This is a genomic window from Streptomyces sp. NPDC016562 (assembly GCF_043076955.1).
Taxonomy (GTDB): Bacteria; Actinomycetota; Actinomycetes; order Streptomycetales; family Streptomycetaceae; genus Streptomyces.
Genome location: NZ_JBIBRZ010000001.1, coordinates 341,697 through 397,510 on the forward strand (window position 1 = coordinate 341,697; position 55,814 = coordinate 397,510).

The 55,814-nt window shown below is 70.9% G+C and carries 55 protein-coding genes, 1 tRNA gene and 1 pseudogene (2 of these 57 cut by a window edge); 19 read left to right on the forward strand and 38 right to left on the reverse strand.

The window, feature by feature from the left end:
- From ACF059_RS01510 to ACF059_RS01520, 3 genes are all read right to left on the reverse strand, one after another.
- Window positions 1-1,583, reverse strand: the 5' portion of a protein-coding gene (locus tag ACF059_RS01510) for an ATP-binding protein (protein ID WP_392049980.1). The gene continues 946 nt to the left of window position 1, outside the view; 1,583 of the gene's 2,529 nt are visible here — the first part of the coding sequence; its start codon is at window positions 1,581-1,583; its stop codon lies off the left edge, out of view.
- Between the two features lie 211 nt (window positions 1,584-1,794).
- Window positions 1,795-2,118, reverse strand: a complete 324-nt coding sequence (locus tag ACF059_RS01515) for an STAS domain-containing protein (RefSeq protein ID WP_031148287.1) — start codon at window positions 2,116-2,118, stop codon at window positions 1,795-1,797.
- Window positions 2,119-2,292: 174 nt separating this feature from the next.
- Window positions 2,293-3,141: a 3-hydroxyacyl-CoA dehydrogenase family protein gene (locus ACF059_RS01520; RefSeq protein ID WP_361938401.1), complete on the reverse strand. Its 849-nt coding sequence runs from the start codon at window positions 3,139-3,141 to the stop codon at window positions 2,293-2,295.
- Between the two features lie 263 nt (window positions 3,142-3,404).
- Between ACF059_RS01520 and ACF059_RS01525 the strand changes: the two genes are divergently transcribed.
- On the forward strand, window positions 3,405-3,977 hold the full coding sequence (locus ACF059_RS01525; RefSeq protein ID WP_392049983.1) for a cob(I)yrinic acid a,c-diamide adenosyltransferase: 573 nt from the start codon (window positions 3,405-3,407) through the stop codon (window positions 3,975-3,977).
- Window positions 3,978-4,030: 53 nt separating this feature from the next.
- On the opposite strand, the gene ACF059_RS01530 is transcribed toward ACF059_RS01525, so the two are convergent.
- Entirely contained in the window at window positions 4,031-4,606 is a 576-nt protein-coding gene (locus ACF059_RS01530; RefSeq protein WP_392049986.1) for a hypothetical protein, read from the reverse strand.
- A 166-nt stretch (window positions 4,607-4,772) separates the two neighbouring features.
- Here ACF059_RS01530 and ACF059_RS01535 point away from each other — a divergent pair, with 166 nt between their 5' ends.
- The 3 genes from ACF059_RS01535 to ACF059_RS01545 all read left to right on the forward strand — a co-directional run bounded on the left by ACF059_RS01535 (window position 4,773) and on the right by ACF059_RS01545 (window position 8,617).
- Complete coding sequence (locus ACF059_RS01535; protein ID WP_392049989.1) at window positions 4,773-5,957, forward strand: sensor histidine kinase; 1,185 nt, start codon at window positions 4,773-4,775, stop codon at window positions 5,955-5,957.
- On the forward strand, window positions 5,954-6,598 hold the full coding sequence (locus ACF059_RS01540; protein WP_392049992.1) for a response regulator: 645 nt from the start codon (window positions 5,954-5,956) through the stop codon (window positions 6,596-6,598). The genes ACF059_RS01535 and ACF059_RS01540 overlap by 4 nt, the downstream gene beginning before the upstream one ends.
- A gap of 117 nt (window positions 6,599-6,715) precedes the next feature.
- The gene (locus tag ACF059_RS01545) at window positions 6,716-8,617 is read left to right on the forward strand and encodes a glycosyl hydrolase family 18 protein (protein WP_392049995.1); all 1,902 of its coding nucleotides are present in this window, start codon (window positions 6,716-6,718) and stop codon (window positions 8,615-8,617) included.
- A 127-nt stretch (window positions 8,618-8,744) separates the two neighbouring features.
- Here the strand turns inward: ACF059_RS01545 and ACF059_RS01550 are convergent, their stop codons facing one another.
- The 25 genes from ACF059_RS01550 to ACF059_RS01670 all read right to left on the reverse strand — a co-directional run bounded on the left by ACF059_RS01550 (window position 8,745) and on the right by ACF059_RS01670 (window position 35,023).
- Window positions 8,745-9,191 carry a DUF2550 domain-containing protein gene (locus ACF059_RS01550; protein WP_360888499.1) on the reverse strand — a complete coding sequence of 149 codons (447 nt, stop codon included), beginning with the start codon at window positions 9,189-9,191 and terminating at the stop codon, window positions 8,745-8,747.
- A 159-nt stretch (window positions 9,192-9,350) separates the two neighbouring features.
- Window positions 9,351-9,722, reverse strand: a complete 372-nt coding sequence (locus ACF059_RS01555) for a F0F1 ATP synthase subunit epsilon (protein WP_360888496.1) — start codon at window positions 9,720-9,722, stop codon at window positions 9,351-9,353.
- A 164-nt stretch (window positions 9,723-9,886) separates the two neighbouring features.
- Window positions 9,887-11,329: a F0F1 ATP synthase subunit beta gene (gene atpD, locus ACF059_RS01560; protein WP_360888493.1), complete on the reverse strand. Its 1,443-nt coding sequence runs from the start codon at window positions 11,327-11,329 to the stop codon at window positions 9,887-9,889.
- Entirely contained in the window at window positions 11,329-12,246 is a 918-nt protein-coding gene (locus ACF059_RS01565; protein WP_360888490.1) for a F0F1 ATP synthase subunit gamma, read from the reverse strand. Before ACF059_RS01565 ends, atpD begins: the two co-directional genes overlap by 1 nt.
- 20 nt (window positions 12,247-12,266) lie before the next feature.
- A complete protein-coding gene (gene atpA / locus ACF059_RS01570) occupies window positions 12,267-13,862 on the reverse strand; it encodes a F0F1 ATP synthase subunit alpha (protein WP_360888488.1) in 1,596 nt (531 codons plus the stop codon).
- Window positions 13,863-13,991: 129 nt separating this feature from the next.
- A complete protein-coding gene (locus ACF059_RS01575) occupies window positions 13,992-14,807 on the reverse strand; it encodes a F0F1 ATP synthase subunit delta (protein ID WP_392049999.1) in 816 nt (271 codons plus the stop codon).
- The gene (locus tag ACF059_RS01580) at window positions 14,804-15,343 is read right to left on the reverse strand and encodes a F0F1 ATP synthase subunit B (protein ID WP_392050003.1); all 540 of its coding nucleotides are present in this window, start codon (window positions 15,341-15,343) and stop codon (window positions 14,804-14,806) included. The genes ACF059_RS01575 and ACF059_RS01580 overlap by 4 nt, the downstream gene beginning before the upstream one ends.
- Before the next feature lie 43 nt (window positions 15,344-15,386).
- Window positions 15,387-15,620, reverse strand: coding sequence for an ATP synthase F0 subunit C (gene atpE / locus ACF059_RS01585; protein WP_007266589.1), 234 nt, complete (start codon window positions 15,618-15,620; stop codon window positions 15,387-15,389).
- An 82-nt stretch (window positions 15,621-15,702) separates the two neighbouring features.
- Window positions 15,703-16,539 carry a F0F1 ATP synthase subunit A gene (gene atpB / locus ACF059_RS01590; RefSeq protein ID WP_392052973.1) on the reverse strand — a complete coding sequence of 279 codons (837 nt, stop codon included), beginning with the start codon at window positions 16,537-16,539 and terminating at the stop codon, window positions 15,703-15,705.
- Between the two features lie 210 nt (window positions 16,540-16,749).
- Entirely contained in the window at window positions 16,750-17,187 is a 438-nt protein-coding gene (locus tag ACF059_RS01595; RefSeq protein WP_361938418.1) for a hypothetical protein, read from the reverse strand.
- A 274-nt stretch (window positions 17,188-17,461) separates the two neighbouring features.
- On the reverse strand, window positions 17,462-18,796 hold the full coding sequence (locus ACF059_RS01600) for an MraY family glycosyltransferase (RefSeq protein ID WP_366865043.1): 1,335 nt from the start codon (window positions 18,794-18,796) through the stop codon (window positions 17,462-17,464).
- A gap of 116 nt (window positions 18,797-18,912) precedes the next feature.
- Complete coding sequence (glyA, locus tag ACF059_RS01605) at window positions 18,913-20,142, reverse strand: serine hydroxymethyltransferase (RefSeq protein ID WP_392050007.1); 1,230 nt, start codon at window positions 20,140-20,142, stop codon at window positions 18,913-18,915.
- 93 nt (window positions 20,143-20,235) lie between these two features.
- Window positions 20,236-20,892 carry a protein-tyrosine-phosphatase gene (locus ACF059_RS01610; RefSeq protein ID WP_366865045.1) on the reverse strand — a complete coding sequence of 219 codons (657 nt, stop codon included), beginning with the start codon at window positions 20,890-20,892 and terminating at the stop codon, window positions 20,236-20,238.
- On the reverse strand, window positions 20,889-21,536 hold the full coding sequence (locus ACF059_RS01615; RefSeq protein ID WP_360888468.1) for an L-threonylcarbamoyladenylate synthase: 648 nt from the start codon (window positions 21,534-21,536) through the stop codon (window positions 20,889-20,891). The genes ACF059_RS01610 and ACF059_RS01615 overlap by 4 nt, the downstream gene beginning before the upstream one ends.
- Window positions 21,537-21,585: 49 nt before the next feature.
- Window positions 21,586-22,431 carry a peptide chain release factor N(5)-glutamine methyltransferase gene (prmC, locus tag ACF059_RS01620; protein ID WP_327383224.1) on the reverse strand — a complete coding sequence of 282 codons (846 nt, stop codon included), beginning with the start codon at window positions 22,429-22,431 and terminating at the stop codon, window positions 21,586-21,588.
- A gap of 47 nt (window positions 22,432-22,478) precedes the next feature.
- Window positions 22,479-23,558: a peptide chain release factor 1 gene (gene prfA, locus ACF059_RS01625; RefSeq protein ID WP_360888464.1), complete on the reverse strand. Its 1,080-nt coding sequence runs from the start codon at window positions 23,556-23,558 to the stop codon at window positions 22,479-22,481.
- Window positions 23,559-23,675: 117 nt separating this feature from the next.
- Window positions 23,676-23,894: a 50S ribosomal protein L31 gene (rpmE, locus tag ACF059_RS01630; protein WP_030708126.1), complete on the reverse strand. Its 219-nt coding sequence runs from the start codon at window positions 23,892-23,894 to the stop codon at window positions 23,676-23,678.
- A gap of 195 nt (window positions 23,895-24,089) precedes the next feature.
- A complete protein-coding gene (locus tag ACF059_RS01635; RefSeq protein ID WP_392050011.1) occupies window positions 24,090-25,190 on the reverse strand; it encodes an LCP family protein in 1,101 nt (366 codons plus the stop codon).
- Window positions 25,191-25,579: 389 nt separating this feature from the next.
- Entirely contained in the window at window positions 25,580-27,712 is a 2,133-nt protein-coding gene (gene rho / locus ACF059_RS01640; RefSeq protein WP_392050014.1) for a transcription termination factor Rho, read from the reverse strand.
- 491 nt (window positions 27,713-28,203) lie between these two features.
- Window positions 28,204-29,130, reverse strand: coding sequence for a homoserine kinase (gene thrB, locus ACF059_RS01645; protein WP_392050017.1), 927 nt, complete (start codon window positions 29,128-29,130; stop codon window positions 28,204-28,206).
- Window positions 29,131-29,452: 322 nt separating this feature from the next.
- Window positions 29,453-30,523, reverse strand: a complete 1,071-nt coding sequence (thrC, locus tag ACF059_RS01650) for a threonine synthase (protein WP_366865048.1) — start codon at window positions 30,521-30,523, stop codon at window positions 29,453-29,455.
- A gap of 6 nt (window positions 30,524-30,529) precedes the next feature.
- A complete protein-coding gene (locus tag ACF059_RS01655) occupies window positions 30,530-31,819 on the reverse strand; it encodes a homoserine dehydrogenase (protein WP_360888789.1) in 1,290 nt (429 codons plus the stop codon).
- Window positions 31,820-31,946: 127 nt separating this feature from the next.
- Complete coding sequence (gene lysA, locus ACF059_RS01660) at window positions 31,947-33,338, reverse strand: diaminopimelate decarboxylase (RefSeq protein WP_392050020.1); 1,392 nt, start codon at window positions 33,336-33,338, stop codon at window positions 31,947-31,949.
- Between the two features lie 19 nt (window positions 33,339-33,357).
- Window positions 33,358-34,449, reverse strand: a complete 1,092-nt coding sequence (gene nrtL, locus ACF059_RS01665; protein ID WP_392050023.1) for an ArgS-related anticodon-binding protein NrtL — start codon at window positions 34,447-34,449, stop codon at window positions 33,358-33,360.
- Between the two features lie 76 nt (window positions 34,450-34,525).
- The gene (locus ACF059_RS01670; RefSeq protein ID WP_392050026.1) at window positions 34,526-35,023 is read right to left on the reverse strand and encodes a response regulator; all 498 of its coding nucleotides are present in this window, start codon (window positions 35,021-35,023) and stop codon (window positions 34,526-34,528) included.
- 83 nt (window positions 35,024-35,106) lie between these two features.
- Here ACF059_RS01670 and ACF059_RS01675 point away from each other — a divergent pair.
- Window positions 35,107-35,178, forward strand: a tRNA-Arg gene (locus ACF059_RS01675).
- Between the two features lie 30 nt (window positions 35,179-35,208).
- Here ACF059_RS01675 and ACF059_RS01680 read toward each other — a convergent pair.
- Window positions 35,209-35,454: pseudogene (locus tag ACF059_RS01680) on the reverse strand (hypothetical protein); the annotation flags it as partial.
- A gap of 751 nt (window positions 35,455-36,205) precedes the next feature.
- On the opposite strand from ACF059_RS01680, the gene ACF059_RS01685 reads away from it, so the two are divergent.
- The 8 genes from ACF059_RS01685 (at window position 36,206) to ACF059_RS01720 (ending at window position 41,962) form a co-directional block, all read left to right on the forward strand.
- Complete coding sequence (locus ACF059_RS01685; RefSeq protein WP_392050030.1) at window positions 36,206-36,595, forward strand: WXG100 family type VII secretion target; 390 nt, start codon at window positions 36,206-36,208, stop codon at window positions 36,593-36,595.
- 33 nt (window positions 36,596-36,628) lie between these two features.
- A complete protein-coding gene (locus ACF059_RS01690) occupies window positions 36,629-36,928 on the forward strand; it encodes a WXG100 family type VII secretion target (protein WP_392050033.1) in 300 nt (99 codons plus the stop codon).
- The gene (locus ACF059_RS01695) at window positions 36,928-38,643 is read left to right on the forward strand and encodes an RNase A-like domain-containing protein (RefSeq protein WP_392050036.1); all 1,716 of its coding nucleotides are present in this window, start codon (window positions 36,928-36,930) and stop codon (window positions 38,641-38,643) included. Before ACF059_RS01690 ends, ACF059_RS01695 begins: the two co-directional genes overlap by 1 nt.
- Window positions 38,644-38,658: 15 nt before the next feature.
- Window positions 38,659-39,312, forward strand: coding sequence for a hypothetical protein (locus ACF059_RS01700; RefSeq protein ID WP_392050038.1), 654 nt, complete (start codon window positions 38,659-38,661; stop codon window positions 39,310-39,312).
- Window positions 39,309-39,635: an RNase A-like domain-containing protein gene (locus ACF059_RS01705; protein ID WP_360888367.1), complete on the forward strand. Its 327-nt coding sequence runs from the start codon at window positions 39,309-39,311 to the stop codon at window positions 39,633-39,635. Before ACF059_RS01700 ends, ACF059_RS01705 begins: the two co-directional genes overlap by 4 nt.
- 10 nt (window positions 39,636-39,645) lie before the next feature.
- Entirely contained in the window at window positions 39,646-40,281 is a 636-nt protein-coding gene (locus ACF059_RS01710) for a contact-dependent growth inhibition system immunity protein (RefSeq protein WP_392050041.1), read from the forward strand.
- A 214-nt stretch (window positions 40,282-40,495) separates the two neighbouring features.
- Entirely contained in the window at window positions 40,496-41,482 is a 987-nt protein-coding gene (locus ACF059_RS01715) for an XdhC family protein (protein ID WP_366865082.1), read from the forward strand.
- A gap of 84 nt (window positions 41,483-41,566) precedes the next feature.
- Window positions 41,567-41,962 (forward strand): DUF6479 family protein, encoded by a 396-nt coding sequence (locus ACF059_RS01720; protein ID WP_392050044.1) that lies wholly within the window; start codon window positions 41,567-41,569, stop codon window positions 41,960-41,962.
- An 86-nt stretch (window positions 41,963-42,048) separates the two neighbouring features.
- Here ACF059_RS01720 and ACF059_RS01725 read toward each other — a convergent pair whose 3' ends face one another.
- Both ACF059_RS01725 and ligD read right to left on the reverse strand, forming a co-directional pair.
- On the reverse strand, window positions 42,049-42,978 hold the full coding sequence (locus ACF059_RS01725) for an ATP-dependent DNA ligase (protein ID WP_392052977.1): 930 nt from the start codon (window positions 42,976-42,978) through the stop codon (window positions 42,049-42,051).
- Window positions 42,978-43,862 (reverse strand): non-homologous end-joining DNA ligase, encoded by an 885-nt coding sequence (gene ligD, locus ACF059_RS01730; protein WP_392050047.1) that lies wholly within the window; start codon window positions 43,860-43,862, stop codon window positions 42,978-42,980. Before ligD ends, ACF059_RS01725 begins: the two co-directional genes overlap by 1 nt.
- 36 nt (window positions 43,863-43,898) lie before the next feature.
- Between ligD and ACF059_RS01735 the strand changes: the two genes are divergently transcribed.
- A complete protein-coding gene (locus tag ACF059_RS01735; protein WP_392050050.1) occupies window positions 43,899-45,002 on the forward strand; it encodes a Ku protein in 1,104 nt (367 codons plus the stop codon).
- 136 nt (window positions 45,003-45,138) lie between these two features.
- Here ACF059_RS01735 and ACF059_RS01740 read toward each other — a convergent pair whose 3' ends face one another.
- Window positions 45,139-45,939: a nuclease-related domain-containing protein gene (locus ACF059_RS01740; protein WP_392050053.1), complete on the reverse strand. Its 801-nt coding sequence runs from the start codon at window positions 45,937-45,939 to the stop codon at window positions 45,139-45,141.
- Window positions 45,940-46,157: 218 nt separating this feature from the next.
- Here ACF059_RS01740 and ACF059_RS01745 point away from each other — a divergent pair, with 218 nt between their 5' ends.
- From ACF059_RS01745 to ACF059_RS01755, 3 genes are all read left to right on the forward strand, one after another.
- Complete coding sequence (locus ACF059_RS01745; protein WP_392050056.1) at window positions 46,158-46,790, forward strand: hypothetical protein; 633 nt, start codon at window positions 46,158-46,160, stop codon at window positions 46,788-46,790.
- 136 nt (window positions 46,791-46,926) lie between these two features.
- A complete protein-coding gene (locus ACF059_RS01750) occupies window positions 46,927-47,736 on the forward strand; it encodes a hypothetical protein (RefSeq protein ID WP_392050059.1) in 810 nt (269 codons plus the stop codon).
- A gap of 74 nt (window positions 47,737-47,810) precedes the next feature.
- Window positions 47,811-48,998 carry a histidine kinase dimerization/phospho-acceptor domain-containing protein gene (locus ACF059_RS01755; RefSeq protein WP_392052979.1) on the forward strand — a complete coding sequence of 396 codons (1,188 nt, stop codon included), beginning with the start codon at window positions 47,811-47,813 and terminating at the stop codon, window positions 48,996-48,998.
- A gap of 119 nt (window positions 48,999-49,117) precedes the next feature.
- Here ACF059_RS01755 and ACF059_RS01760 read toward each other — a convergent pair whose 3' ends face one another.
- The 3 genes from ACF059_RS01760 to ACF059_RS01770 form a co-directional block, all read right to left on the reverse strand.
- Window positions 49,118-49,387, reverse strand: coding sequence for a hypothetical protein (locus tag ACF059_RS01760; RefSeq protein WP_392050062.1), 270 nt, complete (start codon window positions 49,385-49,387; stop codon window positions 49,118-49,120).
- A gap of 10 nt (window positions 49,388-49,397) precedes the next feature.
- On the reverse strand, window positions 49,398-50,111 hold the full coding sequence (locus ACF059_RS01765; protein WP_366865091.1) for a helix-turn-helix domain-containing protein: 714 nt from the start codon (window positions 50,109-50,111) through the stop codon (window positions 49,398-49,400).
- Between the two features lie 142 nt (window positions 50,112-50,253).
- The gene (locus tag ACF059_RS01770) at window positions 50,254-51,186 is read right to left on the reverse strand and encodes a diiron oxygenase (RefSeq protein WP_361938612.1); all 933 of its coding nucleotides are present in this window, start codon (window positions 51,184-51,186) and stop codon (window positions 50,254-50,256) included.
- Between the two features lie 167 nt (window positions 51,187-51,353).
- Between ACF059_RS01770 and ACF059_RS01775 the strand changes: the two genes are divergently transcribed.
- Window positions 51,354-52,460, forward strand: coding sequence for a ferritin-like domain-containing protein (locus tag ACF059_RS01775; protein ID WP_392050065.1), 1,107 nt, complete (start codon window positions 51,354-51,356; stop codon window positions 52,458-52,460).
- Between the two features lie 41 nt (window positions 52,461-52,501).
- On the opposite strand, the gene ACF059_RS01780 is transcribed toward ACF059_RS01775, so the two are convergent.
- Window positions 52,502-53,962, reverse strand: coding sequence for a penicillin-binding transpeptidase domain-containing protein (locus tag ACF059_RS01780; protein WP_392050068.1), 1,461 nt, complete (start codon window positions 53,960-53,962; stop codon window positions 52,502-52,504).
- Window positions 53,959-55,329 carry an FtsW/RodA/SpoVE family cell cycle protein gene (locus ACF059_RS01785; protein WP_392050071.1) on the reverse strand — a complete coding sequence of 457 codons (1,371 nt, stop codon included), beginning with the start codon at window positions 55,327-55,329 and terminating at the stop codon, window positions 53,959-53,961. The genes ACF059_RS01780 and ACF059_RS01785 overlap by 4 nt, the downstream gene beginning before the upstream one ends.
- 95 nt (window positions 55,330-55,424) lie before the next feature.
- Between ACF059_RS01785 and ACF059_RS01790 the strand changes: the two genes are divergently transcribed.
- Window positions 55,425-55,814, forward strand: partial view of a DUF6325 family protein gene (locus ACF059_RS01790; RefSeq protein ID WP_361938620.1) — the 5' portion only. Its footprint extends 18 nt past the window's final position; 390 of the gene's 408 nt are visible here — the first part of the coding sequence; it begins with the start codon at window positions 55,425-55,427; its stop codon lies beyond the right edge, outside the window.

Genomic DNA, 55,814 nt, shown 5'->3' on the forward strand with positions numbered 1-55,814 from the left:
TCCAGCTCGGCCCGCGCCCGGTCGAGGCGTCCCTCGCACAGGGCCAGGACGCCGAGCTCGTGGTGGAAGTACGCCTGCTCGGCGACCTCCCCCGCCTTGCGCGCGGCCTCCGCGCCCGAGCGCAGCACCCGCTCCCACGCCTCCCAGTGCAGGGAGGCCGCGAACGCCGCGGCGGCCGTCCGCGCGAGCAGCACCGCCGCCACCACGTCCGCGCCGGCCAGCGCCGCGAGCACCGCGTCCGCCTCCGCCGCGACCCGCTCGGGGGTCACCGAGGCGTGCCCGGTCCACCAGGCGTAGTGCCGGGCGGCCGTACGGGCCTGCTCGGCCGCGGTGTCCCCGTACCCGGCCTCCTCCAGCTGCCGTGCGACCCCCGCGGCCAGCCGGTAGCGCGTTCCGACGGGCGTCAGCAGCCCGCAGGCCAGCAGTTCCGCCACCGCCGTGTCGGCGTGGGTGTCCCCCACCAGCGCCGGCAGGTGCGTGTGGTGCGGCATCTCCCCGCCCAGCGCGCACGCGATCCGCAGGGCCGCGCGCGCCGACTCGCTGACCCGGGAGGCCAGCAGCTCCGCCGGGGCCGCGCCTTCGGCCAGCGTGGGCAGCGGCACCTGGGCGGCCTCGCGCGGGCGCTCCTCGAAGACGCCGGGCTCGTCCTCCTCGTCGTCCTCGGCGAGGTGGTTGAGCTCATCGCGCTGGCGCAGCAGCGCGGCGGCCTGTACGAAGCGCAGAGCCAAGCCCTCGGAGGCGAACCGCAGGTCCTCCGCCCAGGCGGTCTCGACGTCCGTCAGCGGCCGTCCGAGGCCCGTCTCCAGCAGGTCCAGGCACTCCGCCTTGTCGAGCCCGCCGAGGAAGACCTCCTCGACGTGCGAGTCGTCGGAGGGCGCGCGGGTGTCGGGGGTGGCGGCCAGCAGGTAGGCGCACTCGGGGGTGGCGTGCAGCAGTTCGTCGAGGGCGCCGCCCCCCATCTCCAGGTCGTCGAGGAGGACGATCGCGCCGATGCCGCGCACGCGGGCGAGGAGTTCGTCGCGCTCGGGCCGCTCCCGCGAGGCCTCGTACACGGTCGCGTAGAGCGCCTGGAGCAGCTCGGCGGGCTGCTGGTGGCCGTATCCGGAGAGGCGGACGACGCCGTCGGGCGCGAGGCCCTCGCAGCGTGCCGCGACCGCGTCGAGCAGCGCGCTGCGTCCGGATCCCGAAGGTCCGGTCAGTCGTACGGAGCGGCCGCGGCCCAGCAGCCGGACGAGGCGGTCGCGCTCCTCCTCGCGCACCGGCCGGTGCCGGACGGGTATGGAGGTGCCCGGCAGCGCGGGCGGCCGTGCGGCGGCCTCGGCGGCGCGGCGGGCGCCCGCGTCGCGCTTGGCGGGGCGGGCGTTCTGCGTACCGGGCCGCAGCGGTTCGATCTCGCTGCCGTCGACCGGGTTGACGGTGAGGAGGAAGTCGCCCGCGACGAGGCTGACGACCCGGGCGGGTCCGGCCGCCGCGCCCGTCGTGCCCGCCGCGCCCGTCGTGGAGGGGGACGTGGACGGCCCGGGCGGCACGGAGCTGCCCGCGGACGGCTCGTCCTGCCCGGTATGCCCCTGTGTAAGGTCCATGACCAAGTCCCCCATCGCGGGCCGCGCGCCTCGCCGTCGTACCGCCCGGCCGTCGCGCACCCGCGGGCGCTCCTGGTCCGGTTTCCGCCCGAACCCTAGACGGTGGCCGGTCGTGCGGGAAACCGCAGGGGTGCGATCACCACCGGACCGTTACGTTTCCGCAGGAAATGCAAAGGTCAGCGCGCTGCGGCTGCGACTGCGGCCGCCCGGATCACACCCGGGGCAGGGACTCGGCCTCCAGGCCGCCCTCGATGGCGAGGATCCGGTGCAGCCTCGTCGCCACGAGCAGCCGCTGCATCTGCGGCGGCACCCCGCGCAGGACGAGGCGCCGTCCGGTCCGCCCGGCCCTGCGGTGGGCGCCCATGATCACGCCGAGGCCGGTCGCGTCCCAGGAGTCGAGCCCGGTGAGGTCGAGCACGAGGTCGCCCTGGCCGTCGTCGAGGGCGGTGTGCAGGACCGTACGGGCGTCCGCCGCGCTGCGCACGTCGAGGCGACCCCCGACAGCGAGTTCGGCGTGGTCGCCCCTGATGTGCATGTGTACTCCCGGCGGTACTGCGTACGTATGGTCCGACTGGTCCGTGATCGGCAACTCTCACTGCAACTGACTGCCGCACGGGCAGGGAAGTTGCCGACCGTGAGCGAACCGATACCTAAATCACCCTGAGGGGTGAGGGCGTTCGAACGATGGTGCTCAGCGGCCGGCCCGGCCTCAGTGCTTGTAGAAGCCCTGCCCGCTCTTGCGGCCGATGTCGCCCGCGTCCACCATCCGGCGCATGAGCTCCGGCGGCGCGAACTTCTCGTCCTGGGATTCGGTGTAGATGTTGCTGGTGGCGTGGAGCAGGATGTCGACACCCGTGAGGTCGGCGGTGGCCAGCGGCCCCATCGCGTGTCCGAAGCCCAGCTTGCACGCGATGTCGATGTCCTCGGCGGAGGCCACGCCCGATTCGTACAACTTGGCGGCTTCCACGACGAGCGCGGAGATCAGACGGGTCGTCACGAAACCGGCGACGTCGCGGTTGACGACGATGCAGGTCTTGCCGACGGACTCGGCGAACGCCCGGGTGGTGGCGAGGGTTTCGTCGCTCGTCTTGTAGCCGCGCACGAGCTCGCACAGCTGCATCATCGGGACGGGCGAGAAGAAGTGCGCGCCGACGACCCGCTCCGGACGCTCCGTCGCGGCCGCGATCTTGGTGATCGGGATGGCGGAGGTGTTGGAGGCCAGGATCGCGTCCTCGCGGACGATCTTGTCGAGGGCGCGGAAGATCTCGTGCTTGATCTCGATCTTCTCGAAGACGGCCTCCACGACGATGTCGACGTCGGCGACGGCGTCGAGGTCGGTGGTCGTCGTGATGCGCGCGAGCGCCGCCTCGGCGTCCTCGGCGGTCATCCTGCCCTTGGAGACGAACTTGTCGTACGAGGCCTTGATCCCGTCCGTCCCGCGGGTCAGCGCGGCGTCGGTGACATCGCGCAGCACGACGTCCCAACCCGCCTGAGCGGAGACCTGAGCGATCCCGGAACCCATCAGTCCGGCACCGATGACGGCAAGCTTCCCAGCCACTGCACACCCCATGTATTCGAATGGGCCAGCGTCGAATTGGCCCAGCGTCGATGTGGCCCGGCGTCGACCCGGCCCGGCGTGGACACGGCCCGCCGGGCCTCGGAACGGCACCGTCTCCTGGCCCCTCCGGCGGAGACTAGCGTCCGGGCGGTGCGCTGTGACCGCGAAGTAACACGCGTCACGTCTCAGATGACGGACATCACACCGGTACGGCCCACCGCTCGGCGAGGGGCGCCCAGTTGGCCGCGCATTACGCTGGCGGCATGGTGAACCTCACGCGCATCTACACCCGAACCGGTGACCAGGGCACGACCGCTCTCGGCGACATGAGCCGCACGGCCAAGACCGACCTGCGGATCGCCGCGTACGCCGACGCCAACGAGGCCAACGCGGCCCTGGGGACGGCCATCGCGCTCGGCGGGCTGTCGGCGGAGATCGTCAAGGTCCTGGTCCGGGTGCAGAACGACCTCTTCGACGTGGGCGCGGACCTGTGCACGCCCGTGGTCGAGGACCCGCAGTACCCGCCGCTGCGGGTGGAGCAGTTCTACATCGACAAGCTGGAGGCGGACTGCGACCGCTTCCTGGAGCAGGTCGAGAAGCTGCGCAGCTTCATCCTCCCCGGCGGCACCCCCGGCGCGGCCCTGCTGCACCAGGCCTGCACGGTGGTCCGGCGCGCCGAGCGGTCGACGTGGGCGGCGCTGGAGGTGCACGGCGAGGTGATGAACCCGATGACGGCCACCTACCTCAACCGCCTCTCGGACCTCCTCTTCATCCTGGCCCGGGTGGCCAACAAGGAGGTCGGGGACGTCCTGTGGGTGCCGGGGGGCGAGCGGTAGCCCGCGCCGAACGCGGCCTACGCGCCGTACGGCCTCTTTGCGCCGTACGCGCCCTACCGCCCGGTCCGCACGGGCTCCGGCTGCTCCCCCGCACTACCGGCGGGGGCCTTCTTCGGCCAGACCGTGTAGGTGAGGGCGATCAGGCCGTGGATGGCGACGGCCCGCAGGGCGCCGGTCTGCCAGGCCTTGAGCGAGGCGACGTCGCCCGCGTCCCCGACGTACCAGATCGCGGCCTGGAGCAGGCCGAGGGCCACGGCGGCCGCGACGACGGTACGGCCCCACAGCTTCCACTCGTGGACGGCCCGCACCTTCCCGTACCCCGCGCCCGCCGGCTTGGGCCCGCCGGCCAGCCGGTACGCGGCGTGGGAGTCCAGCCAGGTGATCGTGTAGTGCCCGTAGGCCACGGTGTAGCCGATGTACAGCGCCGCCAGGCCGTGCTTCCAGTCCGGCTCGGCGCCGTTCTTGAGGTCGAGGGTGGTGACCACCAGCAGGGCCAGCTCCATCAGCGGCTCGCACAGCAGGACGGCGGCGCCCAGCCGGGGCATCCGCGCGAGGTAGCGCAGGCCCAGTCCGGCGGCCAGCAGTACCCAGAAGCCGACCTCACAGGCGATGATCAGCGCGACGATCACGAGATCCTCCGTTTCCCCTCGGGTGGTGCGACGTGCTCCCAGCCTCCCGCCCCCGCCGGGCCGGGGCGTCGTCTGCGGTGACGACCTGCGACTGCATCCTTCGATGTACCGGCAACTCGGCCTGCGCGCCGAGGCCGGCGCCCCGCACACCCTGTTGGATGGGACCGTGACCACGAAGCGCCCGCGCCCCCACCGACACGACGTCCTGCTCGCCGTGGCCGGCGCCCTGTCGGGCCTGGTGCTGTGGTCCTGCGGGGTCTACAGCAGCTCCGTCCGGGACCTGCTGCCCGCCTGGGTCGCCCTCGTCCCGCTCGTGGTGCTGAGCGCCCTGGAGCTGCTGCGCCGCACCCGGCCCGCGCTGGCCCTGGCCGTCGGCACGCTCTGTGTGATCGCCAACGAGTTCACGGTCGGCAGTCTGGCCGCCATCCTGATCTTCACCGACCTGATGTACGCCGCCGTCGTCTACGGCAAGCCCGCAGCGGCCCGGCGGCTGCCCGTCAGCACCGGTCTGATCACCGTGGCCGTCACCATCGCCGCCCTGGCCTGGCTGCGCACGCCCGAGGCGCTGCTGATCGGCGTGGTCACCGGCCTGGTCAGCTTCGGCCCGGCGGTGACCGGCGCCACCCTGCGCAACCACCGGGAGGCCGCGGTGGCGGCCCGGCTGCGCGCCGAGCAGACCGCGCTGCTGGCCGAGATGGACCGGGCGCAGGCCGTCGTCGCCGAGCGCGCCCGGATGGCCCGGGAGCTGCACGACATGGTGGCCAACCACCTCTCGGCCATCGCCATCCACTCCACGGCCGCGCTCTCCATCGACACGGCCGGGGCGAGCCGTGACGCCTTGGGGGTGATCCGCGAGAACAGCGTCCAGGGCCTGGCCGAGATGCGCCGGCTGATCGGGCTGCTGCGGGACGCGGGGGCCGAGCGCGAGCCGGTCGCCGTGCCCTCGCTGGACGGTCTGGAGGCCCTGGTGGCGCAGGCCCGCACCAACGGCTCGGCGAGCGGCCTGGGCTTCGTCCTGCGCGACGACCGGCCGCCCGGGGAGCCGGTGACGGCCCCGGTGGAGCTGGCCGCGTACCGGATCGTCCAGGAGTCGCTGACCAATGCCCTCAAGCACGCCGTCCCGGGCACGGTCACGGTCCAGGTAGGCCGCGAGGCCGGGGTGCTGACGGTGACGGTGGACTCGCCGTACGGCGAACGGCCCGGCCCGCGCGCGCCGGGCTCCGGGGCCGGGCTGATCGGCATGCGGGAGCGGACGGAGCTGCTGGGCGGGGAGTTCACGGCCGGCGCGGCCGGCGCGATGTGGCGGGTGCGGGCGGCGTTGCCCGCGGAGGAGAAGGCGGTGGGGGCATGACCATCCGGGTGGTGGTGGCGGAGGACCAGGCGGCGGTACGGGCCGGGCTGGTGCTCATCCTGCGCAGCGCGGGCGGCGTCGAGGTCGTCGGCGAGGCGGGCGACGGGGAGGAGGCCGTGCGACTGGCCCGGGAGCTGCGGCCGGACCTCGTCCTCATGGACGTGCAGATGCCCCGGCTGGACGGGGTGTCCGCGACGCGCCAGGTGGTGGCCGAGGGCCTGGCGGACGTCCTGGTGCTGACCACCTTCGACCTCGACGAGTACGTGTTCGGGGCGCTGCGGGCGGGCGCCGCGGGCTTCCTGCTCAAGGACGCGGAGGCGGCGGAGCTGATCGCGGCGGTACGGACCGTCGCGGGCGGGGAGGGCCTGATCGCACCGGCGGTGACCAGGCGGCTGATCGCGGAGTTCGCGGCTCCGGCGGCCCCGGCCAGGCCCGCGCCCCCGCCGGCCCTGGAGACGCTGACGCGCCGGGAGCGCGAGGTCCTGTCCTGTCTGGGGGAAGGGCTGTCCAACGCGGAGATCGCCGTCCGCCTCGACATGGCGGAGGCGACGGTGAAGACGCACGTCAGCCGCCTGCTGGGCAAACTCGATCTCCGCAGCCGCGTCCAAGCGGCGGTCCTGGCTCAGGAGTTGGGCCTCTAGGCGCACCGGTCTGGACCTCTTGACGGTTGGTCCAGACCTTTCTAGTCTCACCGGCACAACACTGTGGTGAGCGTGCCATGACAAAGCGTGCTCACGGGCGGCGCAGGTCCCACCCCCATGTCGTCGTCGGCCCCACGACCGCGACGGACCTACGGAGGATCACCGTTGAGCACAGCATCCCCACCGCGCACCGGGCGTGCCCGGTTCTTCACCAGAGTCGCGGCGATCGTGGCCGCGCTCGCCCTGCCCGTCACCGGGCTCGTCGCCCTGGCCGGCCCGGCCCAGGCCGCCGCCTCCGCGACCGCGACGTACACCAAGGTCTCCGACTGGGGCAGCGGCTTCGAGGGCAAGTGGGTGGTCAAGAACACCGGCACCACCACCCTCAGCAGCTGGACCGTGGAGTGGGACTACCCGGCCGGCACCTCGGTCACCTCCGCCTGGGACGCCACCGTCACCAGCTCCGGCACCCACTGGACGGCCAAGAACGTCGGCTGGAACGGCACCCTGGCCCCCGGCGCGAGCGCCAGCTTCGGCTTCAACGGCGCGGGCTCCGGCGCCCCCAGCGGCTGCAAGATCAACGGTGCCTCCTGTGACGGCGGCACCCAGCCCGGCGACGCTCCCCCCACCGCGCCCGGCACCCCCACGGCGAGCAACGTCGCCGACACCTCGCTGACCCTGAGCTGGACGGCGGCCACGGACGACAAGGGCGTCAAGAACTACGACGTCTACCGCGGCTCCGCCAAGGTCGCCACCGTGACCGGGACCAGCTACGCGGACTCCGGCCTGACCAAGGGCACGACGTACACCTACAGCGTCACCGCTCGCGACACCGCCGACCAGACCGGCCCCTCCTCCGGCTCCGTCTCGGTGACCACCACCGGCGGCGTCATCCCGCCCGACCCGGGCGGCAAGGTCAAGCTCGGCTACTTCACCGAGTGGGGCATCTACGGCCGCAACTACCACGTGAAGAACCTGGTCACCTCGGGTACGGCCGCCAAGATCACCCACATCAACTACGCCTTCGGCAACGTCCAGAACGGCCAGTGCACCATCGGGGACGCCTTCGCCGACTACGACAAGGCCTACACCGCCGACCAGAGCGTCGACGGCGTCGCCGACACCTGGGACCAGCCGCTGCGCGGCAACTTCAACCAGCTGCGCAAGCTGAAGAAGGCCTACCCGCACATCAAGGTGCTGTGGTCCTTCGGCGGCTGGACCTGGTCCGGCGGCTTCCCGCAGGCCGCCGCCAACCCGACCGCCTTCGCCAACTCCTGCTACAACCTGGTCGAGGACCCGCGCTGGGCCGACGTCTTCGACGGCATCGACCTGGACTGGGAGTACCCCAACGCCTGCGGTCTGTCCTGCGACACCAGCGGGGCCGCCGCCTTCAAGAACCTGATGCAGGCGACCCGCGCCAAGTTCGGCGCGAACAACCTGGTCACCGCGGCCATCACGGCCGACGCCTCCAGCGGCGGCAAGATCGACGCGGCCGACTACGGCGGCGCCGCGCAGTACGTCGACTTCTACAACGTGATGACGTACGACTTCTTCGGCGCCTGGGCGGCGCAGGGCCCGACGGCCCCGCACTCCCCGCTCACCTCGTACGCGGGCATCCCCCAGGCCGGCTTCAACTCGGCCGACGCCATCGCCAAGCTCAAGGCCAAGGGCGTACCCGGCGCCAAGCTCAACCTCGGCATCGGCTTCTACGGCCGCGGCTGGACCGGCGTGACCCAGGCGGCCCCGGGCGGCACCGCCACCGGACCGGCTCCGGGCACGTACGAGCAGGGCATCGAGGACTACAAGGTCCTCAAGACCAGCTGCCCGGTCACCGGCACCATCGCGGGGACGGCCTACGCCAAGTGCGGCAGCAACTGGTGGAGCTACGACACCCCGGCCACGATCGCCGGGAAGATGACCTGGGCCAAGCAGCAGGGCCTCAAGGGAGCCTTCTTCTGGGAGTTCAGCGGCGACACCACGAACGGTGAACTCGCGAACGCGATCCACACCGGTCTCCAGTAAGAGCTCCGGTAGAGACCGAAGCCGGGAAGACGGGTCCGCCCCCGTCTTCCCGGCTTCTTCACGTCTGGTTCTTCACGTCTGGTTCTTCACGTCTGGTTCTTCACGTCTCACGTGGCCCCGGGCCACGTCACGCGACGTTCACCCGCTGCCCGGGCGGCGCCGCCTCCAGCCAGGCGAGGAACCCGGTCAGCGCGTCCTCGCTCATCGCCAGCTCCAGGCGCGTCCCCCGGTGGACGCAGCCGAGCACGACGGCGTCGGAGAGCAGGGCCAGCTCCTCCTCGCCCTCCGGGGCGCGACGGGCGACCACCTCGATGGAGGAGCGCTCCAGCAGCCGGCGCGGGCGCGGGGAGTACGAGAACACCCGGAACCAGTCGATCTGGTCACCGCTGTAGCGCGCGACCCCGTAGACCCAGCCCTTGCCCGAGATGTCGGGCGTATCGGCCACACCCCAGCGCAGACTGCAGTCGAAGGTGCCGCCGGAACGCTGGATGAGCCTGCGGCGCAGCCCGAAGACAAACAGCCCGATCACCACCAGGGCTACGACCAGGCCGCTCACAAGCAGAGCGAGGAGCATCTTCACCGACCTCCTCGCTCATCGACACGCAACGAAAAACGACCTGCATCGCCTCAGCCGCGACCCGGTCTGGAATGTTCCAGAACGGACCGCGGCTGAGGTCTGCTGCGTACCGGCGGTCGCCCCCCGGTACTCAGCGGTTCAAACTCCGACGGGTGTTCAGCCCGTTACGGCGCGCAGCCGGACATCCGCGCGACGCTCGGCGGCCGCATCGGCCTCCGCCTTCGCGCGCTCCAGTGCCCGCTCCGCACGCTGGACGTCGATCTCGTCCGCGAGCTCGGCGATCTCGGCCAGCAGGGACAGCTTGTTGTCCGCGAACGAGATGAAACCGCCGTGCACCGCGGCGATGACGGTGTTGCCGTCGCTGGTGCGGATGGTCACAGGGCCCGATTCCAGCACACCGAGAAGCGGCTGGTGACCGGGCATGACGCCGATGTCGCCGGACGTGGTGCGGGCGACAACAAGGGTGGCCTCGCCGGACCAGACATTGCGGTCCGCCGCGACCAGCTCGACGTGCAGCTCAGCAGCCAAGGTGGCTCCTCGGGTCACCACCCGGCGGGTCAGCCGGGTGTTGGGTCAAATTCTAATGGGCGTGGGGAGAGGGACGGGACACACCCGCCCCTCTCCGCCGAGACACCTGCCGGCCGGGCCGGCGGGCCTTCGAACCGGATGCGCTCCGCGAGGAGCGCGCCGGATCAGGAGACGCCCAGCTCCTTGGCGTTGGCCTTCAGGTCCTCGATGCCACCGCACATGAAGAACGCCTGCTCGGGGAAGTGGTCGTAGTCACCGTCGCAGATCGCGTTGAACGCGGTGATCGACTCGTCGAGCGGGACGTCCGAACCGTCCACACCGGTGAACTGCTTCGCCACGTGGGTGTTCTGCGACAGGAAGCGCTCGACGCGACGGGCACGGTGGACGACGAGCTTGTCCTCCTCGCCCAGCTCGTCGATACCGAGGATCGCGATGATGTCCTGGAGGTCCTTGTACTTCTGGAGGATCCCCTTGACACGCATGGCGGTCGCGTAGTGGTCCGCCGCGATGTACCGCGGGTCGAGGATGCGGGACGTCGAGTCCAGCGGGTCCACGGCCGGGTAGATGCCCTTCTCGGAGATCGGACGGGAGAGAACCGTCGTCGCGTCGAGGTGGGCGAAGGTGGTCGCCGGCGCCGGGTCGGTCAGGTCGTCCGCGGGGACGTAGATCGCCTGCATCGAGGTGATCGAGTGACCACGGGTCGAGGTGATGCGCTCCTGGAGGAGACCCATCTCGTCGGCCAGGTTCGGCTGGTAACCCACCGCGGAGGGCATGCGGCCGAGCAGGGTCGACACCTCGGAACCCGCCTGGGTGTACCGGAAGATGTTGTCGATGAAGAACAGCACGTCCTGCTTCTGCACATCGCGGAAGTACTCCGCCATGGTCAGACCGGCGAGGGCGACGCGCAGACGCGTGCCCGGCGGCTCGTCCATCTGGCCGAAGACGAGGGCCGTCTTGTCGATGACGCCCGAGTCGCCCATCTCCTCGATGAGGTCGTTGCCCTCACGGGTACGCTCACCGACGCCCGCGAAGACCGACACACCGTCGTGGTTGTTGGCGACGCGGTAGATCATTTCCTGGATCAGAACGGTCTTGCCGACACCGGCACCACCGAACAGACCGATCTTTCCACCCTTGACGTACGGGGTGAGAAGGTCGATGACCTTGACGCCGGTCTCGAACATCTCGGTCTTCGACTCGAGCTCGTCGAAGCGGGGCGCCTTGCGGTGGATGGGCCAGCGCTCGGTGACCTCGGCGTTCGCCTCGGGGTAGTTGAGCACCTCACCCAGGGTGTTGAAGACCTTGCCCTTGGTGAAGTCACCGACGGGGACGGTGATGCCCTCGCCCGTGTCGGTCACCGGGGCCTGGCGGACCAGGCCGTCGGTCGGCTGCATCGAGATGGTACGGACGAGGCCGTCACCCAGGTGCTGCGCGACCTCGAGGGTCAGGGTCTTGAGCTTGCCGTCCTCGGCCGGGTCGGCGACCTGGACCTTGAGGGCGTTGTAGATCTCGGGCATGGCGTCGACGGGGAACTCCACGTCGACGACCGGGCCGATGACCCGGGCGACGCGGCCCGTGGCGGCGGCCGTCTCAACAGTGGTCGTCATTACTTGTCACTCCCCGCGGTCGCGTCAGCCATGGCGCTGGCGCCACCGACGATCTCGCTGATTTCCTGGGTGATTTCGGCCTGGCGGGCCGCGTTGGCAAGCCGGGAGAGGCTCTTGATGAGATCCCCGGCGTTGTCGGTCGCCGACTTCATCGCGCGGCGGCGGGCGGCGTGCTCGGAAGCGGCCGACTGCAGCAGTGCGTTGTAGATGCGGCTTTCGACGTAGCGCGGCAGAAGGGCGTCGAGGACGTCCTCCGCCGACGGCTCGAAGTCGAACAGCGGAAGGATTTCGCCCTTCGCACCGGACTCTTCTTCGACCTTGTCGAGGCTGAGCGGCAGCATCCGGCCGTCGACCGCGTTCTGCGTCATCATCGACACGAATTCCGTGTAGACGATGTGCAGCTCGTCGATGCCGCCCTCGGCGGTGTCCGCCTGGATGGCCTCGATCAGCGGGCCCGCGACGCGCTTGGCGTCGGCGTACTCGGGCCGGTCGGTGAAGCCGGTCCACGAGTCCGCGATCTTGCGCTCGCGGAACCCGTAGTACGCGACACCCTTGCGGCCGACGATGTAGGCGTCGACCTCCTTGCCCTCAGCGCGCAGCCGCTCGGTGAGCCGGTCGGCCTGCTTGATGGCGTTGGAGGAGTAGCCGCCGGCCAGACCGCGGTCGCTCGTGATGAGCAGGACCGCGGCGCGGGTCGGCGTCTCGACCTCGGTGGTCAGGGCGTGCTTGGCGTTCGAACCGGTCGCCACCGCGGTCACCGCACGGGTGAGCTCGGTCGCGTACGGCATCGATGCCGCCACCTTGCGCTGCGCCTTGACGATGCGCGAGGCGGAGATCATCTCCATCGCCTTGGTGATCTTCTTGGTCGCCGTGATGGCACGGATGCGACGCTTGTAGACCCGGAGCTGCGCTCCCATGAGTCAGGTCCCTTCCGTCGTCACTTGGAGACGTTGACGGCCGGTGCGTCCTCGCCCAGGAGCTTGCCGTCCGAGGTCTCGAACTGGCGCTTGAAGCCGGCGATGGCGTCAGCGATCGACGTCAGCGTGTCGTCCGACATCTTGCCGCCCTCGGCGATGGAGGTGAGGAGGTCCTTGCGCTCGCGGCGCAGGTGCTCCAGCAGCTCCGCCTCGAAGCGACGGATGTCGTTCACCGGGACGTCGTCCATCTTGCCGGTGGTGCCGGCCCAGACGGAGACGACCTGCTCCTCGACGGGCATCGGCTGGTACTGGCCCTGCTTCAGCAGCTCGACCATGCGCTTGCCGCGCTCCAGCGAGTTCTTCGACGCGGCGTCCAGGTCGGAACCGAAGGCGGCGAACGCCTCCAGCTCGCGGTACTGGGCGAGGTCCACGCGCAGACGGCCGGAAACCTGCTTCATGGCCTTGTGCTGGGCGGAGCCACCGACGCGGGAGACCGAGATACCGACGTTCAGCGCCGGGCGCTGGCCCGCGTTGAACAGGTCGGACTCCAGGAAGCACTGGCCGTCGGTGATGGAGATGACGTTGGTCGGGATGAACGCCGACACGTCGTTCGCCTTGGTCTCGACGATCGGCAGACCGGTCATCGAACCGGCACCCATCTCGTCGGAGAGCTTCGCGCAGCGCTCCAGCAGACGCGAGTGCAGGTAGAAGACGTCACCCGGGTAGGCCTCACGGCCCGGCGGGCGGCGCAGCAGCAGCGACACGGCGCGGTAGGCGTCGGCCTGCTTCGACAGGTCGTCGAAGATGATCAGGACGTGCTTGCCGGCGTACATCCAGTGCTGGCCGATGGCGGAACCGGTGTACGGCGCCAGGTACTTGAAGCCGGCCGGGTCGGACGCCGGGGCGGCGACGATCGTCGTGTACTCGAGCGCGCCGGCCTCTTCCAGGGCGCCGCGAACGGACGCGATGGTCGAGCCCTTCTGGCCGATGGCGACGTAGATGCAGCGGACCTGCTTGTTCACGTCGCCCGAGCGCCAGTTGTCGCGCTGGTTGATGATCGTGTCGACGGCCAGAGCGGTCTTGCCGGTCTGACGGTCACCGATGATCAGCTGACGCTGGCCACGGCCGATCGGCACCATCGCGTCGACGGCCTTGTAGCCGGTCTGCATGGGCTCGTGCACCGACTTGCGGACCATGACGCCCGGGGCCTGCAGCTCGAGGGCGCGGCGGCCTTCGGTCGCGATCTCGCCGAGGCCGTCGATCGGGTTGCCGAGCGGGTCGACGACGCGGCCGAGGTAGCCCTCGCCGACGCCTACGGAGAGAACCTCACCGGTGCGCTGCACCGGCTGGCCCTCCTCGATACCGCTGAACTCGCCGAGGACGATCGCACCGATCTCGCGCTCCTCGAGGTTGAGGGCGAGACCGAGGGTGCCGTCCTCGAACTTCAGCAGCTCGTTCGCCATGGCGGAGGGCAGGCCCTCCACCTTCGCGATGCCGTCGCCGGCAACGCTGACCGTTCCGACCTCCTCGCGCGAGGCCGCGTCCGGCTGGTACGACTGGACAAAGTTCTCCAGTGCGTCCCGGATCTCCTCCGGCCGGATCGTGAGCTCCGCCATCTGGGTTCCCTGCTCTCCTTGTTGGGCCTGAAGCTTCTTTGGGGTCTGGGGGCGACCCCCAGGAATCTTCTGCAAGTTCTGCACGGCCCAACCGGGCCGCTAGGAATGCTTTGTTCTATTGGTGGCTGGTCAGCCGGCCATGCGGCGGGACGCCTCGGAGAGGCGCTCCGCGATGGTGCCGTCGATGACCTCATCGCCGACGCGCACCTCGATCCCGCCGAGGACCTCGGGGTCCACGTCGAGGTTCAGGTGCATCTGGCGGCCGTACAGCTTGGCCAGCACCGCGCCGAGACGCGCCCGCTGCACGTCGCTGAGCGGAACCGCGGTGGTCACGGTGGCGACCATGCGGTTGCGGCGCTCGGCGGCGAGCGTGGAAAGGGACTCGAGTCCCGCTTCCAGGCTACGTCCACGCGGACGGGTGACCAGACGCGTGACCAGGCGCTCGGTGACGGCGTTCGCCTTGCCGCCGAGCAGGCTGCGCAGCAGCTCGCTCTTGGCGGCGACGGTGGCCGCACGGTCGGTGAGCGCGGAGCGCAGCTCCGTGTTGGAGGAGACGATCCGGCCGAACCGGAAGATCTCGTCCTCGACGTTGTCGAGCGCGCCGCCCTGCTGGGCCGCCGTGAGGTCGGCGGTGGCCGCCAGCTCCTCCAGCGAGTCCACCAGGTCACGGGACTGCGACCAGCGCGACCGCGCCATGCCGGACACCAGGTCGAGGGTCTCCCCGCCCACCTGGCCGGCCAGCAGCCGGCTCACCAGCTCGGCCTTGGCCTCGCCGGACTGCGCCGGGTCCGTGATGACCCGACGCAGCGAGACCTCACGGTCGAGCAGCGCGGTGACGGCTGCCAGCTCGCCGGCGAGCTTCGCCGCGTCGACGGACGTGTTGTCCGTCAGCGCGTCGAGACGCTCGCGCGCGGAGGCCAGCGCCTCGCGGCTCGCTCCGTTCATCGGGCCGCCTCGGCCTTCTCCTCAAGCTCGCTGAGGAAGCGGTCGATCGTGCGGCTCTGCCGGGCGTGGTCCTCAAGGGACTCGCCGACGAGCTTTCCGGCCAGGTCGGTGGCGAGCTTGCCCACGTCCTGGCGCAGCGCCTGAGCGGCGGCCTTGCGGTCTGCCGCGATCTGGGCGTGGCCGGCAGCGATGATCTCCTCACGCTGCCGCTGGCCCTCTGCGCGCAGTTCTTCCTTGAGCGCAGTGCCCTGCTCCAGCGCTTCCTGGCGCAGGCGCGCGGCTTCGTGCCGGGCTTCGGCGAGCTGGGCCTTGTACTGCTCCAGCACGCTCTGAGCCTCGGTCTGAGCGGCCTCAGCCTTCTCGATACCGCCCTCGATGGCCTCGCGACGCTCGTCCAGAACCTTGTTGATGTTCGGGAGGAGCTTCTTCGCGAGGAAGCCGAAGACGATGACGAAGGCGATCAGACCGATGACGAGCTCGGGGATCGGCGGGATGAGGGGGTTTTCCACCTCAGCCGCGAGAACCAGGAGGTTCACATCAGTGCCTTTCGTCTAATGGGCTGTTCGTCGAGACCGAAGATCAGGAGCTCGGGTAAACGAACGGCATGACCAGACCGATCAGGGCGAGCGCCTCACAGAAGGCGAAGCCGAGGATCTGGTTGGCGCGGATCAGACCGGCAGCCTCGGGCTGACGGGCGAGGGCCTGGGTGCCGTTACCGAAGATGATGCCGACGCCGACGCCGGGGCCGATGGCCGCGAGACCGTAACCAACGGAGCTGAGGGAGCCGGTGACGGCGGCAAGGGTCTGGGACATGCCAGTTCTTCCTTCTCTTTCACGGACCGGTGGGGGTTGGCCACCGGACGAATACGGGGGGCTGAGCTTGGGCGGGCCTGGCTCAGTGGTGCTCGGCGAGCGCGCCCTGGATGAAGCTGCAGGCCAGGAGGACGAAGACGTACGCCTGGACAGCCTGGATGAAGAGCTCGAAGGCGGTCATCACGATCACCATCACGAACGACACACCCGCGTAGGCGATGCCGATGCCGTTCAGCAGGTACCAGCTGGCGATCGTGAAGAGCAGCAGCAGGGTGTGACCGGCGAACATGTTCGCGAAGAGTCGGACCGCGTGGGTGAACGGGCGCACCAGGACGTTCGAGAAGAACTCGATGACCATGATGAGCGGCAGGACGCCACCGAGGGTCTTGTCGTAGCCCGTCAGGTTCTTCAGGCCGCCCACGAAGCCGTGGCGCTTGAAGGTGACCGACATCCAGACGGCGTAGACCAGCAGGGCCAGCACCATCGGGTACGCGATGATCGAGGTCACCGGGAACTGCGCGACGGGGATGATCGACCAGACGTTCAGGATCCAGACGAAGAAGAACAGCGAGACCATCAGGGGGACGTACTTCTCGCCCTCCTTCTTGCCCAGCGTCTCGTACACGATGCCGCGGCGTACGAAGTCGTAGCCGGCCTCGGCGACCATCTGCAGCTTGCCCGGGACGACCTTCGGCTTGCTGAAGGCGGCCCAGAAGAAGCCGAGGATGATGACCGTGCCCAGCAGGGCCAGCAGCATCGGCTTGTTGAAGTACAGGTTGCTGTCGGCATCGCCCCACAGCGGCTCGAAGAGGAACGAGTGCAGGCCCGGGCCGGGGAAGCCACAACCGTCGAAGATGTGGCAGTCGGTCTCGAAAGCGAGGACCTGCGTCGGGTCAGCACTCACCGCGGGCTCCTTCAGCGTGGCGCATAGGTACGGCAACCTCGTTGTGTCGGCGCGGCGCGCAGCCGCGGTTCGGCACTGGACTGGTGTTACGGATGGTGGGGCGGCAGTCAGGCATCGAGCCTCGCGATGGGACAGGCGTCAGCTCAGATGCCCGCGCCCGCAGTGCCGCAGTTGGCACCGGACGATAGCAGGACCCCGAACGCGTACTTATCCCGACCCTACCCCTCACGACTTCGACCCCGGATTTTCGGGCTTGTCGCCCTTCACCGAGTCCGGTTCGACGTAAAGGATCTTGGCCTTCATATGAGCACGGGTCTGCGCGCCGATCCACACGAGGGTGGTGGCCACGAGCGTGATCGCAAAAGCCCTGGGGTGGAACAGCGTCGTGTTCTTGAACACGGCGAGAAAGACGAAGAGCAGCAGGATCTGGGCCGCGTAGAGCATGAGCCCCATGGCCTGGAAGAGATGCGGCAGTGATTTCGCCGTGCGCTGCAGAACGATGAATCCGATGCCCATGAACAGGATCACGACCAGCGTGGCGACAACAGACCCGACCGCTCCCTTTCCGCCGACCACGAATGCGCTGATCGCGGCGGCTACGGCGCCGGCGGCAGCGGTGGGTACGGCGGTTTGAAGCAGGGGTCGGACATCATCTGACCGCATGGCGGTTTGCTCCGCGTGGTGGTGGGGGCACTGGACTCGCACGGGACGAGCGTAAGCCCGGTCCGAGAGGGAACCTCGGGCCAAGGGACCGTCGCACTACGGTCCTTCGGCTCTGTCGCCGGGTTTAGTGAACGGTATCACAAACTATTTGATGAGAGCTTTACCTGCGGGGTGTGCTGACTGTCACACATGAGAGGGACCCTGCGCGTGTGTGCAGGACAGGCGACCACCTTGCGTGGTAAAGGCAGTTCATGTCCGACATGCGGTCGGGGCGTCAGCGCGTGGATTCAGCCTTACGCCGCTCGGGAAAGCGCGAACGGGGGCCCACGGCGGTCGCGCCGTTGACGCCGGAGACACCCGCCGCGATCGGCCTGGCGGGCTGCGGCTCCGCGCCCGAGGCATCCTGTGCGGCCGCCTCCGCGGCCGCCTCCGCCGCGCGTACGGCGTGCCGGTAACGCGGCGGTACGAGGCCCTGCGCCCACCGCGGCGTACGCGGCGTGAAGCGCGGCAGGAGCAGCAGGATCAGGCCCACCGCGCTGAGCGCGGCGATCGCCAGGACGATCCACATCGAGGTGGAGTGCACCGAGTACGCGACCGCCCCGAAGGCGATCAGCCCCGACCAGAAGTACATGATCAGGACCGCGCGGCTGTGCGAATGCCCGAGCTCCAGCAGCCGGTGGTGCAGGTGCCCGCGGTCCGCCGCGAAGGGCGACTGGCCCTTCCAGGTACGCCGCACGATGGCCAGGATCAGGTCCGCCACCGGGATCGCGATGATCGTGAGCGGCAGGATCAGCGGCATGAAGACAGGCAGCATCGCGTGCGTCGCGTTGCGCTCACCACCCGCGAACAGGGCCATCGCGTCCGGGTCCACCTGACCCGTCATCGAGATCGCGGCCGCGGCGAGCACCAGGCCGATGAGCATCGACCCGGAGTCGCCCATGAAGATGCGCGCGGGATGCATGTTGTGCGGCAGGAAGCCGAGGCACATGCCCATGAGGATCGCGGCGAAGAGGGTGGCGGGCGCCGCCGCCTCGATGCCGTAGCCGAACCAGATCCGGTACGAGTACAGGAAGAACGCCGCGGCGGCGATGCACACCATGCCGGCGGCGAGGCCGTCGAGGCCGTCCACGAAGTTCACCGCGTTGATGGTGATCACGACGAGGGCGACGGTGAGCAGGTTGCCCTGCCACTGGGTGAGCGAGACCGGGCCGATGAAGGGGACCGGGATCCACAGGATGGTCAGGCCCTGCATGACCATCACGCCGGCGGAGATCATCTGCGCGCCGAGCTTGATCAGGGCGTCGATCTCGAACTTGTCGTCGAGCACGCCGACCAGCCAGATCAGGGCCGCTCCGGAGAGCAGCGCCCGTGGTTCGTTCGACAGCTCGAACACGCCGTTGAGGTTCCGCAGGTGGTCCGCGACCAGCAGGCCGGCGCACAGACCGCCGAACATGGCGATGCCGCCGAGCCGTGGTGTGGGCTCGCGGTGCACGTCGCGGGCGCGGATCTCCGGCATGGCCCCGGCCGCGATCGCGAACTTCCGCACGGGCCCGGTCAGCAGGTAGGTCACCGCGACCGTGACGCAAAGCGTCAGCAGATATTCACGCACGGGCTGCCCCAGATGTATCGCCGGCCATCTCAGCCCCACACATTAGCTGCGATGTCCCCTCCCCCGAGGACGCGAGGGGGCCGCTTCCCGGTTGCGGCGCACCCCGCTTGCCCTGCTTACTCCCCGTAAGGGGGAAATCCCGCCGTGAGTTCACCGACCTCCGTACGGGTCCGCGCGACGTCGCCGTGCAGCGCGGCGGCGAACAGCGCGGCGATCCGGACCATCTGCGCCTCCCCCATCCCCTGGGTGGTCACGGCGGCCGTTCCCAGCCGCACACCGCGCTGGTCCCCGTACGGGAGGGCGCAGGTGTCGAGCACGATCCCGGCGGCGGCCAGCCGGCCGCGGGCGGTGGGGCCGTCCATGCCGAGGGGCGCCGGGTCGGCGGTGATCAGGTGCGTGTCGGTGCCGCCCGTGGTGACGGCGAAGCCGCGGTCCTCCAGCGCCTGCGCGAGCGCCCGGGCGTTGGCGACGACCCGGTGGGCGTAGGTGGTGAACGCCGGGCGGGCCGCCTCGCCGAAGGCCACGGCCTTGGCGGCGATCGTGTGCATCTGGGCCCCGCCCTGCGTGAACGGGAACACCGCCCGGTCGATGCGCTCGGCGAACTCGGCGCCGCACAGGATCATCCCGCCGCGCGGCCCGCGCAGCACCTTGTGCGTGGTCGCGCAGACGACGTCGGCGTAGGGCACGGGGCTGGGCGCGGCCCCGCCGGCCACCAGGCCGATCGGGTGGGCGGCGTCGGCGATCAGGTAGGCGCCGACCTCGTCGGCGATCTCCCGGAAGGCGGAGTACTCGGGGTGGCGCGGGTAGGAGATCGACCCGCACACGATCGCCTTCGGCCGGTGGGAGCGGGCGAGTCGCTGCACCTGCTCGTAGTCGATGAGACCCGTCTCGGCGTCGACCCCGTAGCCGACGAAGTCGAACCAGCGCCCCGAGAAGTTGGCGGGCGAGCCGTGGGTGAGGTGGCCGCCGTACGGGAGCCCCATCGCCAGCACGGTGTCCCCGGGCCGCAGCAGCGCGGCGTACGCGGCCAGCACGGCGGAGGAACCCGAGTGGGGCTGCACGTTGGCGTGGTCGGCGCCGAACAGCGCCCTGGCACGCTCCACGGCCAGACGCTCGGCCTGGTCGGCGTACTCGCAGCCGCCGTGGTAGCGCCTCTCGGGGTATCCCTCGGCGTACTTGTTGGCCAGGACGGACCCCAGCGCGGTGAGCACGGCGGGGGAGGTGAAGTTCTCGGCGGCGATCAGCTGGAGCGTGCCGGCCTGGCGCCGGCGCTCCCCGTCGAGTACGTCGGCCATCTGCGGGTCCTGCGCGCGCAGGAGGTCCGTGGGCGGGGTGATGACGCTCATGGCGCGGCTCCAGGGGGTACCGGGTACCAGCCACTGTAGGGCCGCCCCCGCGGGTACGCCCGATTTCAGGCACGCGATGCGCGGCGCCGCGGGTCAGCGGGAGGCCGTCACGCCCGTCAGGGCCGTCACGACGGGGTCCAGCGCCTGGTTGATCTCGTCGCCGATGGAACGGAAGAAGGTGATCGGCGCCCCGTACGGGTCGTACACCTCGTCCGCGTCGGGCGAGGGCGCGAGCAGCCAGCCGCGCAGCGCCGCGGCCGCCCGCACCAGCGCCCGGGCCCGCTCCGCCATCCCGTCGTCCAGCGGCGGCAGCGTGGCCGGGTCTATGGCCCGCACCAGCCGGGTGAACTCCTTCAGCGTGAAGGTCCGCAGCCCCGCCGAGTGGCCCATGGAGATGACCTGGGCCCGGTGGTCACGGGTGGCCGTCAGCACCAGATCGGCCCGTATGACGTGCTCGTCCAGCAGCTCGCGCCCGGTGAATCCGCTCGCGTCCGCCCCGAAGTCCGCCAGCACGGCGGCCGCGTTGGCCTCCATGGGCGCGCCCTCGTGACCCCAGGTGCCCGCGCTCTCCACGATGAGGTCACCGGTCACGAGCCCGCCCAGCCGGTGGGACAGGGCGTGCCGCGTCAGCCGCTCGGTGATGGGCGAGCGGCACACGTTGCCGGTGCTGACGTGGAGTATGCGGAAGGAGTCTCCCCCAGCCACCGCTGGGTGGTGCCCCCGGGCTATGCCACGCCCCTCAGGGCTCACGGGGCGACCTCGAGGTCGGGTACGACCTGGCGCAGCTGTTCGGCGGTCAGCGCCCCCTCGCGCAGCAGCACGGGGACCTTGCCGGTGACGTCGACGATCGACGAGGGCTGGATGCCGGGCGTGGGCCCGCCGTCCAGGTACACCGACACGGAGTCCCCGAGCATCTCGCGCGCCGCGTCGCAGTCCTCGGGGGCCGGCTGCCCGGTCAGGTTCGCCGAGGACACCGCCATCGGGCCGACCTCGGTCAGCAGCTCGATCGCGACGGGGTGCAGGGGCATGCGCACGGCCACGGTGCCGTGGGTGTCGCCCAGGTCCCACGCCAGCGAGGGCTGGTGCTTGGCGACGAGCGTGAGCGCCCCCGGCCAGAAGGCGTCGACGAGCTCCCAGGCCTGCTCGGAGAAGTCCGTGACGAGGCCGTGCAGGGTGTTCGGGGAGCCGATGAGCACCGGGGTGGGCATGCCGCGGCCGCGGCCCTTGGCGGCGAGCAGGTCGTGGACGGCCTCCGGGCTGAAGGCGTCCGCGCCGATCCCGTACAGGGTGTCGGTGGGCAGCACGACGAGCTCGCCGCGACGCACGGCGGATGCGGCTTCACGCAGTCCCGTCTTACGGTCCGTCGCGTCGTTGCAGTCGTATCGCCGGGCCATCAGCGGGCCTCCTCGTGCAGCAGGGGGGTGGCGGGAATCATCGCGCCGGTCACGGCAGTGCCTTGCGCGCGGTCGCGAAGCGGGGGCGGTTGTTGAGGTCGGGGTGATCGGCCGCGTCGGCCCAGCCCCGTTCCTCGGCGAAGATCCACGGGACTTGCCCGCCCTGGGTGTCGGCGTGCTCGATGACGACGATGCCGCCGGGGCGCAGCAGCCGGTGGGCGGTGCGTTCGATGCCGCGGATGGTGTCGAGGCCGTCCTCGCCGGAGAAGAGCGCCATCTCCGGGTCGTGGTCGCGGGCCTCGGGGGCGACGTACTCCCACTCGGTGAGCGGGATGTACGGCGGGTTGGAGATGACCAGGTCGACCTGGCCGTCCAGCTCCGGCAGGGCGCTCAGGGCGTCGCCCTGGTGGACGGTGACCCGTGAGCCCTCGGCGTTCTTACGGGTCCACCGCAGGGCGTCCTCGGACAGCTCGACCGCGTGCACGCGCGAGCGCGGCACCTCCTGCGCCATGGCCAGCGCGATGGCGCCGGAACCGGTGCACAGGTCGACGATCAGCGGCTCGACCACGTCCATCGCCCGGACGGCGTGTATGGCCCAGTCCACGACCGACTCGGTCTCGGGCCGGGGCACGAAGACCCCGGGCCCGACCTGGAGCTCCAGGTACCGGAAGAAGGCGCGGCCGGTGATGTGCTGGAGCGGCTCGCGCGCCTCGCGGCGGGCGACGGCCTCCCAGTACCGGGCGTCGAAGTCGGTGTCCTTGACGTGGTGCAGTTCCCCCCGTTTGACGCCGTGCACGAAAGCGGCGAGCTCCTCCGCGTCGAAGCGCGGTGAGGGCACGCCGGCGGCGGCCAGCCGCTGGGTGGCCTGGGCCACCTCGGCAAGCAGCAAGTTCACGCTGGTCCTCCGGGCTGCTGTCGTACGGGGGGTGGAGCGGGGGCGGGTCAGTGCGCGGCCGCGAGCTTGGCCGCCGAGTCGGTGTCCACGCACGCCTGGATGACCGCGTCGAGGTCGCCGTCGAGCACCTGGTCCAAGTTGTACGCCTTGAAGCCGGTCCGGTGGTCCGAGATCCGGTTTTCCGGGTAGTTGTACGTCCGGATCTTCTCGGAGCGGTCCACGGAGCGCACCTGGCTGCGGCGCACGTCGGAGGCCTCCTGCTCGGCGGCCTCCTGCGCGGCGGCCAGCAGGCGCGAGCGCAGGATGCGCATGGCCTGCTCCTTGTTCTGGAGCTGGCTCTTCTCGTTCTGGCAGGAGGCGACCACACCGGTCGGGATGTGCGTGATGCGCACGGCCGAGTCGGTGGTGTTGACGGACTGGCCGCCGGGGCCGGACGAGCGGTACACGTCGATGCGCAGGTCGTTCATGTTGATCTCGACCTCCACCTCCTCGGCCTCCGGGGTGACGAGCACGCCCGCGGCGGAGGTGTGGATGCGGCCCTGGGACTCGGTGGCCGGAACGCGCTGGACGCGGTGCACGCCGCCCTCGTACTTCAGGCGGGCCCACACGCCCTGGCCGGGCTCGGTGGCGCCGTTGCCGCCCTTGGTGCGGACGGAGACCTGGACGTCCTTGTAGCCGCCGAGCTCGGACTCGGTGGCGTCGATGATCTCGGTCTTCCAGCCCACGCGCTCGGCGTAGCGCAGGTACATGCGCAGCAGGTCGCCGGCGAACAGGGCCGACTCGTCACCGCCCGCGCCCGCCTTGACCTCCAGGAGCACGTCCTTGTCGTCGCTGGGGTCGCGCGGGACCAGCAGCAGGCGGAGCTTCTCGGTGAGCTCCTCGCGCTGCTGGGTCAGCTCCTTGACCTCGGCGATGAAGTCGGGGTCGTCGGCCGCGAACTCCTTGGCCGTCTCGATGTCGTCCCCCGCCTGCTTCCACGCACGGAAGGTGGCGATGATCGGGGTCAGCTCCGCGTAGCGCTTGTTCAGCTTGCGCGCGTTGGCCTGATCGGAGTGGACCGAAGGGTCGGCGAGCTTCTTTTCAAGATCGGCGTGTTCGCCGACCAATTCCTCGACCGCCTCGAACATCGGGGGCTCCTGTGGTGAAAGTACGAAAGGGGTGACGTGGCAGACGGACGACAAAGGCGCCGGTCCGGCCGCCCCCGAGTGGACAGGGGGCGACCGGTGACCGGCGCCTGGGTCGCGCTACTTCTTGGCCGCACCCTTGCCGAAGCGCGCCTCGAAGCGGGCCACGCGGCCACCGGTGTCGAGGATCTTCTGCTTGCCCGTGTAGAACGGGTGGCACTCGGAGCAGACCTCGGCTCGGATGGAGCCCTCGGTCAGGGTGCTGCGGGTGGTGAACGACGCGCCACAGGTGCAGCTGACCTGGGTCTCGACGTACTCGGGGTGAACATCGCGCTTCAAGGTGTCTCCTAGATTCGGGAGGGCGCCGGGTCGCAGGAGCCGAATTGCGCACTGCGTGAACCGGGGCCGACAGACCAGTCTGCCAGGACCGGGCTGCCTGTCAAAATTCTGAGGACGCCTCCCTCAACGGCAGGGGGCCTCCGGGTATTCCGGGGGGCTCGAGCGGGGCTTCCCCGCGCACCGGGCGGGGCTCGCCTAGCGGACGACGGCGCCCGCCGTGCCCTTGTCGCCGGTGGAGTTCGCGGTGGCCTCGGCGGGGACGGGCCGGTCCGCCAGCAGGGCGTCCCAGACCAGCTGGGACTCCTTCTTGAGCGGGGCCACGCGGTTCTCGTCGATCGCGTCCGTGGTCACCGGCATGGTGATCATCTGCATGTCCTGGGCGTCGATGCCCTTGAGACTCTGGGCGAAGCCCATGAGGGACTTCACGTCCCCGAGCGCCCGGTCGGTGGTGAGCGCCTTGGTGCCGGTGTCGGCGAGGTCGAGCAGCTGCTTGGGGTTGTCGAAGAGGCCGATGCCCTTGACCTGCTTGATCAGTGCCTTGATGAAGGCCTGCTGGAGCTGTATTCGGCCGAGGTCGCCGCCGTCCCCGACACCGTGGCGGGTACGGACCAGGCCCAGGGCCTGCTCGCCGTTCAGGAGGTTGGGCCCGGCCGGGAGGTCCACGTGGGCGAGCTTGTCCTTGATCGGCTTCGAGGTGGTCACCTGGACGCCGCCGAGGGTGTCGACGATCTTCTTGAAGCCCGTGAAGTCGACTTCCAGGTAGTGGTCCATGCGGATCCCCGAGATCTTCTCGACGGTCTTGACCGCGCACGCGGCCCCGCCGATCGTGAAGGCCTCGTTGAACTGCTTGCGCGGGCCGCCCGGGTCGGTCTTGCCCTTGCCGGTCGGGCACTCGGGCCGGACGGTCATGAGGTCGCGGGGAATCGATATGACGCTGGCCTTCTCGTGGCCCTCGTAGAGGTGGACGATCATCGCCGTGTCGGAGCGCGCCGAGCCGCCGTCGTCCGAGCCGTACGCGGCGTTCGCGCCGCCGCGGGAGTCGGAGCCGAGCACGAGGATGTCCATCGAGCCGTTGTCGACGTCCTGCGGGCGGTCGGTGCCGAGGGCCTGGTCGATGTCGACGGTCTTCAGGTTGCCGTTGAGCTTGAAGTAGAAGTAGCCGAGGCCCGCGCCGCCGAGCAGGACCACTCCCGCGGCGCTCCAGGCGACGATGACGAGGGCCCTGCGGCCCTTCGCCGGTTTGCGCCGGCGCCGGCCCGCGGCGCGGCGGCCACGGCCCTTGCTGTCCTCGGTCATGCTCTCCTCAGTCCTGAGTCGGGTCCCCTGGTCGTTCCGGCCCGCCTCCACTGCGCGGTTCCTCTGACACAGACGGAGGAACGTCCTCCCGGGTTCCACGGCCGGCGCGGCCCCGGGCCGCCGCCGGAGGGTCACCCGCCGGGGCGCACGCTCCCCGATGAGGCGTCCACCTGCGGGTCTTCCGCTGGATCCGGCGGGGCGCGCCCCGGTGGCGCGGGGGTCACCGGCCGCAGGGGTGTGGCGAAGCTCGCACCGGGGGCCCATACGGCGGGTCGGACCGGGCCTCGGACCGGGCCGTCCAGCGTACGCGGCCCACGAGCTCCCGTACACGCACGGCCGCCCCCGCCGCGGGTGCGGCGGGGGCGGCCGTGGTGCCGGTCGTCCGGACGTCAGTCGTCGTTCTTGCCCGACGGGGTCGTCTTCGCGATCTGCATGAGGAACTCGGCGTTCGACTTCGTCTGCTTCATCTTGTCGAGCAGCAGCTCGATCGCCTGCTGCGAGTCGAGCGCGTGCAGCACCCGGCGCAGCTTCCAGACGATGGCGAGCTCCTCCGCGTTGAGGAGGATCTCCTCCTTGCGGGTGCCCGACGGGTCGACGTCGACGGCCGGGAAGATGCGCTTGTCGGCGAGCTTGCGGTCGAGCTTGAGCTCCATGTTGCCGGTGCCCTTGAACTCCTCGAAGATCACCTCGTCCATGCGCGAGCCGGTGTCGACGAGCGCGGTGGCCAGGATGGTCAGCGAGCCGCCGTCCTCGATGTTGCGCGCGGCACCGAAGAAGCGCTTCGGCGGGTACAGCGCGGTCGAGTCGACACCACCGGACAGAATGCGGCCGGAGGCGGGCGCCGCGAGGTTGTACGCGCGGCCCAGACGGGTGATGGAGTCCAGCAGGACGACCACGTCGTGACCCAGCTCGACGAGACGCTTGGCGCGCTCGATGGCCAGCTCGGCGACCGTGGTGTGGTCCTCGGCCGGGCGGTCGAAGGTCGAGGAGATGACCTCGCCCTTGACCGACCGCTGCATGTCGGTGACCTCTTCCGGACGCTCGTCGACCAGGACGACCATCAGGTGGCACTCGGGGTTGTTGGTGGTGATCGCGTTGGCGATCGCCTGCATGATCATGGTCTTACCGGTCTTCGGCGGGGCCACGATCAGGCCGCGCTGGCCCTTGCCGATCGGCGACACGAGGTCGATGATGCGGGTCGTCAGCACACCCGGGTCGGTCTCCAGGCGGAGCCGGTCCTGCGGGTAGAGCGGCGTCAGCTTCTGGAACTCCGGTCGGCCGCGGCCGGATTCGGGCGCCATGCCGTTCACCGAGTCCAGGCGCACGAGGGCGTTGAACTTCTCGCGGCGCTCGCCGTCCTTGGGCTGGCGCACGGCGCCGGTGGTGTGGTCGCCCTTGCGCAGGCCGGCCTTGCGGACCTGAGCCAGGGACACGTACACGTCGTTGGGGCCGGGCAGGTAGCCCGACGTCCGGATGAACGCGTAGTTGTCGAGGATGTCGAGGATGCCCGCGACGGGGATCAGGACGTCGTCGTCGGCGACCTGCGGCTCGCTCGGCGCGAACTCGTCGCGGCCACGACGGCCCCGGCGGTCGCGGTAGCGTCCGCGACGGCCACGGCGGCCGCCCTCGTCGTCGAAGTCGTCCTGCGGGCCGGTGTCCTGACGGTCCTGACGGCCCTGCGCCTGACCCTGGCCACGGCCGCCCTGCTGCTGGCGGTCCTGGCGGTCGGCGCGGTCCTGACGGCCGCCGCCCTGTCCGCCCTGGCCGCCCTGCGCGCCCTGGCCCTGACCCTGGGCGCCCTGGCCCTGGTCGTCGGCCTTGGCACCGCGCTCACGGCGGTCGCGCTGACGGTCACCGCGCTCGGCGCGGTCCCCGCGCTCCCCGCGGTCACGGCGGTCGCGACGGCCACGGCCCTCGCCGTCCTGGCCCTGCGCCTGGCCGGCGCCCACGGCGGTGGCGGCCTCGGCCTTGACCTCGGCCGGGGCGGTGGCGACGGTCGCGGTCTCGGTCTTCTGCTCGACCTGTACGGCGACGGGGGCCGAGGCCTCCGGGCTGCCGGTGGGGGCCGTGGCACGACGGCGGCGGCGCTCGCCGGCGGGGGCGTCCTCCGCCACGCGCTCGGCCTCGCTCGCGCGGGAGGGGCCACCGGCCGGCTGGCCCGGGATCTCGATCTGCGCCTGCACCGCAGGCTTCTCGGCGGGCGCCTCGGCGGCGGCCTCACCCGTACGGGCCTTGCTGGTGGCCCGGCGCTTCGGCTTGGCCTCGGCGGCGTCGGCGGAGGCCGCGGCCTTGGGGGCACCGCTGCCCGCCTGCGCCTCCTTGATGACCTCGATCAGCTGGCTCTTGCGCATCCGCGCGGTGCCCCTGATCCCGAGGCCCGACGCGACCTGCTGCAGCTCGGCCAGGACCATGCCGTCAAGGCCGGTGCCGGTGCGTCGACGCTTGGGTGCGGCGCCCGCGGCGGGGGCACTGGTGTCGACAGAGGTGTCGGCAGCGCCCATCAGATCGGTGGTGTCGCTCACGAAGGGTCCTTCCCTGGAGCGGACGTCGGCCTGTCTGGCTCGGCGACCGGTTGTGCTGTCCGACAACAGTCCTAGGTGTGGACCGTGCCGGGGCGGTGGTCCGCCGAAGAGATACGGCGGAGAGAGACGTGCGTGGGTGGTTCCGGCGAGAAGCCCCCGAGCTGGAAGCGTGGGAATGTCACGCCGATTCCGGAGCGTGCTCGAAACTGCTGGAAGTGATCAAAGCAGTCGGGGAGGCTCCCGGAAGAAATGTGGTCCCGAAGGGGGACACTGAGCACGGAGCCATGGCGGCTGCCGATGCGCACTTGAGACTAACACTACCGGATCCAATAGATATTCCCCCTCTCCATCACCGGCAATCGCGCTGTTCCGCGCGGGCGGCCTGCCCTGACCGCCCGCCCGTGGCCGGCTGCGCTCCCGGAGGCCGTGACCTCCGGGAACCCTCTTCTCCTGTTGTTCGCGAAAGGAAGCCCGTCCTCCCGGAGGGGGACCTAGCCGCCCTGAGTGCCCAGCGGAAGGACGCTCGCGCCCGCGGCGTCGAGGGCGAGCCGGTTGGCCGCCCACCCCTCGCCCGCGAGCCGCGCGACCTTGTCGGCCGCGCCGCTGTCGACCAGCGCGAGGACCGTGGGGCCCGCGCCGGAGATGACCGCGGGGATCCCGTCCGCCCGCAGCCGGTTGACGAGTGCCACGCTCTCGGGCATCGCCGGGGACCGGTACTCCTGGTGGAGCCGGTCTTCGGTGGCCGGCAGCAGGAGCTCGGGACGCCTGGTCAGGGCCTCCACGAGCAGGCCCGCGCGGCCCGCGTTGACGGCCGCGTCCACGTGCGGGACGGTGCGCGGCAGCAGGCCGCGCGCCGTCTCGGTCAGGACCGGCTTGGAGGGGACGAAGACCACCGGAACGATGGACTCCGCGGGCTCCATCCGGATGGCCTTGGCGCTGCCCCCGTCCATCCACGCCAGGGTGAAACCGCCGAGCAGACAAGCGGCGACGTTGTCGGGGTGGCCCTCGATCTCGGTGGCGAGCTCCAGCAGCGCCGCGTCGTCGAGCCTGGCCTCGCCGCCTATGGTCACGGCGCGGGCGGCGACGATGCCGGCGCAGATGGCGGCGGAGGAGGAGCCGAGGCCGCGGCCGTGCGGGATGCGGTTGGCGCAGACGACCTCGAGGCCGCGCGGCTGTCCGCCCAGCAGGTCGAAGGCGGTGCGCATGGAGCGTACGAGCAGGTGGCTCTCGTCCCGGGGGAGGGTGTCGGCGCCCTCGCCCGCGATGTCGATGTGCAAGCCGGAGTCGGCCACCCGGACGACTACGTCGTCGTAGAGCCCCAGGGCCAGGCCGAGGGCGTCGAAGCCCGGACCGAGATTGGCACTGCTGGCGGGGACGCGCACCCGTACGGCGGCGGCGCGGAACGCTGGACCGGCCATCGTCCGATGACACTCCTTGTGACTGTGCGAGATCTTCGCTCTTCGCTGGCTCGCTGCGAATGTACTGGAGAACGTACGACACCCGAAGGCCCTCGGGGCAGCACCGCAGTCATATGCGCGGGGCGGATGTAAGTACAGCGTATCGAAGGAAGGTTCTCTCGCGACATAGGGCGCACAGGAGGCGCACGATGCGTGTCGTCGACTTCGACCGGCTTCGACGGTATTCGGCCGCACTCTTGTCGTCGTACGGGGTGAGTTGCCCGGTTCCGCAGGCCCTCCGGGGAGGGCCTGCGGAACCCGGCGCGGCTCACTCGGCCGTGCGTCAGACCAGGCCGAGGCGGACCGCGGCGGCTTCGGCGTCCACCGGCACGGTGACCGGCTGCGGAGCGCCGGCGATCGCCCAGTCGGGGTCCTTCAGGCCGTTGCCGGTGACGGTGCACACGATCGTCTGACCCGGGTCGACCAGACCCAGCTCCGCGGCCTTGAGCAGACCGGCGACCGAGGCGGCCGAGGCGGGCTCGACGAAGACGCCCTCCTGAGCGGCCAACAGCCGGTAGGCGGCGAGGATCTGGCGGTCAGTCACCTCGTCGATGAAACCGCCCGACTCCTCGCGCGCGGCCAGCGCGTAGTCCCAGGAGGCCGGATTGCCGATGCGGATCGCGGTGGCGATGGTGTGCGGCTCCTTGACGACCTCGCCGCGCACGATCGGCGCGGAACCGGAAGCCTGGAAACCCCATACGCGGGGCGTACGGGAGGCCAGGCCGTCGGCCTTGTACTCCTTGAAGCCCTTCCAGTACGCGGTGATGTTGCCGGCGTTGCCGACGGGCAGGACGTGGATGTCCGGGGCGTCGCCGAGCGCGTCGACGATCTCGAACGCGGCCGTCTTCTGGCCCTCGATGCGCACCGGGTTGACCGAATTGACCAGCGCCACCGGATAGTTGTCGGAGAGCGCGCGGGCCAGGTTCAGGCAGTCGTCGAAGTTGCCGTCCACCTGGAGGATCTGGGCGCCGTGCACGAGGGCCTGGCCCATCTTGCCGAGCGCGATCTTGCCGCGGGGCACGAGCACCGCGGAGACCATTCCGGCGCGCACCGCGTAGGCGGCGGCGGAGGCCGAGGTGTTGCCGGTGGAGGCGCAGATGACCGCCTGCGCGCCCTCCTCCTTGGCCTTGGTGATGGCCATGGTCATCCCGCGGTCCTTGAAGGACCCGGTGGGGTTCGCCCCCTCGACCTTCAGGTGAACCTCGCAGCCGGTGCGCTCGGAGAGCACCTGCGCGGGGACGAGGGGAGTGCCGCCCTCGCGGAGCGTGACCACGGGAGTCGTGTCCGTCACCGGCAGGCGGTCCCGGTACTCCTCGATGATGCCGCGCCACTGGTGGGTGCGATTGCTGCTCATGGGTCCTTACTCCCCTTCAACACGCATGATGCTGGCGACACCGCGCACGGTGTCCAGCATCCGCAGCGCCTCGACGGTCCCGGAGAGGGCGGCGTCGGGTGCGCGGTGAGTGACGACGACGAGGGAGGCCTCGCCGTCCTTGCCCTGCTGCCGCACGGTGTCGATGGAGACGCCGTGCTCGGCGAAGGTCGTCGCGACCTGGGCGAGGACGCCCGGCTTGTCGGCCACATCGAGGCTGATGTGGTAGCGCGTGACGACCTCGCCCATGGGGCTGACCGGCAGCTGGGTGTACGCCGACTCGCCGGGCCCCGTTGCCTCGGCGAGCTTGTTGCGGGCGACGGCGACGAGGTCGCCGAGGACCGCGGACGCGGTGGGCGCACCGCCCGCGCCCGGCCCGTAGAACATCAGCCGCCCGGCGGCCTCCGCCTCGACGAAGACGGCGTTGTACGCCTCGCGGACGGAGGCGAGCGGGTGGCTGAGCGGGATCATCGCCGGGTGGACGCGGGCGGTGACGGACGCACCGTCCGCCGCGCGCTCCAGGATGGCGAGGAGCTTGATGGTGCAGCCCATCCGCTTGGCGGAGGCGAAGTCGGCGGCGCTGACCTCGGTCATGCCCTCGCGGTACACGTCGTCGAGACGGACGCGGGTGTGGAAGGCGATGCCGGCCAGGATCGCGGCCTTGGCGGCGGCGTCGTAGCCCTCGACGTCGGCGGTCGGGTCGGCCTCGGCGTACCCGAGGGCGGTGGCCTCGTCGAGCGCCTCCTGGTAGCCGGCGCCGGTGGAGTCCATCTTGTCGAGGATGAAGTTCGTCGTGCCGTTGACGATGCCCATCACACGGTTGATCTTGTCGCCCGCGAGGGACTCGCGCATCGGGCGGACCAGCGGGATGGCTCCGGCGACGGCGGCCTCGTAGTACAGGTCCAGCCCGTGCTGCTCGGCCGCGGCGTGCAGGGCGGCGCCGTCCTGGGCGAGCAGCGCCTTGTTCGCGGAGACGACGGAGATGCCGTTCTCGAAGGCGGTGGTGATCAGCGTACGGGCGGGCTCGATGCCGCCGATGACCTCGATGGCGATGTCGACGTCGCCGCGTTTGAGGAGGGCGGTCGCATCGGTGGTGATCAGGGCCGGGTCGATGCCCTCGCGCACCTTGGAGGGACGGCGCACGGCCACGCCGGCGAGCTCGACCGGCGCGCCGATCCTCTGCGTCAGGTCGTCGGCGTGCGTCGTCATGATGCGGGCCACTTCCGAGCCGACCACTCCACAGCCCAGCAGCGCCACCTTCAGCGGACGCGTACGCATCATTCGACCTACGCCTTTCGATCTTCCATCAGTACCCCGCGCGCGGTTTGCACACCGGGGTGGAACCAGTCTCACTCAATGGACAGCAGTTTCCATCCTCGGTCCATTGAGTGAGACACCTATTTCATCATCCGAGGTCGAGGCGCAGGAGATCTTCCTCCGTCTCCCGGCGGACGATCACTCGGCCCGCTCCGTCACGCACGGCGACGACCGGCGGACGGAGCGCGTGGTTGTAATTGCTGGCCATGGAGCGGCAGTAAGCGCCCGTCGCGGGGACGGCGAGCAGGTCGCCGGGCGCGAGGTCGGCGGGCAGGAAGGCGTCCTTCACGACGATGTCGCCGCTCTCGCAGTGCTTGCCGACGACGCGCACGAGCATGGGCTCGGCGGTGGAGGTACGGGACACGAGGGAGACGGAGTACTCGGCGTCGTAGAGGGCGGTGCGGATGTTGTCGGACATCCCGCCGTCGACGCTGACGTACGTACGCAGCCCCTCCAACGGCTTGATCGTCCCCACCTCGTACAGGGTGAAGGCGGTCGGGCCGACGATGGCGCGCCCCGGCTCGACGGAGATGCGCGGCGCCCGCAGCCCGGCGCTCTCGCACTCGCGGGCCACGATCTCGGTGAGCGCCTTGGCGATCTCGTGCGGCTCGCGCGGGTCGTCGCCGGAGGTGTAGGCGATGCCCAGGCCGCCCCCGAGGTCGATCTCGGGCAGCTCCACGCCGTGCTCGTCGCGCACGGCGGCCAGCAGCCGCACGACGCGCTTGGCGCTGACCTCGAAGCCGGCCATGTCGAAGATCTGCGAGCCGATGTGGGAGTGGACGCCGAGCAGCTCCAGGCTGTCGTGCCCGAGCGCGCGCCGCACCGCCTCGGCGGCGGACCCGTCCGCGACGGCGATCCCGAACTTCTGGTCCTCGTGAGCGGTGGCGATGAACTCGTGGGTGTGCGCCTCGACGCCCACCGTCACGCGGATCTGCACCGGCTGGCGCACCTGCATCTCGCGGGCGACGTGCGCGACGCGGGCGATCTCCTGGAAGGAGTCCAGGACGATGCGCCCCACCCCGGCGCCGATCGCCCGCCGGATCTCGCTCTCGGACTTGTTGTTGCCGTGGAAGGCGATCCGCTCGGCGGGCATCCCGGCGGCGAGCGCGGTGGCCAGCTCCCCGCCGGAGCACACGTCGACGTTCAGCCCCTCCTCCTTCAGCCACTTCACGACGGCCTTGGAGAGGAACGCCTTGCCGGCGTAGAAGACGTCGGCGTCCTTGCCGAAGGCGTGCGCCCAGGCCCGGCACCGCGCCCGGAAGTCCTCCTCGTCGAGGAAGTAGGCGGGGGTCCCGAACTCCTCGGCCAGCTTGGTCACTTCGACCCCGCCGACGGTGACCACACCGTCGGCGTTGCGCTCGACGGTACGGGCCCAGACCTTCTCGTCCAGCGCGTTCAGGTCGGCGGGCGGCGGGGAGTAGTGCCCCTCGGGCAGGACGTCGGCGTGGCGGGGCCCGGCGGGGTGCGCGGAACGGCTCATCGGTATCTCTCTTCGCGGGTCACAGGCGTGTCGGGGCGTCTATGCCGAGCAGGGCCAGGCCGCCGGCCAGCACCGTCCCGGCGGCTTCGGCAAGAGCCAGCCGGGCACGGTGGGCGGCCGAGGGTTTCTCGTCCCCTTGGGGCAGGACGCGGTGCTGAAAGTCGAGCAGCGCGTCGGCCAGCTCGACGAGGTGCCGGGCGAGCCGCTCGGGCGCACGGTGGTGCGCGGCGGCCTCAAGGACGAGGGAGTGGTCGGCGAGGGCCCGCAGCAGCTCGGGGGCGTCGACGTCACCGGGCTCGGCGGCGAAGCCGAGCAGGGCGGCGTTGCGCGTGAGCGCGTGGCTGCGGGCGTGGGCGTAGCGGACCCGGAAGAACTCGCTGCTCTCGCCCTGCACGAGCAGCGCGTCGGAGAACACGGGGGTCTCGCGGGCCGGGGTGGTGAGCATCGCCCAGGCGGCGGCGTCGGGGCCGTAGCGGGCGAGGACGTCGGCGTCGCGGGGGGCGAGGGGGGCGACGGGGGCGACGGGGGCGACGGGGGCGACGGGCATGGTGTCCCCCTCACGGTCCACGGCGCCGGCACGGACATCGGTACAGGCATCGGTACGGGCACGGGCACCGGAAGCGGCAGGGACCCCGGAAGGCACATGGGCCCCATGGACGGCACGAACGATCCGCAGGACGCTCTCCCCCACGACCCGTTCCCGCAGCCCGAGCCCGGCCGCGGCGCGGTGATCGGCGGCGGTGAGAAAGGCGGCCCCTCCGCGCACGTCCCGGATCACGATGTCCCAGACGATCGCCTCCCGGACGAGGGAGGCGGCGCAGGGCGCCGGCAGCACGAAGTTGAGGAACCCGGCCCCGGTGACCTCGACCTGCTCGATGCCGGCCTCGGCGCGGAGCCGGCGGGCCAGTACGTCCGCCACGTCACGAGGCGGACGTCCGGCGCTCTTGGCGATCTGAAAAGCCACGGGGGTGGCGTAGTCCCCCACCCCACCGGGCCGGGTCCGCTCGACGACGACTCGCTGCGGAACGACCCCCTCCGCCGGCAGCTCCCCGTCCTCGACGGCGCAGCGCACGGCGCGTACGACGCAACGGGAGAGGTCAGCGGGGATCACGGGACCAGCCTAGGCGAGACGCCCCGCCCTCAGCCGAAGGGTTTCGCCATGTGAACAAGAGGGGGGCGATCAGGCGTCATCCCCTCCCCCTCCCGGCGGGCGCCCCTTTCCTCCCGTCACGCCGGTCCTTGCGCTCGGCCAGCCGCCGCACGACGCGTACGAGCTCGGCCGGCTCGAAGGGCTTCGCGAGGAATGCGTCCACCCCGGCGGCGATCCCCTCGTCCACGTCGTGCTGCGTGCAGGCACTCACGATGGCCAGCGGCACGTCCCTGGTCCGCGGATCGGCCCGCAACCGCGCGGCCGCCCCGAACCCGTCCAACCGTGGCATGACCACATCAAGGGTGATCACGTCAGGGGACACGCGATGGACGATGTCGAGACACTCGGCACCATCATTCGCGGTCACGACCTCGAAGCCCTCCAGCTCGAGATTGACCTTGATCAGCTGCCGGATGACCTTGTTGTCGTCGACAACAAGCACCCGACCTGAGGCGCCTGGCACAACTCGAGAGTAGGTCGCCCCGAGCCCCCGCGTCCGGGTTTTCGCCACTTCCACCCCCTGCGGGCGACCCACCCTCCCCTCCCCCGCAAACCGGTTCCTGATCACCCCGAGGAAGCTGGTAGTGTTCAACCCGTCGCAGCAACACCAGCGACCGCGCCCCCGTAGCTCAGGGGATAGAGCAACGGCCTCCGGAGCCGTGTGCGCAGGTTCGAATCCTGCCGGGGGCACTTCGCAGGAAGTGCCCAAAGACCCCGCCATCAGCGGTAACGCTGAAGCCGGGGTCTTCGCGTATGTGCAGCCATGTGCCAGGCAATGCAGCCGCAACGGCTCACCTCCCACTCGTACTCGCGGAGCAGCTCCTCGATCCGACGATCGCCGACCTCCTGCCGACCGTAGAGGCACTTGGCGTACCAGCCGAGCAGAACCTCCACGCTGTTGCCGGCTCGCGCCACGGCCTCGGTTGGGTCGACACCCGCGTTGAGCCAGGTGGAGAGCGCCGAGTGACTCACCTTCTCGGCGGTCCCGAAGGTGTGAACTGGACGACGACTTCACGTACACGACCGGGCAGCCGGCCGGTCGGTGGTGGCTGTTAACGAGGTCCGGGCCGTGCTGACCCTGTGCCGGGGCAACTGCTCTGGCTCAGGTGAGGGAAATTCTCGGGCCAGGTGACGACTTCGCGAAGAAGATCACCTATAGGAGTCGTCAGGCCGGCGAGGACCCGGACGAGCTGATCCGTGCGCTGCGGACCTCCCCCGGATGCGGGTGGTGGTCACAGTCGACATGATCGCGACGGGTACGGACCTCAAGACCCTGGAGTGTGTGATCTTCCTTCATTGACGCGATGGAGCTCCAGGAGGTCACTCCGGCTCCGACTTCCCAGCCGCGCAACGTGGCGGGTCGGGAGCTATGGGGTGGCCAGGCGAGTACCTCGAAATCGCCCCCGGGGTCCCCGGTCTCGTTCCCGTCCGGGACCGCAAGCGGCCTCTCGGCCCCCTAGTCGGGCTCGGGGCGCGGGCTTGGCGGGAGTTCGTCTCCCGGCTCGGCTGAGCAGCCGAGCCGGATCGGGCGGGAACTGATCCACGGGGCGGCAGGGCCGACGCACACGGAGGACAGGAGAAGGGCGAGAACGCCTGGTGCTGGCAGACCGCCGATCTCCTCATGGCGGGCTGGCCGCGCAAAGACAAGGGGCAAGACCAGCCCCCTCGTTGACATCACCTGTTGTTATGGTTGCACACGCGATGAAGGGCGGGGGCCATGACAATCAACGCCGATCTGAACGTGTCCGAGGACGGACTGACGAAGCTCGCTGACGACATGGATTCGATGCAGCGATACCTCGACCGCCAAGTACGGCGGATGGACGCGGTCGTCGACCGGATCGAGGCGGGGTGGAAAGGCGAGACAGGCGCGGCGTACCGGGCTCTGCACCGGGCGGCCGCCGAGGACACCGTGCGCATCCGGGAGATCCTCGTCGTCCTGGAGAAGGCCGTACGGATGAGCCGTGATGGGTTCACCCAGCAGGAGTTGGACACTCTCCAGGCATTTCGCAGGGTGCACAGTGCGGTGGACGTCGCCCTTGAGGTCGACAGACTCTCCGAGGGTACGGCGCCGCCGGTGCCGCGCAGCGGCCTGCTCGACATCTAAGGACACGATTTCAGGGAGAGGGCGGACTTTTCGATGTCCGACGACCACATAGGGGTCAGCTTCGGCACCCTACAGGGGCTTGCCCAGGAGCTGGAGAGCATCCTCCGGGAGCTCGACGAAAGGCTCGAGGCGCTCTACGAACGCACCGAGAAAGCGGTCCTGAGCTGGGACGGCCAGGCCCGCGAGGCGTTTGTCGACGAACTCGACCGCTGGGACCGGCAGATGCAGGAGCTGCAAGGGGCCCAGAAGTGGCTCCACGAGGTGGTGGCGACGGGGCAGGCGAACTACACCGCCGCACACCGAGCGGTGCTGCGCGGCTGGGGGGCGGCCTGATGGCCGGTCCCCCGGCGCCGGCGCAGGCCGGCGGGTTCGATGTGACGCCGACCCAGCTGAACGGCGTGGCCGGGAACGTGGTCCTCCAGCAGAACATGCTCCACAAGGCCGCGAACGATTTCCTCTACGAGCTCGTGGAGTACATGGACTGCGGCGGGTACGGAAGCGCGGCGCAGGCCGTGTCCGCCGCGTACGTGAAGGTGGGGAACCGTTTTCTCGACGTATGGGGCAAGAGCGTCGCCAGCGTCGGAGGCGTTGCGGTCGGATTCGTCACGACTGCGAACAACTACTCCAAGGCGGAGGCGGCCAGCCACCCGTCGGGCACTGCCAAACCTGTCCAGTTCCCCGTTCCCAAAGTCATCGAGACACCCCCGAAGTACCAGCAGATCACTGATCTGCGGTGGGGCGACATGGACGACTACAGCAGCGGTTTCATCTCGTGGCTGCTGGAGGGGGTCCCCGACTGGGCGATGGACATCGTGCGGGGGTTGTTGCACCACGTCGGCAGGTGGGGAAAGGCTGCCGACATCCTTCCGCTTCCCGACTATCTGCAGATCGACAAGATCGCTCTGGCCTGGCTGCAGCCCGGGTTCGCCGTCACGCAGGTGGAGAGCGCGCTGACCGGATTGGTCGGGTCCATCTCGGATCCCAACAACGGTGAGTGGCAGGCCGCGATGCGCCAGTTCGCGAGCTCTCTGTGGGGAACGACGGCGTGGGGCACCTCGACGGCCAACTACCAGTGGAAGCACGACACCGCCGGTGGACAGGGCACGGGCAGTCATCCCGTCATGAGCGTGCTCTTCGACACCACTCAGGAAGTCAGCAAGGCGATGCGCGCCTTCGCCGAGTCAGCCGAGAAGATGCGTCACGAGGTCTGGCGCATCTACAAGAAGGCCATCCGGGACGCGTTGGCCGATCTGAAGCAGCTGCCCGATTTCGATGACGTCAAGAAGATCGGAAAGCGCCTGCTCGGCATAGGCAAGGAAGTGGCCATCGGCATCACGCTCAAGGTGGACACGGCCGCGATCAACCGGGCGGTCTCCTTGTACGAGGGCGAGCTACGCGGCGTGGAGAGTCGACTCACCGCGCTGCTGCCCGCCTTGGACGAGGCGTACCGGAGCGCGCCGACTTTCCAGGCGGAGGAAGGGCGGGCCCAGGCCTTCGGCGCCCGCTCGCTGAACGAATTCAAACCGGAGCACCGCTTCACCGTCCCGGGTCAGGACCCGGACAATATGTTCTACCCCCTGGATCTCGCCAACCAGGAGGGGCTCTACGACAGTCATCCCATCGACAAGCACGTCGGCCTGACCGACGACCAGCTCAGGCAGCGCCTGCGCGACCAGCCGGGCGCACCCGCCGCCTCCTCCTTCAAGGATCTCGCCTCCGCACAGAAGTTCACGCAGGCCGCACTTGAGGACATCAACAATGCGGATCGCATCGCGAAGTGGATCGAGAGCGTCGAGAAGAAGAAGCAGAACAACCCGAACTATGATCCGAACAAATCCGAGATCCCTCCGGTATACCTGGAATTCAAAGAGCCCGTCGGACGTAGTGTCTCGCGCGAGGACTACAATACGGACGGCATGAACGCCCAAGCCACGGAGAAGAACTGGGTCCAGGTGCGACTGATCTACAAGGAAGGCCTGGAGCCACCGTTCATCGTCCTGACCGCCATGCCACACAAGGGCCCCCCTGCCACATCCAGCACCCCTTAGGAAGGTCGCAGCCACGTGCAGCCATCCCTTTCCGCCCTCTTCTCAGGCGGGCCGGCACTTCGGCTCATCGATCTGGCCATCTCGGTCCAGGAGTCGAGTGGGAAACTGTCGCTGGACGACGAAATCCGGCGTTACATTCGAGTGATCGGTAACGACTGGACCGCACATTGGAACTGCTCGGTATACGCTTCTGCTGCCGTTCTGGATTTCGTTGCCGAGTCGATCGCGGTATCGGGCTCACTCGACGGCTATCCGTCTGAATTTCGGGAAAAGGTGGTCAAGGCGGCGGGCTCGATGGAGCCCGTGGAGTACCTGCACCTTCTCGCTGAGATGGTCCGCATACTCGACCGCGAACCGCCGCCCGAGTACGAGGAACTCCCCATGTCCGGCTGGGAGTTCCTTCAGCTGTTCCCGAATCTGTTCGGGCTCGACGCCGTTCTGATGGACGAAGGGGACCTGCCCTTCGCGGGTATCGTCCAGAGGTTCGTGACCAACGAGCATCCGTACTGCTTCGACCGTGCCGTCGGGCTCACCACAGAGGCGCAGCGTGCCCTCGTCCTCTTCCCGGGCGAGAAGTGCCTCGAAGGCCACAACTACTGGGGCACCCGCGATCGCATGCGTGAGCTCATCGAGACCATCAACGACCACATGCAGCGGGAGCACGCATGACCCCCGTCGAGAACACGGCAGCCGTTCCGAACCGGTCCGCCACCTACCCGGATCGTGAGACGGCCCAGTGGGCCACCCAGCACGTCGTCACCCGCAACGAGCAGGTGATCCACCGGTGGCTGGCCCAGTCCACGCGGCAGCGGCTCACCATCGAGGCCGCCTGGCCCTCCCGCCCCGAGCCGGTCGGCCGGGTCCTGCTCCAGGCCATGATGCTGGCCGGCCGCGACGCGGTGGACGTACGCGCCGCCCGCGTCATCCTCAAGCGGAACACCGCGAGCCCCCACGGCTTCACCGTCCACGGCACCTTCCCGATCTACCTCTAGAGGCAGCCCCGTGTCCCTCAAGCCCCTCGAACATGACCGGAAGTACGGCGAACTCGACCAGGTCATCCAGGCGTACCTGGGCCGCACCGCCGATGACGAGGAAGCGCTCACCGCCTACCTCCGGCACTGCTGGCGCACCCGGCCGTGGGCCATCGCGATCGCCGAACACCAGCTCCGCGAGTACGCGCAGAACCCGCCGGGGCGGCTCCGGCTGCGCCTCGGCGAGTTCTATCCCGTGCCTGATGTAGGACTGTCCGACGGGGAGGTCCAGGACTGGCTCGTCCGGTTGGCGGACCGGCTCAAGGAAAGCGTGGAGACAGGCTCGGCACCGGCCCCCGCCACGCCCCAGACCCATTGGGAGTGGCGCGCCCGCTTCCCCGAACTCGCGCAGCTGCTCGGAGGCTGGTTCTCCCAGGACATGCCGGACGAGTTCGAGGACCACGACGCGGCATTGCAGGACTACCTCGACGGCACCGACTCCGGAATGATCGCCCAGCTCCGCGGGGAGTTGCACGACCTGCTCTCACTGCCCCTGGACGAGTCCGACTACGCCGTCGCTCTCGCAGACTTGGGTATGGAGGTCGATCCTCCCGCGCCCTACGGACCCGGTGCCTGGCTCTCCGCGCTGACCTCTCTCATCCGCTGAGACCCAGCCAGTTCCCGAACTTCTGGCCTGCCACCCCTCGGCCACCATCCCGCCGCACGGATCCGGTGGTCTGTACGAGGGGGTGGGGTGGGGTCTGTGGGTTTGGGGGGTGGGGAGCGGGGGCGGGCGTGATTAGGGTGGAATCTGAGGCCGCTTTGTGCCGTTGACCTGGTGCTTTGCGGGGAGTTGCGCGCAAGAGGATGAGGCGGTGCGGATGCGTGAGCTGGTGGAGACGGCGCGGCTGTGGGTGGCTGAGGGGCGGGCCGCTTTTTTGGCCCGGCCCGTGACCGAGCAGGGGTTCGGGCCGCGGGATCCGGCCGGGGCCGTGCTCGTCGATGCGCGCGGGGAGTGTGTCGGGGCGCTATACCGGGGGGTGTTCGACGCCGAGCTGGTGGCCGAGGCCGGGGCGATGGGGGCCCGGGAGAACGCGCGGGTGTGCGAGGTCTCGGTGGGGGCGGGCGAGGCCGTCGAGGCGCGGCTGACGTGCGGCGGGCAGGCGGAGATCCTGCTCCAGTCGCTCGATTCGGTGCCCGCCGAGTGGTGGGAGCTGCTCGGGCAGGGGGCCGGGGTGGCTCTGGTCACCCGGTTGGGCGAACGGGCGGACCACGTGGTGAGCGAGGTCGTACGGGCCACCGACGCGGCGCGCGATGATGCCGGGCGGCGGGCCGGTGAGCTGTTGCGCACGCGGCGGCCCGGGCGGGACGCGCTGTACGGGGAGTCCGGTCTGGTGCTGGTCGAGGCGTACCCGTCGGCTCCGTACCTGGTGATCGGCGGTGGTGGTGAGCTGGCCGGCCTCATCGCGCGGCAGGCCGCGCTGCTGGAGTGGGGTGCGCAGATCGTGGAGTCCGCAGCGGAGGCTGGGAAGGTGCTCGCGGACCACCGGGACTCCGCCTGCCTGGTGCTGCTCAGCCACGAGCCCGACTTCGACGTGCCGACGCTGTGCACGGCGCTGGCACTGGAGGTTCCGTACGTCGGGGCGCTGGGTTCGCGGCGGACCACGGCGAGGCGCCGCGACGGGCTGGTCGCCGCGGGGGTGGGCGAGGAGCAGCTGGCTCTGGTGCACGGGCCCATCGGCCTGGATCTGGGTGCCCGGACCCCGGCGGAGACGGCGCTGGCGATCTGCGCCGAGATCCTCGGGGTGCTGAGCGGGCGGGAGGAGGTGCGGGGGCTGCGTGACTCCGACGGCCCGCTGAGGGGGTAGCCGGGCTGAGGGGTGGCCGGGGCTGAGTGGGTAGCCGGGGAGAGAAGTACGCATATTGGGGCTTAGTGCGGGAAAATGGTCGGTATGGACATGATCCTGAGTGTGGACCCGGTCCTCACCGACATCGCGTGGTTCCTGGTCGTCGGCCTGGTCGTCGTCGCCCTGCTGCTCGGGGGCTTCAAGCTGGGGCAGCGGGTGCGGGCCAAGGAGCCGCCGCCGCCGACCACCGAGGAGCAGCCGCACCTGCCCGACGGCGGGGCCGTCCACGAGGTCCGCGAGGAGCGGGACCCGGTGGAGTTCCCCGAGGGCGGTCTGAGGCCGCACGAGATGCAGGGCTACGGGAACTTCGGTTCCACCACCTCCACCCATCCGGACGACGTCCGGGCGGAGCGGGAGTCCGGGTACGAGCAGGTGGAGGGCCCGGGTCCGCACCCGCAGCCGGGGGCTCCCCCGGACGCCGGGCGCGGTGCGCACGCCTGAGGACCTGAAGACCTACAGATCCTTCGACCTCCGTAGTCTCCGGCCCCCCCTAGCCTCCGGCCCTCTGATCCGCGCCCCCGCGCGGGTCAGAGGGCCGTTTTGAGTCGGAGCACCTCCGGTGGCGGGTGGCGGGTCGACGTGTGGCGGACTTCCGCCGTCAGGGGTGGGTCGAGGGGGTGGAAGGGGACTTCACCCAGTCCGATGGCCGTGACCGTGGCCGGCGGGCCGGCCGTCGGGGTGCGTGGGGCGGCCGTACGCGAGGCCGCGCCTGACGTCGACGTCGTACGCGCCGCCAGTTCCGCCGCCACCTCTGCGCGCACGGCCCCGGTCAGCGGGCTCGACACGAGCGGGGTCTGGTCGCCCACCGGCAGGACCAGCACCAGGGCGAGCGGGCGGCGCGCGGTGCCGGTGTAGCCCACCACCGCCGCGTCGCGGACGTCCGTGTGCCGCAGCTTCTGCCAGCCCCGCCGGCCGGCCGGGTAGGCCTGGTCCAGGCGCTTGATGACCAGGCCCTCGACGCCGTTGGCCGGCAGGGTCTCGTACCAGGTGGCGGCCAGTTCCGGGTCCGTGGTCATCGGGACCGGCTGGAGGGGCGGGCCGAGCGGGAGGAGGAGGTCGACGAGCAGCGCGCGGCGGCGCTCGTACGGGCGGCCGCGTACGTCGAGCCCGGCCAGTTCCAGCACGTCGAAGGCGGCGTACGAGGCCGGCAGGCTCTGCGCGAGCACCGCGGCCCGGGCCGCCGTGGCCGCCGCCCGCCGCTGTACGAGCGCGAAGTCCGTACGGCCCGCGTGCCAGACCACCACTTCGCCGTCGAGCACCGTCCCGGCGGGCAGGTGCAGGGCGGCCGCCGCCAGGTCGGGGAAGGCGCTGGTCACGATGCGGCCCGAGCGGGCCTGCAGGACGACGTCCTCCTCCGTGCGCAGGACGACGAGGCGGTGCCCGTCGAACTTCGGCTCGTACGCCAGCCCCGCCCCGCGCGGCAGGGTGCGTACGGGCGCGGCCAGCGCGACCCGGATCACGGCAGCCGTCCCGCCAGGTCAAGGTCGAGCAGGGTGCCGAAGAGGTCGCCGTCGCGGGCCAGCCGCGGCGGGATGTCGTCGGCGAGGAAGACCAGGTCGTCCGGGGTCCGGCAAGCCGACACCTCCTCCCAGGAGACGGGCGCGGAGACGGTCGGCCGGGCCCGCGCGCGCAGGGTGTAGGGGGCGGCGGTGGTCTTGGCGGCGGCGTTCTGGCTGTGGTCGACGAAGACCTTGCCGGGGCGCAGCGCCTTGGTCATGCGGTGGACGACGAGGCCGGGGAGCTCGCGTTCGGCCTCCTGGGCGAGGAGCTTCGCGTACGCGGACACCCGCGCGGACGGGGTCGGCTCCAGCGGTGCGGCCAGGTGCACGCCCTTGGAGCCGGAGGTCTTGGCGCAGGCGTGCAGGCCGTCGGCGGCGAGCCGGTCGCGCAGCCAGAGGGCTACGGCGCAGCACTCGACGGCGGTGGCGGGCGGACCGGGGTCGAGGTCCAGGATCAGGCGGTCGGCGACGGCGGGGCGGCCGGCGGGCCACTGGGGGGTGTGGAACTCGACGACGAGGTTGGCGGCCCACATGAGGGAGGGCAGGTCGGCGACGACGACCTGTTCGGCGGAGGGTTCGTCGGAGCGGGGCACGGGGGTGGTCTTCACCCAGTCGGGTGTGCCGGGCGGCGGATTCTTGGTGAAGAAGAGCTGGCCCTGCGGTCCGTCGGGATAGCGCAGGAAGGACACCGCCCGGTCGTGGACGTGGGCGAGGAGGGTGTCGGCGACGGTGGCGTAGTAGTGGAGCACCTCGCCCTTGGTGAAACCGGTCTCCGGGTACAGGACCTTGTCGAGGTTGCTGAGCGCGATGCGACGGCCCTCCACCAAAGTGATCGGCGTCATACGATGAGATTGCCACGAAACGGGAGGAACCGGGCTATGCGATCCATCTGGAACGGCGCGATCTCCTTCGGTCTGGTCAGCATTCCGATCAAGCTCGTGAACGCCACCGAGAGCCACTCGATCTCCTTCCGGCAGATCCACCTCGGCGACGGCGGGCGCATCCGCTACCGCAAGGTGTGCGAGCTCGACGGCGAGGAAGTGTCGAGCGCCGAGATCGGCAAGGGGTACGAGGAGGCGGACGGGTCGATCATCCCGATCACCGACGAGGACCTGGCGCAGCTGCCGATCGCCACCGCCAAGACGATCGAGATCATGTCGTTCGTCCCGGCGGAGGAGATCGACCCCTTGCAGATGGACGCGGCGTACTACCTGGCGGCGAACGGGCCGACGGCGGCGAAGCCGTACACGCTGCTGCGGGAGGCGCTGAAGCGGAGCCGGAAGGTCGCGATCGCCAAGTACGCGCTGCGGGGGCGGGAGCGGCTGGGGATGCTGCGGGTCGTCGACGACGTGATCGCGATGCACGGGCTGTTGTGGCCGGACGAGATCCGGGTGCCGGAGGGGGTGGCGCCGGAGGCGGACGTATCGGTACGGGAGGCCGAACTCGACCTGGCGGACGCGCTGATGGCCACGCTCGGCGAGGTGGAGATGTCCTCGCTGCACGACGACTACCGGGACGCCGTGGAGGCGTTGATCGCGGCGAAGGCGGGTGGGGCGTTCGAGCCGACGGAGCCTGTGGTGGAGCCGGCCGGTGGGCAGGTGATCGACCTGATGGCGGCGCTGGAGAAGAGTGTGCGGGCGGCGAAGGAGTCTCGGGGGGAGGGGGTGGGGGCGGCCGGGGCGGCCGAGGTGGAGGCCGAGGCCGAGGTTACGCCGATGCGGCGGAAGGCGGGGCGGGGCGGTGCGGGGGCGAGGGCGGGGGCGGCTGCGCCGAAGGCGGTGGGCGGGAAGAAGTCGACGGCGGCGTCGGCCAAGAAGACTGCGGCTTCGGCCGCTTCGAAGAAGAAGACCACTACGGCCGCCAAGGGGACGAAGTCGGCCAAGTCGGGGGGTGCGGCGGCCAAGTCCACTTCTGCCTCCGCCAAGAAGGCGGCCTCGGGCGCGAAGAAGGCGGCTGCGCCGCGGAAGCGGTCGTCTGCCTGACGGCTCCTGACGGGGTGTCGGGGCGGCGGGGCGGCGGGGTGTGCCTGCGGCGCTGCTCCCCGCCCCGCCCTTCCACCGTTCCCTGGGGCTCCGCCCCAGACCCCGCTCCTCAAACGCCGGAGGGGCTGGACAGTGGTTAACGGCGGAGCCAGGTTCTTGTGTCGCGGGCCAACGTGAACAGGGCTTCGATGTCCGGGGGGTGGAGGGTGGTGGGGGCATGTGTGAGGTGTGGGGTGGCTGTTGGGGGGTGGAGGACGTGGATGTCGCGGAGCGTGGGGGCCACGTCGATGCGGGAGGCGTCCGGCAGGGCCAGGGCCGGGGTGACCGTCGCGCTCAGGGTGCGGCCGGCGGCGGCCGCCGCGCGGCGGGTCCAGCGGGGGTCCGGGCGGGGGTCCGTACGGCCGACGGTCAGCAGGAGGTCGCCGACCACCGCGCGCTGACGACGGCCCGGGACCGTGCGGACGCAGAAGATCCCGGCCGGGCCGATGAGCAGGTGGTCGATGCGGCCGAAGCCGGGGAGCGGAACGCAGTGCAGGACCCGCCAGCCCTCCGGCTCCAGGGCGTCGAAGGCGTCGCCCATCCGCTGCCGGGCGGTCAGTTCCTGGCGCATGCGGTGCCGCGCGCGGCTTCCCGCCGGGGCGTGGGTCAGCTCCCCCAGTAGCGTCTCGCCGGGGCGGTTCGGGGCCAGGTCCGCGTCCGGCGGGAGGGCGAGGCGCCGCAGGTCGGCGGCCGTGGGGACCGGCGGCGGGCCGATCGAGACGGCGCCGGTCAAGTACGGGCGCAACGCCGCCAGGACCGCCTCACGGTGATCGTCCGCGAGGACGCTGATCCGGTTGGCCTGCCGGTCGTACCAGGCCACCGCCTGCCCGTCGGGCAGGTTGACGTACAGCCGGCCACGGCCGGGCCGGCCGCTCGGCAGCACCTTGAGTCCGCGCATCGCCCTCACCCCCGCCGTCCATGGGAGCAGCCGGGACCTCGCAGGGCAATCCCTCGGTTGTGTAACGACTCCGACGGGACGTTGCCGCTTCGCTGTTACACATCCGGCGCTCCGCCGCAACGGCCGGCGCCTAGGTTCATCCACGTAGCCGTCCACTGTCCCGCCCCGGACCGTCCCCACTCCGGACCTCTCAGCCCACCAGTACGGAAGGACTTCCCGTGAGCACCGTCAGCCGCCGCACTCTCGTTCGCGCCGCCGCCGTGGCCGCATGTGCCGGAAGTCTGCTGGCGCTGCCCACCGCCGCCGCCCTGGCCGAGGGGGTGCCGGCGGCCTCGTCCGCGCATTCCGCGGCCCCGCAGCGGGTCCTGGTCAAGAGCCTCGCCCTCGCCGACGGGGTGTCGACGGCGAAGGTCTACCGCACGGCCAAGGGGGCCTACCAGGCCGACATCCTGACCGCCGCGGGCGACAAGGCCGTCACCCTGACGAGCCGTGACGGGATCACCGCCGTCGGTACCGCCGGGGACCTGCACGCCACGCTGGATTCCGACGGGCGGCTGACCTCCTGGATGGGCGAGGTCCCCGCGGCGGGCGCCGACCACTCGGTCCCGGGCACCGACGGGCACAAGACCGGGACCCGCGACGGCCACGTCGTCCCGGCCACGGCCCAGCGCCAGACGGGGGCCGACCGGCGCGAGGTCGCGACCGGGTCCGAGGACGCGCAGCGCCTGAGCACGCTGGCCGACGGCCCCGGCGAGGGCGTGCTGCTGCTCGCGGCGGGCGGAGCCATCGCGGCCGTCGGCGCCGCCGGGCTCGGCTTCGCGATGCTGCGCCGCGGGCGCACCGACAGCTGACAGGCCGCCGAGCGACCGGTCAGCGGCTCGCCCGGCGCGGCCGCGCCGTCGACCGGGGAAAAGGGATGTACCTGTGCATAGGGTTGGCGCGATCGACCGATCGTCGTCCAGCGCGGACAGAAGGGCACAAGGGGCCGTGACCAGGTTTCGCTTCCGTGCGGCCGCGCTCCACGGCCTGCCGACCCACGCCCTGCCGGCCCTCGCTCTGCTGGCGCCGCTCGCCCTGGTGACGGGCTGCGGGAACACCGGCGGGCTGGTCGCCGCCGGGGCCACGCCGACTGCGAGCGGGCCCGTACACCTGTGGCCGGACCGCCGGGGGGCGACCGTACCGCCCGCCGATCCGGGTGGGGCGCCGCCCGAGTACATCCAGGGGATCCCGCCGGTCCGGGACCAGGACGTGCACGCCGTCGATCCGGTGGCCCTCGTCCAGGCGGAGCTGCGGGCCCGCCCGGGGGCGGAGGTCGGCACGGACGGGATGCCTCCCGAGACCGCCGCCGCGATTCAGGCGTGCGGGGAGGACGAGGACGAGGAGCCCGGGTCGTGCCCGGTGCTCAAGCCGTACTACCGGGACCTCACGGGCAACGGTACGGACGAGCTGATCGTCGGCATCGAGTTCCCCGACAAGATGATGTCCGTACGGGTGTACACGGCCGACCCGGACGGGCGGCTCAACCGGATCATGGCGACCACGGAGACCGTCATCTCGGTGGAACTGGCCGCACGGGACGTGATCCTGCGGGTGCCCAGCGGGAACCACGGCTACGAGCTGATCACCGCCTGGTCCTGGGACGAGAAGCAGCTCACCATGCTGCCGACGCGCGAGCAGATCGTACGGGTGCCCGGCAATCCGAAGCCGGCGCTCACGAAGCCCTCGCGCACTGCCCCGCCCTCGGCTTCCACGGCTCCCACGGCTCCGGCGGCTTCCACGGCTCCGAGCGCCCCGTGAGACCGCGGCTGCGGCTCCGGCCGCCCGCCTGGACCGCCACGCTGACCTGGAAGTCGGCGTGCTTCATCGTGGTGATGTGCTGCTCGCTGGCCGCCGTACTGGGTGCGCTCGTGCACGTGGAGGTGACCCGCCAGACGGTGGCCACGGCGCGGGAGAAGGCCCTCGGCAAGCTGCACGACGCGTCGCGCGCCTACGAGGCGGGCGAGGCCCTGCCGCCCGACGCGGGGCTGGATCCCGTGGGGCTGCCGCCCGATCTGCGGGCCCTGGCCGTGGGCGGGCAGCGCGCGACGGTGGTGGCGGACTACCGGGGCCGGCCCACGATGTGGGCGGCGGCGCCGGCGGACGGGCGCGCGCTGGCGGCCGCCGTCGACTACGGGCAGAGCGCGCGCACGATCAGCGGGCTGGACAACGCGATCATCGGCTCGTCCGTCCTGGCGATCGGCGGGACGCTGCTGGTGGGCGCGTTCGCGGTGACCCGGGTGACGCGGCGGCTGCACCAGACGGCGACCGTCGCGCGGCGGATCACCCAGGGCGATCTGGACGCGCGGGTGGGAGACCCGCGGACGAAGGACCCCTCGCGGCACCAGGACGAGGTGGCGACGGTGGCCGGGGCGCTGGACACGATGGCGGGGAGCCTGCAGGCGAAGCTGGAGAGCGAGCGGCGGTTCACGGCGGACGTGGCGCACGAGCTGCGTACGCCGCTGACGGGGTTGCAGGCGGCGTCGGAGCTGTTGCCGGAGAGCCGGCCGACGGAGCTGGTGCGCGAGCGGGTCCGGACGATGCGGCAGCTGACGGAGGACCTGCTGGAGATCTCGCGGCTGGATTCGGGCAGCGAGGTGGTGGAGAGCGACCTGCACCAGCTGGGGCGGCTGGTACGGCGGGTGGTGCGGGCGTCGGGGACGGACACGGAGGTGGTGGTCGTCCGGGACGCGCACGTGGAGACGGACCGGCGGCGGCTGGAGCGGGTCCTGGGGAACCTGGTGGCCAACGCGCACAAGCACGGGCGGGCGCCGGTGGTCCTGACGGTGGACGGGCCGGTGGTGACGGTACGGGACCACGGGGACGGCTTCCCCGCCTACCTGCCGGCGCACGGCCCGCAACGCTTCCGCAGCGGCGGCAAGGGCCACGGCCTCGGCCTGACGATCGCCGTGGGCCAGGCCCGGGTGATCGGCGCCCGACTGGAGTTCCGGCAGGCGCGGGGCGGCGGCGGCCTCGCGGTACTGACCCTCCCGGCTGCGTCGTCCAGCCCCGCCGACGCATAAGACGGGACCCGGGGCCGGGCCGCAGGGTCAAGCCCGGGCCGAGCCCGAGGTCAGGCCCGGGCCGACCCGGCGGTCACGCCCGGGCCGACCCGGCGGTCACACCCGGGCCGGCCCAGCGCTCACGCCCGCGGGGTCTTCGTCCAGGGCCAGCGCGGTCTGGGTTTGGTGCCCGTGGGGCGGTGGAGGTATTTCCAGCCCTGTTGGAGGCCCAGGCGCTTGGAGTAACCCGCCGGGACGCGTTCGTAGAGGAGGACCGTCGGCGGACCGCCGTCCTGCGACGGGACCGGGATCTCGTACCACTTCGGGGGGTGGCCGGTCGGGCCGAGGAGGATCGGGAGGACCCGGCCGTCCATCGGGCCGCCCTCGAACGGGGTCGGTTCGCTTCTCACCCCACCAGTGTCACAGCAGGTGGGCCGCCTCGGAGACCACCGGTATCACGCGGCGGGCCAGGACCCCGACCGGCCCGTCCGCCGATTCCAGGGCGAGGGCGGCGCGGGCGGCCGCGGCCGTCTCCGGGTCCGTGGCGGCGGTGGCCGTCAGCAGGGCGATGAACTGGTCCAGCAGCCAGTCCCGCAGGGTGTCGGTCTGCGGTTGCTTGCCCTCGTCGATCCAGATGAGGGAGGCCGCCTCGACCGCCGTGATCCACGTACGGACCATCATGCGCAGCCGGGGGCCCGGGGCCGGGACACCGAGGTGGAAGAGGATCTGCTCCGCGGCGGCCCGGCGGATGCCGTCGACCGTGGCCGTCGTGCGGGAGGTCTCGACGACGCTGCCGCCCTGGAGGAGGGCGGCGAAGCCGGCGTCGTGCTCGTCGACGAAGGCGAGGTAGCGGTCCAGGGCCCGGGAGAGGCGCTGGGTCAGGGGGCCGTACTGGGGCTCCGCGAAGCAGAGCTTGAGGACGTCGGCCGCCGAGCGCAGGGCGGCCTCGTACAGCTGCTGTTTCCCGCCAGGGAAGTAGCGGTAGACGAGCGGGCGGGAGACCCCGGCGGCCTCGGCGACGTCGTCCAGCGAGACCTCCTCCGGCGCCCGGTGCGCGAACAGCGAGAGGGCGGCGTCGAGGAGTTGGGCTCGCCGCTCCTCGACGCTCAGCCTGCGGTAGGCGCGTACGGTCATGTCCGCAGGGTAGCCCCACGCAGGGCGCGCGCGGCCTTCTCTTTCCGATCGGCCCCGCGGGCGCAGGGCCGGCCTGACGCGACGCCCGGCCCGGTCCGAAAGAAAGACCGCAGCGCGGGGACGACCCGACGGCCGGGGCGCGCTACGCCAGGAGGCCCGAGCTCTGCCACAGCTTGCGGCCGACTCCCCGCAGGACGCCTATGTCGTCGAGGAAGTCGGTGAGCCGCTTCGCGCCGCTCTGCATGACCTCCCGGCGGTGGCCGCTCGCCCGGACCTGGGCGACGGCTTCGCGGCGGTCGAGGCCGACGTGGTCGTAGACGGCCGGGTTCACGAAGGCGAGCGAGAAGACGCGCGCGGCCTCGCCGCAGCTGATGCGGGTGAGCTCCTGCTCCCAGCGCGGCGCGGTCAGCATCTGGCGGCGCAGTTCCTCGCGGGCGTAGCGGACGTGCCGGGCCTCCTCGATCACGTGGATGCGGGTGACCCCGCGGATCAGCGGCTGGACGCGCTCGTCCGGGAAGGTCAGGCGCTGCATCCAGTCGAGGATCTCCTCGCCGAGGAGGGTGCAGGCGAAGGAGCCGGGGGTGGTGGAGATGGTCTTCAGCACCCGCGCGAGGTTGTGGTTGAGGCGGGAGACCGGGTACGCGGGGGCGCCGGACTTCTGGATCATCCGGGCGAACATCATCGAGTGGCGGCACTCGTCGGCGATCTCGGTCAGGGCGTAACGGACGTGATTGCTGGTCAGGGACTTGTCGTAGATGTGACGGACCAGCAGCTGCATCAGGATGATCTCGAACCAGATGCCGAGCGAGCCGAGCGCCGCGGCCTCGTGGCGGGAGAGGTCGATGCGCTGCTCCTCCCCCATTTTCCGCCAGAGCGGGGTGTCGTAGAGGGAGAGCAGCTCCGGCGGCCAGTAGTACTTGCCTTCGACGAGTGGGGCTTCCCAGTCGAGTTCCTTGTCGGGGTCGAAGGAGTGCTTGGCCGAGGATTCGAGCAGGCGCTCGGCGATCTGCTCACGGTCCTTGAGCAGGCCGAGGGCGTCCCTGAGCGCGGCTCGTTCGGTCGGCACGGTCGTCATGGCGGGGACACCTCGTCATCGGGTTTCCGGCGGTCACCAGTTATGAGACTGCTTGTCAGCAAGGCCGTCAATCCCCCGCGCACGACTTGTTGACCCGGCGTCTACCAACGTGTGACCCTGCCAACTATCCGGTCCCACACCGCAGTACGTGAGACGAGGGGGCGTCAATGTCGACGCACGAGCTCTACACCACCCACCCGCGCGAGGCCGTCTGGCAGGTGCCCGCCACCGGCTCCGCCCGCTTCAGCTGGGAATACGACGACGGCCGCGAGCGGCTCCTCGCCCTGTACCAGAAGGGCAAGGACAAACAATGGGACGGCGCCAAGCGCATCGACTGGGGCATCGAGGTGGATCCCTTCAATCCGCTCGGCACCCCGGACGAGGCCCTGACGCTGTACGGGACACGGCACTGGGCCAAGCTCACCGAGAAGGACAAGGGCGAGCTGCGCCGGCACTACGCCTCCTGGAACTTCAGCCAGTTCCTGCACGGTGAGCAGGGCGCGATGGTGTGCGCCGCCCGCATCGTCGAGTCCGTGCCGGACCTCGACGCGAAGTTCTACTCCGCCACCCAGACCATGGACGAGGCACGGCACGCCGAGATCTTCGGGCGCTTCCTGCACGAGAAGGTCGGGATGCTCTACCCGGTCAACGACAGCCTCCGGGCGCTGCTCGGCGACACCCTGCGCGACGCGCGGTGGGACATGCCGTACCTGGGCATGCAGGTGCTCATCGAGGGGCTCGCGCTGGCCGCGTTCGGCATGATCCGCGACACGACCGACAAGCCGCTGCCGAAGCAGATCCTGGCGTACGTGATGCAGGACGAGGCCCGGCACGTGGCATTCGGGCGGATGGCCCTGCGCGACTACTACAAGCAGCTGACGGACGCCGAGCGGCGCGAGCGCGAGGAGTTCGTGATCGAGGGCTGCTACCTGATGCGGGACCGCTTGCGCGGGGTGGAGGTGCTGGAGAACTTCGGCATCCCGAAGAAGGAGGCGGAGCAGTACAGCGAGGAGGCCGAGTTCCTCCAGCTGTTCCGCAAGCTGCTCTTCAGCCGGATCGTGCCGTGCGTGAAGGACATCGGGCTCTGGGGCGAGCGGCTCCAGCGGGCGTATCTGGACATGGGCGTCTTCGACATGGGCGACTCGAACCTGGACCTGCTGATGAGCCAGGACGAGGAGATCGCCGAGGCCCTGGACCGGGAACGGTTCGCGGCCGAGGAGGCGGAGCGGGTGGCGGAGGTCGAGGCGGCGATCTCGGACGGCGCCGACGCGTAGCCGGGCGGCTGCGGGAGCCGCAGCGGGAACGGGCCGCGCCGTCAGCGCGTGGCCAGGGCCGCTTCCATGACCGCCCGCGCGATCGGTGCGGCGGCCAGGTTCCCGCTGATGTCCCCGCGGTCCGCGGCCGCGTCCTCGACCACCACGGCCACCGCGACCGACGGCACCGCCTCGCCCTCCGCCTTGGCCCAGGCGATGAACCACGCGTACGGGGTCCCCGCGTTGCCGACGCCGTGCTGCGCGGTGCCGGTCTTGCCGCCGACCACCGCGCCGGGGATCGCCGCGTTCCGGCCCGTGCCGTTCTCCACGACCTTCACCATCAGCTCCTGGAGGCGCAGCGCGGTGACCGGGCTCATCGCCCGGCCCAGGCTGCGCTGGCTGCCGCGACGGACCGGGGAGCCGTTGTCCTGGGTCGTGCGCTCCACCAGGTAGGGAGCCTTCAGCTCACCGCCGTTGGCGACCGCGGCCGCCACCATCGCCATCTGCAGCGGTGTGGCCTTGGTGTTGAACTGGCCGATCGAGGACAGGGCCAGCTGGTCCTGGCTCATGTCGGTGTCGAAGTTCGACCGGGACACCCACGAGGGGACCCGCAGCCCGTCGCCGTTGAAGCCGAAGCGCCGCGCCGCCTCCACCATGCCGCGCAGCCCGACCTGCACGCCGATCTTGGCCATCACCGTGTTGCAGGACCACTGCACCGCGTCGGCCATCGAGGCGTCCTCGCAGCCCGTGCCCGCGTTCGGCAGCAGGGTGCTGGTCCCGGGCAGCGGGTACGGGTCGGGGGTCCGGGTCGGCGCGTCCACGTCGGAGACCACGCCCGCGTCGAGGGCGGCCGCCGCCGTCACGATCTTGAAGGTGGACCCGGGCGGGTAGGTCTCGCGCAGCGCCCGGTTGAGCATCGGCCGGGCCGGGTCCGCGTTCAGCGCGGCCCAGGCCTCCTTCACCTTCTCGCCCGTGCCGGAGAGCACGGAGGGGTCGTAGGAGGGACTGCTGACCAGGGCGAGGATCTTCCCGGTGGCCGGTTCCACGGCGGCCACCGCCCCGCGCTTGCCCGCGAGCCCGACGTACGCGGCCGTCTGCATGCCGGAGCGGACGGTGGTGACGGCGTTCCCGCCGGCCGGGCGGCCGCGGGCCAGGTCGTACCAGAGCGGGAAGGCGGAGAGCCCCGGGTCGGTGCCCGACAGGAGCGCGTCTTCGGCCCGTTCCACGAAGCTGGTCCCGTACGTCTGGGAGGAGAAGCCGGTGACGGGCGCATAGAGCGGGCCGTTCTCGTACGTCCGTTCGTAGCGCAGCAGCTGGCCGCTGTCGCGGGAGCCCGTGACGGGGCGGCCGTCGACCAGGATGTCCCCGCGGGGCTGCGCGTAGCGCTCGATGGCGGGGCGCTTGTTGGCCGGGTTCGCGCCGTAGCCGGCCGACTCCCAGACCTGTACGCGGGTGATGTTGACCAGCAGGGCGACGAGCAGGGCCGCGCAGAAGTACGCGCACCAGCGGATGTAGCGGATCACTCGGCCGGCTCCTGTGCGGGGCGGGGTCTGCGGGCGCTGTCGCTGAGCCGGACCAGCAGGGCGACGATGATCCAGTTGGTGACGACGGAGGAGCCGCCCTGCGCCAGGAAGGGCATGGCCATGCCGGTGAGCGGGATCAGCCCGGTGACTCCGCCCGCGATGACGAAGACCTGGAGGGCGACGATCGATGCGAGCCCGGTGGCCAGCAGCCGCCCGAACGGGTCCCGCAGCGACAGCCCGGCGCGGAAGCCGCGGGCCACGAGGAGCCCGTAGAGGAGCAGGATCGCGGTGAGGCCGACGAGCCCGAGCTCCTCGCCGGCGGTGGCGAGGACGAAGTCCGACTTGGCGGCGAAGCCGATGAGGAAGGACTGGCCGTGGCCGAGCCCGGCGCCGAGCAGGCCGCCGGCGCCGAAGGCGAAGAGGGACTGGGCGAGCTGGCCGGGGCCTTCGCCGCGCTCGATGGACGCGAAGGGATTCAGCCAGTCCTCCACGCGGCTGTGCACGTGCGGCTCGAACGTCCCGACGGCGTACGCGCCGACGGCGGCGAGCAGCAGCCCGATCGCGATCCAGCCGATCCGCCCGGTGGCCGTGAACAGCATGATCACGAACAGGCCGAAGAACAGCAGCGAGGTCCCCAGGTCCCGCTCCAGGACCAGTACGCCCACGCTGAGCAGCCAGATCGCGAGGATCGGGCCGAGCACCCGGCCGGGAAGGAGGCGCAGCTTCCAGAAGAGCCGGCGGCCGGTGAGCGCGAGGGCGGTGCGGTTCGCGGCGAGGTACGCGGCGAAGAAGACGGCGAGCAGGATCTTGGCGAACTCCCCCGGCTGGAAGGACAGTCCCGCGAACCGGATCCAGATGTGCGCGCCGTTGACCGCCGGGAAGAAGACGGGCACCAGCATCAGGACCAGGGCGGCGGCCACGGAGAGGTACGCGTAGCGCTGCAGGACGCGGTGGTCGCGCAGCAGCGCGACGACCGCGACGAAGAGCGCCAACCCGAGCCCGGACCACAGGAGCTGGTCCCCGGCGGTGAGGTGGGCGGGCGTGGTCGCGTCGAGCCGCTGGATGAGGACGAGTCCGAGCCCGTTGAGCAGGACGGCGATCGGGAGCACGAGGGGGTCGGCGTACGGGGCCCTGAGCCGGACGGCGAGGTGCGCGATCAGGGCGGCCGCGGCGAGGCCGGCGGCGTAGCGGGCGGCGGAGCCGGGGACGTGCCCGGCGGTCGCGAGGCCGACGTGGAGGTGACCGAGGACGGCGATCAGGACGGCTCCGGCGAGGAGCGTCAGCTCGACGCCGCGGCGCATGGGGGCGCGGGCGTCGGGAGGCGGGGGCGGGGCGGGCTCCGTCACCTTCGCCGTCAGAGCGGTCATACGGCAAACGTAGCAAGCCGGCGGATGGTATGTCCGCTTATGTCATAGTGTGCCGAAGAGTCGTCAGAAACGGTCGCAATCAGGAGCCGAGCCTTATGGGACCTGTGGAATTCATCGTCCTCGCCTTTCCCGAGGAGCAGCTGCGGGTCCAGGCGGTCGAGGCGGTGATGGGGCTGCGCAAGGCCGGGGTGGTCCGGCTGATCGACGGTCTCCTCGCGACGAAGACGGCGGCGGGCGAGGTGCTGGCGGCCGAGTTCGACGAGTTCGTCGAACTGCACGGGCTGCTGACGGGGCGGGACGTGGCACGGCTGATCGGGCCGGAGGACGTGCAGGAGGCCGCGGGGCTGCTGGAGCGCGGGAGCTGCGCGCTGCTGCTGGTGGTCGAACACGTGTGGGCCGAGGACGCGGCGATCGCCGTACGGGCGGCGGGCGGGCGGATCGTCGGCTCGGTCCGCATCCCGCTGGACCGGATGGCCTCGGACCCG

Bases quoted from the DNA above. Each gene is read 5' to 3' on its own strand.
- ACF059_RS01515 (WP_031148287.1), bottom strand. From the start codon at position 2,118: ATGCACATCAGGGGCGACCACGCCGAACTCGCTGTCGGGGGTCGCCTC.
- ACF059_RS01525 (WP_392049983.1), top strand. From the start codon at position 3,405: ATGGTGAACCTCACGCGCATCTACACCCGAACCGGTGACCAGGGCACG.
- ACF059_RS01540 (WP_392049992.1), top strand. From the start codon at position 5,954: ATGACCATCCGGGTGGTGGTGGCGGAGGACCAGGCGGCGGTACGGGCC.
- ACF059_RS01545 (WP_392049995.1), top strand. From the start codon at position 6,716: ATGTCGTCGTCGGCCCCACGACCGCGACGGACCTACGGAGGATCACCG.
- ACF059_RS01550 (WP_360888499.1), bottom strand. From the start codon at position 9,191: ATGCTCCTCGCTCTGCTTGTGAGCGGCCTGGTCGTAGCCCTGGTGGTG.
- atpD (WP_360888493.1), bottom strand. From the start codon at position 11,329: ATGACGACCACTGTTGAGACGGCCGCCGCCACGGGCCGCGTCGCCCGG.
- ACF059_RS01565 (WP_360888490.1), bottom strand. From the start codon at position 12,246: ATGGGAGCGCAGCTCCGGGTCTACAAGCGTCGCATCCGTGCCATCACG.
- atpA (WP_360888488.1), bottom strand. From the start codon at position 13,862: ATGGCGGAGCTCACGATCCGGCCGGAGGAGATCCGGGACGCACTGGAG.
- ACF059_RS01575 (WP_392049999.1), bottom strand. From the start codon at position 14,807: ATGAACGGAGCGAGCCGCGAGGCGCTGGCCTCCGCGCGCGAGCGTCTC.
- atpE (WP_007266589.1), bottom strand. From the start codon at position 15,620: ATGTCCCAGACCCTTGCCGCCGTCACCGGCTCCCTCAGCTCCGTTGGT.
- ACF059_RS01595 (WP_361938418.1), bottom strand. From the start codon at position 17,187: ATGCGGTCAGATGATGTCCGACCCCTGCTTCAAACCGCCGTACCCACC.
- glyA (WP_392050007.1), bottom strand. From the start codon at position 20,142: ATGAGCGTCATCACCCCGCCCACGGACCTCCTGCGCGCGCAGGACCCG.
- ACF059_RS01615 (WP_360888468.1), bottom strand. From the start codon at position 21,536: ATGGCCCGGCGATACGACTGCAACGACGCGACGGACCGTAAGACGGGA.
- prfA (WP_360888464.1), bottom strand. From the start codon at position 23,558: ATGTTCGAGGCGGTCGAGGAATTGGTCGGCGAACACGCCGATCTTGAA.
- ACF059_RS01635 (WP_392050011.1), bottom strand. From the start codon at position 25,190: ATGACCGAGGACAGCAAGGGCCGTGGCCGCCGCGCCGCGGGCCGGCGC.
- thrB (WP_392050017.1), bottom strand. From the start codon at position 29,130: ATGGCCGGTCCAGCGTTCCGCGCCGCCGCCGTACGGGTGCGCGTCCCC.
- thrC (WP_366865048.1), bottom strand. From the start codon at position 30,523: ATGAGCAGCAATCGCACCCACCAGTGGCGCGGCATCATCGAGGAGTAC.
- ACF059_RS01655 (WP_360888789.1), bottom strand. From the start codon at position 31,819: ATGCGTACGCGTCCGCTGAAGGTGGCGCTGCTGGGCTGTGGAGTGGTC.
- lysA (WP_392050020.1), bottom strand. From the start codon at position 33,338: ATGAGCCGTTCCGCGCACCCCGCCGGGCCCCGCCACGCCGACGTCCTG.
- ACF059_RS01685 (WP_392050030.1), top strand. From the start codon at position 36,206: ATGACAATCAACGCCGATCTGAACGTGTCCGAGGACGGACTGACGAAG.
- ACF059_RS01690 (WP_392050033.1), top strand. From the start codon at position 36,629: ATGTCCGACGACCACATAGGGGTCAGCTTCGGCACCCTACAGGGGCTT.
- ACF059_RS01695 (WP_392050036.1), top strand. From the start codon at position 36,928: ATGGCCGGTCCCCCGGCGCCGGCGCAGGCCGGCGGGTTCGATGTGACG.
- ACF059_RS01705 (WP_360888367.1), top strand. From the start codon at position 39,309: ATGACCCCCGTCGAGAACACGGCAGCCGTTCCGAACCGGTCCGCCACC.
- ACF059_RS01715 (WP_366865082.1), top strand. From the start codon at position 40,496: ATGCGTGAGCTGGTGGAGACGGCGCGGCTGTGGGTGGCTGAGGGGCGG.
- ACF059_RS01720 (WP_392050044.1), top strand. From the start codon at position 41,567: ATGGACATGATCCTGAGTGTGGACCCGGTCCTCACCGACATCGCGTGG.
- ligD (WP_392050047.1), bottom strand. From the start codon at position 43,862: ATGACGCCGATCACTTTGGTGGAGGGCCGTCGCATCGCGCTCAGCAAC.
- ACF059_RS01735 (WP_392050050.1), top strand. From the start codon at position 43,899: ATGCGATCCATCTGGAACGGCGCGATCTCCTTCGGTCTGGTCAGCATT.
- ACF059_RS01740 (WP_392050053.1), bottom strand. From the start codon at position 45,939: ATGCGCGGACTCAAGGTGCTGCCGAGCGGCCGGCCCGGCCGTGGCCGG.
- ACF059_RS01755 (WP_392052979.1), top strand. From the start codon at position 47,811: ATGTGCTGCTCGCTGGCCGCCGTACTGGGTGCGCTCGTGCACGTGGAG.
- ACF059_RS01765 (WP_366865091.1), bottom strand. From the start codon at position 50,111: ATGACCGTACGCGCCTACCGCAGGCTGAGCGTCGAGGAGCGGCGAGCC.
- ACF059_RS01770 (WP_361938612.1), bottom strand. From the start codon at position 51,186: ATGACGACCGTGCCGACCGAACGAGCCGCGCTCAGGGACGCCCTCGGC.
- ACF059_RS01775 (WP_392050065.1), top strand. From the start codon at position 51,354: ATGTCGACGCACGAGCTCTACACCACCCACCCGCGCGAGGCCGTCTGG.
- ACF059_RS01785 (WP_392050071.1), bottom strand. From the start codon at position 55,329: ATGACCGCTCTGACGGCGAAGGTGACGGAGCCCGCCCCGCCCCCGCCT.